Raw genomic sequence first — 43682 nt, forward strand, 5'->3', positions numbered from 1 at the left:
ACTGGCTATACTACTCTGCAAAGCAATTCATCTATTACTCCTTTATAATACACCGTATTCCTAAAAGAGTCGCACCCAAATCATTTAGGCGACTGGTTAGAATTTTATTTGGTCTATCTTCACCAAAAAATGCTTGGTAAGCTGTTCTTCCCCATTCAGCTAATTTGATTAAATATTGATGGCACAAATCCGCGTCTAATGCGAGGCTTTTTTCTTTATTAACAGTTATTCTTAAAGCATCAAAACAATCTAAAATTTCTTCTGTCAGCACTTCCAAAACTTTATTATCAGGTTTAGGAAAGCTCCACCGACCAATTGAGTAGTAATCTTTATCGATGATAATTTCTAAGCAAGAACTAGTCAAATTTACACCAACTGGACTGCCAATTCCTCTCATTGCGCCTCACCGTCCTGCTTAACAATATTCAGTGCAAAACGCAAATTGTGAACAGGTTCTATCCCGTCCTCAAAGTATACTTGAACTAACACTGAGCGACTTTCCATTTCAGCAGGGACAGTCAGCGTAAACCAACCTAAATAATCTCCCGTAGCTGTGCGTGTCATAAGTATTGAATCACCAGGAATAACCTGCAATCCGGACGTGACAATAAAAACACGTAAATCATCAAAAGTTAAATCTTCAGCCACCTCCATTAATCGATTCTCGTACCATACGGGAGGAGGGAGGAGTACGGCGCAGGCTAACGCGAAACCTTACTGTGCTTCCTGGGGATACTGGGTCGTCAATTTCTTGACCTATAGGTTCCACAACCGCATAGCCCTGTCCCTGCACAGGTCGGTAAGGACGCGCCATTGGATCGGCAAATAATACATAAGCCAGCCAGTCTAAGGATTCTGGTACAACAGTTTTAGCCAATCTGCGAGCCGTTTGGAACGCCACACCCAAAGTTTGCCCTGCCCAAATGCTGTTATAAAAAGCACTAACAAAAGCTGCTTCCTCAAGGGTAGTTTTTAATAATGAGTGCGATCGCTCGACCCAAGTATTAGATAAAGACTGTGAGTTGTAGTCAACGTCATCCGCGAATAGCAGGCGTGGTTGATAGCTATCGATGTGATAATTGAAAGTACAAGCAGAGATATAATTCTCCAAGTAGTACGCACTTGGAGAATTATATCTGGTTGGGGAACGGGACGCGATCGGGCAGCAATGAGTGGGCGTAGTTCTGTTGGCTCAAACGCAGTAACGGGAGCAATGCGATTTTGTGAGGTACAAAAGATAGGTAACATAAATTACCTAAATTTTTAGCGCTCGCTACTTAGAAAAGGCAAAAACAAGGAACTTGGACCTCGGTTTATTGGGAATAAGCCCTGGTAATTGAGATATAAAATCCGATCTCACATTTTCGCATTGCTCCCCGCAGTAACTTCCACTTCAGTTTCGAGGGTAGTTTTGTAGGTGTCACCGCAGTAAAATTCTGCCTTAATTTTGGTTATGCCAGGACGGAGGGCAGTAAGATTGAAGCTTGCTATTTGGGTTATGTTAGCGGTGTCTGAATCAAGAGGTAAGCTTGTGGTATTGTTGCTGTTAAATTGAAAACCAGGAGCATTGATGAATATGTTCAATTCATCACCAACAGTTTCAATCTCTGATACTTCAAGTACGTAAGCCTTGCTATCATTGATATTAGTTGGGCTAAGACAAACAACAACTTCTGACTCCCCACCTATTGGAAGTATGTCTGGTACTATTTTGAGTAGAGCGTTAAAGTATAAAGTTGTCGCTCGACGAAAATTAAATTTCGTGTTGGCAAATGCCTGTTTAAGTTCAATGCCTTGAGGTAAATCCTCTAGTTTATCTCGTAAAAATTTCTGTACCAGTGAATGCAGGCGATAAGTTGATTCATTTATACGTTCAAGTAAATGCAAAGCTATTAAATTACCCCTAACATCTTCAAGTTCATCTGGAGAAAAACCCTCATTTTGTAAATAAATATACCTTCGTATCACCTCTTCTACTTCTGACCAAAAAATGGGGCTAAGAGCAAACATACTCAGCAGACAACCCAGTTGCTGAGTTTGGTTATCTAATTCTTTCCAACTCAACTCTAAAGATGCCGCAATACCTAACTCTGCGGTTATTTCTGCTTTTGGTTGGTTGAGAGATACGTGGTTTAATCCTTTTTCCTCTAACCTTCGTAACATTTGTGCTAAGGATAAATCTGGTCGCCGCGCCAGATAACACCCTACTAACTCTAAACCTAAAGGCAAATATCCCAGCCATTCACACAACTGATTTGCTACAGCTAATTCTCTTTCTACTCGTTCTGGTGTTTCTTTTAACAATGATTTTAATAACTCCAGCGCCGCCTCTGGTTGCAGTACATCCAAGGATAATTTTGCTATGAGTCCCAACTGCTGGCGTGTGGTAATCAGTACTTTAAACTGGGAAGAAAAAGTTGGTAAGTAAGGCTTGACTTCCCGGTAATCAGTAACATAATCCAGCACTAGCAGCACCTCACCCTCACGCCAACGCCGCCAGCAGTATTGTACTTGGACGGGTAAATCTAAATCTTCTGGTGGGTTTAAATCAAGATGCGTTCTGGCAAACTGGACAATTTGCACGCCTACATCTCCAAATTTTGGCAGCAGCCAGCAAATTCCACCTTTATAAGTTTCGCGGTGCGTGATTGCATATTGCAAAGCAAGTTCCGTTTTCCCCACACCACCCATACCGATAATAGCAACAATTGCTACCTGGTTATTTTGCAGCAAAAGTTGGTGGAGGGTTTGCAGTTCATTCTCACGTCCGATAAATTGCACCACTCCACTTAAGGGAATATTCTCGTAGTATGTGTGGGTGAGTTTGGCTTTTCTTTCATTACGCTGGAAACCTAGTAATTTTTCTCTACAACGTTGCCATTCTTCATCAAATTTCTTTAAATTCCCGTCTTTGTTGCCTTTGTCATCCCAAAACGTCAGGCGAAAGTGCCAGTCTGCCGAACCTGAACCTAGCTTGTGTTCGCGCAAATCTTCAAGAATGCCCAAAAAATCAACAAGTCGATTTAGTGCTTCTCGGACTTGTTCTTTGGTTAAACCGCTAAGTTCCGCCAGAACTTGTAGCTGTGTCCTCACAACTACTTGCTTTGAGGTTTCCCAGCTAAGGGCTATTTTGAAACGTTCACGGTTTTCTAACTCGTCATTGGCATAAGCTAAAAACCTTTCTAACAGCAGCCTTACCCTCGCTTTGACACCATCACCATAGCTAACACGCGCCATCAGTCACTCTTGCTCAAATTTGGGACAAAGTTTGGAAATTTTTCAACCTTAATTTAGCATCCCCAAACTCATAGGCCAACAAAATATCAGTGAGTTACCTAGAAAGTTATTGTGCAGGTTCGTTATCCTTGTCTCTCTATATAGATTTGAGCCTTTTTTCTCGTTACTTTCCGTCTAAGTCTCACTAACTTCCTTAACTAAGCTAGCCAGTATTTTGTGGGTAGTCTAGTATCCTTTGCCCACTTCTGATACCCAAACTTCAACTTTTTGTTGAATTTCTTTGAGTGTATAATAAGCCATTTTATTGCTGCACCTTATTAAGAATTGCACGAACTACACCACTTTTACCTCGACAAGCTATAAAAAATATATCACCTGTTAAAGTGCCATCTTTTTTTAAGTCAGATACAATTTGACTTAAATCATGACCCATATATCCAGTAATTACTGCAATTAAATTACAGTTACTTATTTGTGACTGTACATTACTGCGACTTATAGATGCCTCACTTGAAGGCGCAACCTCAACACAATTTTGTAAACCGTAATTTTCGCACAATTCACGGATGACCTCTCGTCGAGTTGCTTGGTGGCCACCAACTAACGCAAGATGTATGGATGCCAAGTTTTGAGTTCTTAATACTATGTTTTCATCTGAAGCTACTTGTACCTCCAGCTTAGTAGCCTCAGCACGACGTTGTTGGCGATACTCAACAAGCTCATTTGCTGAATCCGAGTTAAGACAGAGTAATGCACGTTTTAAATCTTCAAAAAAAGGCGCTTCGACTTCTTCTTGACGTAATGCGTTATCTATTTCAGCAATAGCTAAACCAAAGTAGTCATTTACTAAACTTTGACGTAAAGTGGGTTGCAAATTGATATATACTTCCAGTCCTTCAAGTAATTCAAAATACTGGAGAGCGCTGATTTTTTGTTGGATTGCAAAATTTCTTAAAATATCTAGTTCTTTGTTTAAATCTTCCCACTTTCCTACATTAGCAAGCCAGTCTAGCCAGTCAGCATAAGCATTGATCATTCCTGATGTGTTCTGTAACTGCTTCCACAAATCTAATCTGTCTTTTAATATTTCTTCTGCCTCTAATAAATCCCGCAGATGTACTCCAGCAAAACTTACACATGACTCATAATAACTAACTTTATCTTCATCAGAAATATCACCAAAACCATCAAGATTAGCAACTCTAGCCATTAAAGCGCGGTCTGACAATGTTAATTGTTCATCAGCTGTTTCTAGCAGTATTTGATATACCTCCCCTGCTTTGACTGGATCGCCAACTGTAGCCCATAATTTTGCTAAAGGTAGCAGAATTTGAACTCTACGTTCACCCCCTTGCCATGCTTTTTCTAGGAATTCACTAGCTTGTGTTTTCTGCCCTAAGTTATAAAGAGCAGCACCACGCAATCCTGCCAGTGCTGGTGACAGTTCAGAAATTACACTTGGTAATAATTCAATTACTTCTTGGAAACGTTGAATATTTAAAAGTAGTTCTGCATAACGTTGTTGCAACTCTTCTGTCTTTTCGGTAATTGATTGATATATTTGTAAAGCATATTCAGGATTATCAATTGATACGTAAGAATCAGCTAAAGCAAGTAGTACATTAATAGCTTTGGGATATTTATCTTTGAGTTTCTCAAGTTGGGAAATACGTTCACCTGGTTCAATTTCTAATAACTGCGTCAATTGTTCGTTGAGTGTAGCTCCTTCTATTGTTGGTAGGGGTTCTTGAGAGATTAAGGACAAATGCAACAGTTTTCGTACTCTGTTGGCTTGGCGTAACCGCTCTAATTCGGGTAAGAATTCTTGTGCTAATGCTTGAACAGAACGTAATAATTCTTGTTCTTTTGTTTGTTGATAATGCTGGAGATAAGCAGTTACCAACTGCTCTACCAACCTTCCAGAAACAGGTAAAGCAAGAATACTATTATATTTAACTTGACAAAGTTTTATTAATTGCTCATGCTGTTCTGTCTTGGCGTAAAGTGCAATTAATGTTCGGAGAGCATTGCTATCATTAAAATCAGCTTGCCGAAGTAGATGATCTTCAACTTCAATGAGCCGTCCAGCAGAAATTTTTTGTTCGAGGGTATTTTGATTAATTTCTTGTACTGAACTTGTAGAATTTACATGATCGTTATTTAATTTTTTGATGGCTTTACGAAATAGAATTTGCCATGATTTAAAGTCTTTTAAAGTTGCTTCTTTTGTGACAACACTAGCATTGTTTGAAACCTTGATACGGGCTTCTATTTTTTGCATTACGCTATCAAGGCTGTTGACTGTGGAAGTAACATAAAAAAAGTGGGTATAATCGTCATGATATGATGATCTTGGATTAGTAACTTTAAATTCAGCTTGCCTGAGTTCCCGATGAATTTCTACTGCTTGAGTTTGCCCATTACACCGCAAACGCAATCCAACTTGGTCAGCGTTTCCCAATTTTGCCTCAATTTGATATCCAAACGTCATGACAGTAGTAATCCTTGTTCAAAATGCTGTACACATATATTCCGTAATTCAGCAATACTCCGTTCGTCATGATTGTATGTGAAGAGTTCAAAATTTTGATTAACTCCCCCATCAGTTAAATTTAGTGAACCGTTAATAGCACCGTAACGACCAACGTATGCTTTGGTATGGAGTTTGGAAAGTACCCTTACCTGAATGCGATCGCTCTTGTTGCTGAGTTGTCTCAATAAAGGATGATATTCTTTATCACTACCTACTGTGATGTACACTTTACCCCCATTGGCGGCCATTTGATGCAGAATGTCAAACAGGTGTAATGCTTCTTGTTTTGTCTCTACAATTTCCCCAAAAGAGACATAGTAGGGTTTTTTTAAACGTAAATTTGTTACCCAAGGTGAGACAATCCAAAACTCGTAACTGCCCTCTAATTGTGATGCTAAAATCTCATTGAGCAGAAAGTTGTAAATCATTGCCTGACCACTGGGTTGCAATTGAGTTGATTGCTTTGCCACTGGCGGAACCTCACTTGATAGGACGAACTGTTACTTGAATGACAGGTACTTCGTTTGGTCTTAAATCGTTAGGGTAGATGGTTTGAATATCAGTAATCATTGGGTAAACCATACCGATATCTGTGTCGATGCCTGCGTCCGTCAAGTAGCTAATTGTGGCACAGAGGGACGCAAGATTATTGCTTCTTACCCGTAAATAAATCGTTTGACAGCCATTTTCCAGCAAGGAACTCATTCTGTCACAGATGCTAGCACCGCTTACAGTGCCATCTAATTCTAGGGTTTGAGGAGTGCGAACCTGATTCAACCATTCCGTCAGTAAAGGACGGTTCAGCAGATGACGGCTTAAACCTGGTGATTCGATGTCGCCACTGCGGTCGTCTAAGCAACTAGAGCAGTTGCAGCGACAATTTAAAAGCATCCGGCGTTCTACCCCTGCTTCAAATGCTTTACGTGCTTCAGGTAACGAAGCACCATATTCGGCTTCGTAAATTTCAAGTAAACGTGTTAACTCTGGATAGGGCGGTGGTTGTTTGTCACGCCTAGCTTTAACTACTTTGCGGTAAAGTAGCGCCGATGCTTCAGTAAATGTAGGGTCACGTCCTAGCTGTTCAGCACACGAGGGAAGAAACTCGTGGTTAATTTCCCGAAAAATACGCCAGTTAACCAAAGGTGTATCACCTAGTTGTTGAGTGTAGTCGGGAATAAAAACCCGTAGTAAAGCTTTGAGTTGAGTTTGGCGCATAGGTATACCTAGTTGTTGCCGTACCTGTGCCATTAACTCTTCTATTTTCTTTTGGCGATCGCTAGATTTACCTGCTGCTATAATTTGATCTGCTCTAGTTCTACATCCTTCTAACCAAGACTCAGGTTGTGCTAATAAATGACGCAAAAATGCTTCCTCTTGGGCAGTGGTACAGCGAGTCATTTTGTTAGCGAGGGTTGTCCAGAATTTATCGGCATGGTTGCGTAGCAAGTCATGGGTTGCCCGCATTACACCAATGCCTCCCATACCAATTTCGTACAACCAAATCCGATCAGCAGCAGTTCCCTCAAAGTCAGCGTGTAACTCAGTCCAGGCTGCAACGTAATTCAGTGCCTCAACACCTGCAACTTCTTGTGCTAGAGACTTTAAAGCTAGAGTCAGACTATATTGAAAGCTGTCCCGTAAGTATTGCTGATAGTGCAATCCACCACTATGAATTTCAGCATATAGGTTCAAAAATATTGATAAGTAATCATTGTCACTCTTTATTAATTGGTAAACAGCTTGTTGATTTTTACTGGACAATTGCTGTATCTCGTTAATTGCATCTGCTAGGCAGATGTCAAACTGACTGTGACCACGGGTAAACCAATCACGTAGCCCTTCAGGTGTTCCTCCCTCTCCACCACACCATGTATCTGCTATAGTCAGCAGCACATTAACAAGATATTCAGCAGCAAAGTAGTTTGCCTGATATTCAACCGTGAGAACACTAACAAAGGCATGGTGGATGGCATGGTAACACAGATTTTTCTGTGTCGAAGCAGAAAATTGGAGCTTTGTTAGCAAATCGGGATTGAGGTCAAAACAAATTCCCTCCGTCAATATCTGGTATCCTAAAGCACAGTTGCTTAGACTCTCCTCGTTTGCTGTAAAACCCACGACTCCACGAATTTCTTCAGCTGGTGAATTGTGGAATTTAATCGTGTATTCACTTCCCAAAATAATTCGCTGCACATCTAACAAATTAAGATTTGCAGTTTCGTCACTGTGAAAAACAACTCGTTGTATTAATTCTTGCCCTAATGGATCGCAGGTAAGTGAAGGATGACCAGGCTTAAGGGTATATGCGGGCGTGGGAGTATCACCTCGGACAGGGCGAATTGCTACCGCACTGATAGCGTTAGCTGAACAGGAGTGGGCTAATGATTGTCTATCTTGTGCTGCATTTTCAGATGTACGGCTTTCAGATAACTCTCCTGTGTCTGGGTTACACCACCAAAATGATGAGTTATAGTCTCGACTAAACTGCTTGGGCTTAATTGCAGTAGGACGATACAAATCTAAAGAGTTGGTACTTTTTTTAGTAATGTCAACTTTCTTTAGCGCCCGCGTCGGCAGGTTAACTGTGTAGGGAAAAGAGCGAATCCGGTCAAATGTATAGTACTGATTAATGGCTATTCTGGCAGGTTCTCCATCAGAAATTTTTGGTGGTATCCAAGTTGAACCCTCGCCACCGCGAAATGTTACATTACCTGGGATTGTTTCGCTCACCGCCAAACTGATACTTTCAGAGTTAGGTTTCTTATTCGGGTTGTTATTATCGGGACGGTAGTCAACTTGCACCTCTGGCAAATTAATGTCAGAGAATAAATTTTCTGGTAAGTGCTTGTATAACAAATCTCTGGTTTTGACTCGCTGCTTGTTTTCGCGCTCAAACTGAGGATTTACTCCTTTCATTAAGCCTTCGTAGAAAATTTGACACAAAAATCCTTCTGACTCATCGTCAAATACTTGTTTGATAGCATCATCTGGTATCGCAAAAGTTTGTTTGAGATAATCTTTAAATTCCAACAACACTCCGAAATCGACACTTTGCTCCATTAAATACTCGTACCCCTGCCGAGATAAATTATCGAGTTCGAGGTCGATTCCTGCACAACTTGCCCGATAAGTTAACCAGTCAAAGAAAGCGTAAAACCCATGAATTCTTTGCAGGTATCGGTTTTGGGAATTGAGAGGAAGTTTTTGGAAAGTAGGGTCTGTAAGTATATGTTCGTTACGAAACAAAAATAAGTCAGTAGATTTATAGGGGCTGAGTACTGTAACTACAATCGGTCGTGTGCCAACTTTCCGCCCTCCCCGACCTTTACGCTGTACAAAACTAGCGACATTTGCAGGTGCTGTGTATTGTAAAACACACATTAATGCTTCGTCATCGTAACCGACTTCTAATGCAGTTGTTGTAATTATTAAGTCATCATCAGGCTCGATAGTAATTGAGCGATCGCTCCCCGTTTTCCGTTTAATATTTAGAGATTCTTGACGTGCTTTATCTTTCTGGCTGAGTACCCACCAGCACTCTCCTGCTTGGAAGTATGGACAATTTAAATCTGGGCTACCACTGTTATGGCAATTACAGTTACAACTAAAATTGGAACCAAAGAAGTTAGGAAAAAGTAGCCGATTAAATGGTGGATATCGATACGCATATAGTGGAATGTACTTTATTTCCCTTTGAACAAAAGGTGTTCTTTGCGTCTTATATCTTTCTCTTACTCTACGTTGTTCTGGTTTGATTTTCTCAGCATCTTCCATCTGGTATAACCAGCGACCTGCAATGTCTAAAGACTGGACAAAGCCAAATGTTCGGTAGCGCTTTAGGTCTGAACCTGTCGATGGTTGTGGCATTGTGTGCAGTACGCACATTGCTGTTTGAATTATGAATTAAAGTTGAAATTACAGCAGTATCTTCGTTATCCTCAGCCCGGACAAATACATAGCGTTCGGCACCAATCGTCTGCATTTCATTATCTTGAGGGTATACCCGTTTAATGCGAGGAGCAGGTATACCAGATAACTCCGACAGAAATTCAATTGGCTCAGAAATAGTGGCACTTAATCCTACAAATGCCAAATTGCTTTGTTCGTTGCGATGCAGCTTACCCAAACGAATCCTTGCCATCAATCGTCGCAGCAGGAGTGCTACTTGAGTCCCAGCAGTTGAAGTTTGTAGGTGAATTTCATCTAACATCACTACCGTTGGCGCACAAAACTTATCATTACCAAACAGGTATTGATATTTTGTTGATAATAGCCGTTTATGAAGTGATTCTGTCGTGGCAATGAGCAAATCGGGTGGATGCTCTGCCATGACATCCCTAGAAAATTTTATGAAGGGATAACGCATATCACAGATAGGGCAAATTAAAGTTTTAGAATCTGTGGGACGGACAAGCAATTTTTGTTTATCTTTTTTGCAAGCTTTGCCATCTGTTCCAACGCAGTAAGCAAAAGGGGACATATAACCTGTATAATCTTCGTTAAAATTCCAGCCCCGCTTGGAGTTTTTCTGTTTACGTTCGTCAGTTATTTCTTGGAAATCTCGTATTTGGTAAACTGCTGCGCCACTTTCTACCCCAATCGTCAATTTTGGCAGATTGTCTTTTTCCAGGACTTGATTGAGATAAAATAATACTTCAATAAAATCAGTAAGTTGATTTTCAGACAGCGCAACCCGTGGGTAAATGCAAATGGCTTTAACCCCTTCCCGCCCGCGCAAGCAACGTTCCAGCACCATTTTAGCGAGTACGGGTAAAAAGAAAGCGTAGGTTTTACCTGCTCCTGTGCTAGCAGTAACTACAACACCTTTTTCAATACCTTCTTCTGCTTCTAACTCGATTGCTTCAAGGATTCTTTCTAAAGTTCGTTTTTGGAAGCCACTCATCTGACGTAGCTTCGGTAAATAGGTGTCAATTACTTCTAAAAGTAGGTTTGCTGTTCGCTGTTGCTCTGTATCACCACTAAGTAAAGCTGTCATGCAGGTTTGTACTGCAATATTCCTTCGAGGTACGCGACGAGAAGCGACACTAAATTTAATATCTGCCACTAAACGCTTGCTATTGCTGATGCGGTGCGCTGCTTTGAGGTTGTTTTCTCGAACAATTCTTTGACGGAGTTTTGATAGCAACCTTACAGTTTCTGCTATTCGACTGCGGAAAATCCACTCATCAGGAGACTCTAGTTGGTTAAACCGGATAATTTGCAAATCATTTGCAAGTTCTTTTAAAGCCTTTCTGAGTGCTTCTGTTTTTTCTTGAGCAGTTAATACGATGTCTTCGGAGGGTTTGAAGTTATCAATTACTTCAACTCCTGCCATTGTTACATCGTAAATGCCATAGGCAACTTGTTCTGCTTCGCGTTGTTCAATAAACGTCAGAACTTCATCAGCCAGTCGTTTAATCGTGTCAGAGTCTAAGCTCATGGTTTTTGGACTGTAAGGTAGATGAACCTAGTAAGCCAGAATTGGCTAATTTCCCATCAGATGACAACGCTTTAGCTAGCGTCAAATTTTTTTCTGTCCATATTTTTTGAACAGGCTACCCTGCATTGTTCAGGAAGCTCATCATGTAGTAAACCTTGTCGATGGGGGTTTTACCAATCTCCAATCAATCGGCTTAATGCCACATTTATGATGTTTTGTATGGTTAGGGTATCGTTAGTTTGGTGAAGAGCAAACAATTACTCAAACGAATATCTGATTGTGTACGACTGGGCATAAATTTTATTTGGAATCCTTGCTTAGTAAGGTAATGGTTTTATGATCGCTGTATATCTGAATCCCAGCATAAATACACATACACTGTTTTTGCTACCATGTATGCTTGTATGCAAGTTTACCTGATTACCTGTCCTCACTTTTTCTCCGGCCCATATTTGAACGGGCTATCTTGCGTTGCTCAAGAAGTTCATCATGTAGCAAATTGTGCTGCTCAGAGTCTTGCCAATCCCTAATCAATCGCTTTAGTGCCACGTTAACCATGTCTTGTAGGCTTGGGGCATTACTAATTTGATGAGGAGCAAGCGATTGCTCGAACGAGTGCTTAATTTGGTACAACTGGGCATAAATTTCATCTGGAATCCGTGCTTGATAAGGCAATGGTTTCAATACCGCTATATAACTGACCCCAGCATAAATACATACAACTAATTTCTGCTACCATGTATGCTTGTATGCAAGCTTACCCACAATGAAAATTAACTAGAAAAATAATGTTTGAACTGGTTATAAAAGGCGTTCCCGTACAGCGTGGTTCTCTGGGTGAACAAATAAGTTATGTTGCCAGTATTACTTTTGCTGATGTTGTCCGACTGTTAAATGACGGTCATCTTTATATCCCAAACATTGCGGAGTTGCCAGACTTTGCTCAACGTAAACTTAACCAGACGCGAGTTAAGGCGATCGCTCGGTATATTCTGGAGACTTATCAAAATGGAACTACGTTTTTCCCGCCGATTTGCGTTAACGTTCAGCCATCGCCAACTTACAGAGATGGCAATATCTACCTTCCTTACCATTCGGTTAGTTTGCGTTTAACCGACGGTCAGCATCGATGCTATGGTATTCGCCAAGCATTGCAAGACATACAGGCACAAGAGTCGGAGTATGCCATTATCCTTTCACAATTAGAAATTGGCGTGTTGATATATGCAGGACTGTCATTAGAAGAGGAACGCCAAGCTTTCCGCGACCAAAATCTATTAGTCCAAAGACCAAGTGTGTCGCTATCCCATGCCTTTGATAAGCGATCGCCCACGGTTTTAATCGCCAAGGACTTGATCTGCCGAGTTCCTCAGTTTCGTGACAATGTGGAGACGGTGGAAAACGGCTTAGGTAAGCACAATCCCAAGTTACTGACCTTATCAACCTTAGTCACCGCTACTCAACGCATGTTCCCCAATTTAAAATCTCAAACCGATTTGGAACCTCTGATTGATTGGGCGACAACATTCTGGGCAGCAACCGCAAGCATTATCCCTAACGATCCTTGGAGGATTATGAATAAACAGGAACGTGCTACCCAAAGACAGGAGTTACTAGCAGTCAGTGCTGTTGTTTTTCAAGCCTTGGGTATGTTAGCTCATGATTTGTTAGTAGAAAGAGTTCCAGCAGAAGATTTGGTTAAGTGGTTGAGTGGACTGCAACAAATAGACTGGCAGCGCAACTCCCAATTGTGGCGAGAACGAGGAGTAACCCAAGTTGGTGCAAGTGGAGAACCAATCATTTCCAACACAAAGACAAATGTTGATGCTTGCCATCGGGTTTTGCGTGAATTTGTCGGTATTATTTCGATGAGCAATGTATCGTGAAGGGGTCAAAAGCAAGGAAAGGAGTATGCGGTATTATTGATAACTATAATGTTGGATAATACATAAGCAACATGACGGACTACAATCTCGCTGGATTATCTACACGCTCCTTTGAACAATTAATCCAAGCGATCGCACTCAAGGTAGTTAGTCCTGGAGTTGTGGTATTTGGTGATGGCGCGGACGGAGGACGTGAAGCCACTTTCAATGGCCTGACTCGTTACCCATCTGAAGATCATCCTTGGAATGGATATATTGTAATTCAAGCCAAATTTCGACAACGACCTCAAAATTCACAGGAAGATGGTGAGTGGGCGCTGAAGCAACTAAAATCTGAACTTAAGGATTTTGCTAATCCAAAAAAACGTCGTCGCCAACCTGATTATTATATTTTCGCTACAAATGTTGTTTTAACACCTGTACAAGATAAGGGAACAAAAGATAAAGCAGACGATATCTTTCAGGAGTTTAAAGATAGCGTTCCTTTGAAGGGATATGATATTTGGGATTATGACAAAATTAGAGTTTTTCTAGATAATTTCGAGGATATTAGGCGAGCTTACACAGGTTTTATAACTCCTGGTGATGTTCTTTCCCAGATTATGGACTTTATCGAACCGCGCAAGGAATTATTTGCTGACCAGTATACCAACTTAGAGGATATTGAGGTACTGGTGCAGAAGGTGCGATCGCATTTCGACAAGACGATACAAAACGAGTGCGAAACCTTGTGTACTTTCAATCTCCTCTATTCTCCTATGCGGGGGAATCTCAGCCAAATTTATGTGCAGACTAAGCTTAATGAATCGCAACAATTTAGCTCAGAGGAGTTTAGTCAAGAACGGAAATTATGGGAAGACGTAGTTGTAAATAACCATAAGTTGATGGTGTTGGGTAAACCCGGCGCGGGTAAAACTACATTACTACAATATATTGCTATTCACTGTGATGATGTTGATTTCCAACCTCAGCCTATACCTGTTTTTATCAGTTTGAAAACTTTGGTTGAGAATGCTAAAAGTGCAGATAAAATTAGTTTAATCAGCTACATTCGCAAAAAATATTGCCGCCGTTATGTTTCAGAACAGGAATTAGAACTATTACTAGACAATGGTAGATTATTGTTTCTGCTGGATGGTTTAGATGAAGTTATTGAAGATAAGATTCAAGTAGTTGTTCAAGAAATTAGTCAGCTAGTTGATGAGTATGGTAACAATCGAGTTATAGTAAGTTGCCGAAAAGAACATCAAGCATATAAATCTAGAGCATTTGGAAAATTTATTTTATGTAAGGTAGCTGATTTTGAACAATTACAAATAGAGAAATTTATCGAAAATTGGTTTACAGACGTTACTGTTAATAATGCTAAAGAAAGAACAAGCAAATCAAATCAGCTAATTGAAAAGCTAAAAAAACGAAAAAATAAACGTATTAGAGAACTAGCTGATACACCATTATTGCTCCATCTAATTTGTCTGATTTACCAAGAAAAAGGTGATTTACCTTCGACAAGAGTTGAACTTTACAAAGAAGGTATAGATTTATTGCTAGAGAAATGGAATCAATTTAATCAGCGTGTTCAGGTGGATGTGATTGCATTAAGACAAGCTATAAGACGGATAGCGGTTATTACCTTTGAGCAGGGTAAATCTGAATTTAATAAAAAAGAAGTTTTATCTTTAATTCAGAATAGTCATTACAAATTATCTGATATTGAAGTTGCATCTGGTTTATTAATTAGTAAAACATGGAATAACTATAATTTTTCTCATCAAACTTTTCAGGAATATTTTGTATCTGAAGAATTATTGGATGAACAAGATGGTTGGAAACAACTTCTGAATCATCTTAGTGAATCACGCTGGCGCGAAGTATTTTTTATGGTTTTAGCACAGTTAGAACTGGCTGATAAACTTATTAAATTAATGAAACAGCAAATTGATGGGCTACTTGCAAATGATGAAAAGTTGCAACAATACCTAATATGGGTAAATCAAAAATCTGTTGCATTAACAATTCCTTGTAAACGAGTGGCAGTTCGTGCCTGTTACTTTTTTTATGCTCTTGCTCGTAATTTTGCGTTGTTGGAACTCCCTGTTCTAAATGTAGAACAAAACTCCAATCAAAAAAAACGCTGGACTCCTGAACTTGACCGAGTTCTTGATACTAAAATTGGTATGGAAGTTGTCAAAGTCAGCCGCTATATCGTTGAAATGGGTTTGAGCAATATTTTATTAGTCGCTTTTGAGTCCACAATTAATACAAGTAATTTTTGCTACATTAAGCGTAATATAGAGATGCTTAATAAATTTCATTATCAGATGAGTCCAAAAATAATTGAACTTTTGGGAGAACTACCTCTGGAAAAAAGCTTTAACAAAAAAATGCAGCAATGGTGGAAGGATAATGGCTTACAATGGGCATCCCAATTAAGAAGTTTGATGGTTCAGCATTACAATATTGGTCACGATTGGCAGTTTAGTCATCAGCAGTTGAAATTGCTTAAACAATATTACGATGGTAATAAATTTTTAGTAGCTTGCTTAAATAGTGGTTGTAAAATATCTCCCGAAGTCCGCGCACTTATCGAAGACAATTTATTACTACCCCTTGATTCATCACCCAGCTAAATACTCACGAATTACCCGCAGCATACTTGCACTACCTTTACTATTAACTAAAATAATCGGTGCAAGATGCGATGGACGATTCGCTTCAATAAAACCTGTGGCTGCGTGTTTAGCACTAGCCGTCACCATCACAACAATGTCAGAATTTCTCACCCACTGACGCAGCCTATCATTACCTCCCTTGTCATGACTGAGATAAACTGTCACTTCTTTACAAGCTGTTTCTAAAATACTTTTTACTCTGATTGCTGCGGTTTCTGTGAGAGTGTAAATAAGAACAGATTTACTCTTGAGTTTTTGGAAAACATTGGCCTCAACTTCCAGATTTTGCTCGACTAAACTCGCTGGTTCGTCAAGCAAATCTGGAAACGATTCTTCTAACTGTAAATCTTTTACCAAAGCGCGAAAGATTCCCCTTTGCACTTCATCAATACGTTCTGTAAAACGGTGTAGAGTTTCAGCCATAGCAAATAGAAGTTGTTCGCGCTTTTCTAGGGCTGGGCAGGGATATGATATTAGTACATCAATTAAGTCAAGCATCCAATCAACTTTTTTGGGTGAGGCGAACCTGTCCCAAAGCTCCAAAGCATAGTCTACAATCTCTGTATATTTTGCTGTATTAACTCCCAAGGTTAAAATAGCGATCGCTAAATCATTGAACAAAACCAAATCAACATCCCCACCCTCTGTACTCAGGACTAGAAGTTCTAGTAATGAGTAATAAAGGCTCTCGAACTCGCCACGGGGAAATTGCTCATCTTTCTGAAAAAATCCCAGCAAGTAAGGAAGCGCATCGTGCAGGATAGACTCAGCTGTTGAGCCTACTTTACTTAACAATTCGTCAAATTCTGCCACCGCCTGTGGTTGCATCAGCAAGCTAGTGATATCCCACTCAGCAGAACCCTGGCGTGCAGTGTATAACGCTCGTTCCCAGGTTGGCTTTTTATCCAGTTGCGATAACCACTCCAGCCAATTCGTTGGGACAGATAAAGCTGTTGGGGTGTCTTTTGTTGTACCTTCCTGGCTTCCCCGCAGTTGAGTAAGAAAATCTTGGTTCCAACGTACCTTTAGCAAGGCTGTTTGCTCGTCAGCAGTCAACTCGTCAAAGGCTTGCAATACAGCTTTTTCCACCGCCAAGGTTTGCAACTCGTAGGCGCATTGGAGGAGCAAGCGAACTTTCTCTTTCGATGACGGAGCATTACAAAGCAATGAAAATGCTTGGTCGAAGTCTCCGTTTTTGGATAGCTGTTCGGCTTGTTGCAGTGGGTTGCCTTCGCTATCCGGGGTAGCATCTCTTAGCAGTGCAGCTAACCTTTGCAAATAGCTACGGTGAGTTTCTTCAACTTCCCCAATTGCCAGCAGTTCGTCTCGAAGTGCAGGTTTCGTTGGTTCTCCACCCACCGCCAGCAGCATAAATAATTTCAGTACTTCTGGGATTTTACTACCTGCACGGACAGCAAAAAGATTGTTGTAACGGGGAAAAACTACTTCTTGGAAATAAGCTACAGCACTGCCGGGGGCGTTATTGTCCTCAAAATGTTGTAGTTCAGTGCGGTACACTGCTCTAAGTAAGGCTTGGGTAACAGCAAAGGGTCGGCGAACCTGCAAAAGATTGCCTAGTTCCGGGAGGGTAAGCAACTCATTCCATTGCTCTAGTTCCGCCAAGAGTTGCACCCGCAGAAACAGCAGATTCAGCGCATCCAGTCGATGCTGGTCTATGAGGTATTGTAGTGAGTTTTCCGCAGCAATGCGATCGCCTGCTTGCAGTGCCATATAAAAGTCCCGCAGTACCCGACCTGTGGGACGGGGAATATCTGCGACCCGTTTCACTCGTCTCTCACTCACTCGGCGCATCCGTTCTAGTGCTTCCCAAACATCCGTCGCCTGTCCGCACAGTTTGACCGCAGCACCTCCAGTAAATCTGTAAACTGCTAATTCTATAGGGTCTTGGGGGTTTAGTTGCGCTCTTTGTCCGCGAAATGTCGAATATGTGGGGCCAACAAACGCCATTAATTCTTCACTCAAACGGCGTAATTGGCGTTCCGAAAGGGCGATCGCGTACCAATCTACACTCTCGGAACGCCAGCAGGGAAGAATTGTTGGCTGAGGTTCGCCTTTGGTCAACAACTCGACCCAAGGACGGATTTTGGCTTGTTTTCCTTCGCCACGTTCAATCTTGCCAAGGTCAAATTTGTTGTCAGTACCAAAAAACTGCTCTAGGAAGTGGCGGATATCTGCATTGCTGGCATTAGTCATCGCTTTTGAATATTACATAGTTAATATAGTAGGATGTGTAATAAAAAATACTCAAATCGTTACAGGATAAAAATTAAATAATCCAAAATAGCATTACGCCCCTCCCCATCGGTTAGTAAAAATCAACTGTTGTTCGGCGATCGCTTCTGGGGATGTTTCATAAGTTACAACTTCCTCATTGATTGTAATGCCGTTGTAGGTGAAGTTCATCGAACCTGCAAGATAATACCCATCTCCCAGGATACCTTTTGCGTGGAGTTCTTCGGTAATGTGGAATCGCACGGGAACGTCCTGATAATCAGTTTTGCCTTTGATTTGTTCAATAAATCTGTGGTTGTGAGAGTCGGGACGGGTAGCAATGTGTACAGTTGTTCCCCGTTCGGCTAGGGTGGCGAGGACTTGGGAGAGGCGAATGCGGGAACGACTCCATGAGGGTTCTAAGCATAGGAAGGTGTTGGCGGTGTTATCGATAACGGGGATGTCAGATATCCACGGGGAAACAAGCCACACGCATTGGCTAGGGGTGATCAGTTCGGCGACGAAGATTGTTTGGAGTAAGTCAGGGATTTGGCGGGAACTTAGGCGGGAGTGAATATAGCGGGATGGCATTTAATTTATTCAATCTGAGCAGATTCTTGTTGTAAATTTTGGCACGAGCGCAAATATTCTAAAATCAGCAAGCGTAAGTAATCGAGCATTCTAATATAAGCTTTTATTTGCTTGTAGTCTCCATCGGTGACAAAGTAAAATTGAGCAATAGCAGGAACATCAAAGACGTGCATAGTTTGCAAACGCTCAATAGCCTGCTGTTCATTTTCAATCCTACCCCTTGCCTGAATTTGACTGGCATAGCCTCGGATATCAACTGTTAACAGTTCGATTTCCTCTAAAACAGTAAATTCTTCATCGGAAACGGGTGATAGAGAAGCTAATTTTTTTCGTTCTTCTTTAGTGTTTTTATAATCGTCAGTTAACTGCTGTAATAGATGAGTGATGTAGTTTCTGGTGATTTCAGGGTTTTGAGTATTGAGCGTTGCTTTAGTCATCATTTACTCCATAAGTGACTATTTTTTCAACACCAAAATTATCGGGACGTACAATTAAATATTCATTTCCTTTTCGATAGACTGCTGAACCATCTTGACGATATCCTGTTTTCGGAACTCTGACTGCTCTTTTTTTATTGAAGCTATGGGCTTTTCGCAGATATTTCAATGGCTCGAATTCTTTTCTGGAAGCATGGTCTAAAATACTCTGAGCTACGCTGATATAGGTAGAAGCATCCCACTCAGCCAGATACTGCTTTATTTCTGCTACTTCCGCCTCGGTGTATCCTTCATATAACTGGGCTAGAAAGGGATCTACAGGTGTTTCATCCGGCATCAGTTTTGAACTCTGGTTGGATTAGTCATAATATTTTCATAATGCTTTAGTTCTATTTTGCCTGGATTAATAGGGTAATAGTAAAACGGTCTGGACTCAAGTATTCTAGAGAGTGACAGTATTCGCAGAGATATTCAGCTCGTTTTCTTACAAGTCTTCGAGTTTGTTCGGACACCATTTACTTTTGGCTGCTAGTTGAGCGTTAATCAAGGTAAATATTCGCTCAAGTTCGGAAATGCCTACATATTCAGCTTCTTCTTCAGGAGTGAGCGTATCAGCTTTTTTCTTCTGCAACAGTTCTTCAAAGCGAGACTGTAGCTCATCGGTAAATTTAAAAAGATAAATATCACCGAATTCGCTCATCCTGATACCAGAAGACATTAAGGATGAGGGTTGAACCATCAATTGAGTAGTCATTGTGTGTTCACAGTGCCTTTGGTTCTATTGTGCCTCAATTAATCAATGATTATAACGGTGTGGGTGGGTGCGATCGAGTAATTTTCAGATTTAGATGATTGGTTTATTCATCATGCTTTTGATATGGGAACAGAAGTAGTAGAAGTAGGAACAGAAGTAGTAGGAGTAGGAACAGGAGGCAAACTTAGCCAAAAATCAAAAATTTCTTGGAGAGCAACATTGAGTTTTTTACAAAAAAATTTCGTTTCTTCAATAGTAATCTTTTTGGAGTGTGATTTTGTTTTTTTATCTACTGGATGATCAACACGGTTCCGCATAGAGCCAAGTTCTTTCCATGTTTCGTAGCCACTTGGAAGGGAAGTGGTGAAAACTTTTCTGTCTGTGAGAGATGCATAGCCGTCATGTAATCCTGATTCTGAAGGAAAAGCATATTCATAAAAAGCAATTAAAGTAAGATGTGCAAATTGATGGAAAGTTCTGATATAAGCATTAGGTGATTTATGATAACTACTTACAGATTCTCGTAACTGCTCAACTGCTCTTTCGTAATGCACACCATAAAACAGACAAAGATTGCTAGATGAAAATGAAACGTAATACATAGTTGAAAGTGTTTGGTAGATAAAGCATATTTTTGGTGCGTCTGGTGATAAGCCAACATCTCTAACTAAATCTGATAGCTTGCTTATTTCTTGATGATATGGCTTTAAATCATCCCAAGTAACTCTACATTTATTCATTTGTAGAAGATAAATAGCTAATCTATGTAATATAGGGCTTTTATCAGTACAAATTAAACGAAATAATGCTAAAAGCTTATCATGTGATTTAATCCTCTGAAAAGCACTATAAGCTAACTCTTGTCTCAGCAGTGATGAAGCTTCTGGATCATTTTTAGTATTATGCTGTTCTTGCTGCAAGCATTCCATAAAATAAGAATGTTGAGCAGGAAGTTTTCCCAATATTCGTGCAGCTATCATTCTGGCATACCAATCTAGTCGAGTATCAGCTAGCCATTCTCGGCATAGAAATGAAGTATTTTTAGCTCCACTAATTTGATATAAAGACCATAGTGAATTCGCACGATGCCAAGAATATACCTTATGTTTATTTATAAAATTTTGCAATTCTTCTATAATAAATAAATCGTTTTTAAAACGCCCTAAACAATAACATATAGCTTCAGAACGCCAAGGCAGCCTGTCAAGTAAATCTACTATTTGCTTACGTATTGACTCATGAGGTTCTAGTCGGTACAAGCAAAACGTGAGATTTGATTCTGCTTCTTTACTTTTGTCTAAATTATCTAAAAGTGAATAAGCTTCTAAAAATATCTCGCGCAATTGATCTTGCAGTTTTTCATTTCCATCTGTATCTATATTCAGATTTCTATTTGAAGAGGATCTTTCGTCCTCTTCTTCATCTAAATCTTCATCTAAATCTTCATCTAAATCTTCATCCAAATCAGGATAAATATTTGATACTTTTGTTTCTTCGTCTATACTATTGGTATTTGTTTTTTTAACGTAATCTGCCGCTAATTCAGCCTGTTCACTTTGAGAAATAGTAGGTTCTTTAACTAGAGTATATTCTCCTGTTCCTGTGGGATCTGTAATTATAAAGCGTAAATGTGTAATTTCTTTATTTATATCCTCTATTTCATGAATGCTAGTTTTTGTGACCTGAGCTACTAATCCAGCCCGCTTAAGCTCTAAATCAAAAAGAATTAGTCCTTGCTGAACAGTTTGCTTATCACGTCCTAGAATTCGTATATCGTCTACATAGCGTACATAATTATATCCTTGATAAATCATTATTTTATCAAGTTCATATAAAAATAAATTTGCTAAGAAATCAGAAGCATTACTCCCTTGAGGAATTCCACGACTCATTTTTACATCTGCTGTATGTGCTGACCATTTTGAAAGACATTCTCTCAAGAGGTTTTCAAATTTACTATCTCTTTTACATCTACAATATTTCCATAGAATCTGAATAAGTCTTTCGTGGTCAATAGTGTCGTAAAAAGACACAATATCTGTTGAAGCAATCCAATAATTCCCCTTACGGTATAATCTTTCAACAGAATTAACGAAGTTATTATATTGTTGTTTCCAGGGACGGAGCATCCAGCGTTTACCTGAACCAGCATAAATATTACCAAAAATATGTTGATTCTGGTGAGTCACTAGATATTGATGACTTTCGTCAGCAATAACATTAACAACAGCCTGGTAAACAATAACATCAGGTACAGCCATCAACGACATTGTTCTCAATGTCGTTGATGGTTTGGGAACATACACTTTATGATCTGCTAGCGGTGTATAGGGAAAATCTTCCGCTTGTACTTTCCTTATTAAATCTTTTAGATTAGCTTCGAGATTAAAGGCAAATATTTTAAACCCCAACTCATCAATAATCATACGGCTAGTAACATTAATTGTTCTTTGCCAAGCCAGCAGAAAATTATCGTAAGTTAGAAATTTATCCCACAAATTTTCAGAAAATGTCATTTTTTATATTTATTACTTATTCAATAAAATGTAAATTATCAAAAGCTTGTAATTATTTCAGTCTTTCCTAAGAGAAGTTCCTAGTCTAAAATTAGAACCATAGAAAATAAAATAAGTGACTCTAAATCATAATATTAATTTAATAAGTATACTCACTAAGTATACATAATTTATACTACAAATATTTTTGTAACATGATCACTGCATCGTTTCTCGCACCCGTAGCCTCACCCCAAACTCTCGCGGATACCTCTGCACCCCCTCGACCAATGGATAAACCTGCAAAAACCCAAGTTCCATCGGTTCGACTGCTAAACTCAAAATCGCTGACTTTAAATCTCCTCTCGCATCAGGAGGCGCTATCAGCGAAACCGATGCACCTTGCTTAAACGCTTCCTCCACCTGTTCTCGCCAGTTGGGTTCATTCAGCCAAACTGTGCGATCGCCCACTTGCAAAACATCCAGTAAAATTTCTCTATCTGCGTTGGGAATCACAGCAAAGGGATTATAGGAAGATAAGGCACGCGATCGCACTATATTTCCCCTCGCCCACAACAGCCCATAAATCACTTGAAACCGCCAATAGGGATTAGGCTGCACTAAACCAAGATGCGACAACGCCTGATCTAACTTGTCATCGTTGCTGGCGACATAGGCAAACACCCGCGCATCAATTTCAATACCTAAACGCGCTTCTTCCTGATGCCACAAACGAATCAAATCCAGCAGTAGTTTATCGGTTTCCGGGGTACTTCCAGGACGCAAAACTCGTGCGTTAATTGCAGTCATCACCGGATGCGTTACCAAAATCCCCTCAGAGGACAGGACTTTGCGGAGGCGATCGCTAGCCTGTTTTAATTCACTATGTCCTGCGGCTAACCGCACATCAGCCATTGCATCGGCAACATCTGCACTGGTTTGGGTTAACTCCAGTAAACGAGTAAGTTCCGAGTCCACAATCTCAAAATCTCCAGGTGACAATGCACTCTCCGCCAAACGGAAAAAATTCGCCGGATCAGCAGCATACCGCCGCAAGATTTCCTCAATCACCCCGCCGCCGCCAATGGTAGATTCAGTTATCCAAATTTCCTCTATTCCCTCGGAAATAGCAGGTGCATCTGGTGGACGCGGGCCAGGATCGATATCTAAAATCAGGTCGCCCAAGTCAAAGTGGGGACACAATTGCCCGCAAGCATCCAGCAACGCCCCTCCCAAGGTCGCTTTAAAACGTAAAGCTGCCCAAGAATGCCACTCTTCATCAGGTTCTGACCAGAGAATCGGTGCGAGGTCATTTAATATAGTTTGGATGATGTCTGCGTTGCCAAGTGCCAGCAACCTATCATGTACCCTCTGCCGTCCCTGAATTGGTTCTGGTGCAGATTCCCCTTGTTCCAGTAGGGTTTCTTCGACGTTCAAGGTTTGGAAGATATTGTCCAGAACCCTTGCCATTTCTTGACCCATATTTTCACCCAAAAGCATCTCAAAAGCTTCAGGTAGGTAGATTTGGTCTGCCAAGGCGCGGGCGGTCAGCATCGATATATATATTTGATAAAGCCATTCCCGTTGAAAGACATTTGTTAATTCACACAATCTCGCATCTGTCAATACCCGATGTCGGAAATATGCCGTGCGAAACGCCCGAATTTTCTCTTGATTGGAATCGCTGGGACTGATGTTGAAATTGGGCGGAATACAAAAGCGAAATACTAGACCGTCAACAGATTGGGCAAATCCTACAGATGCTGGACTACTATCTTGTCTCTGGGTGAAGCAAATTGTCGTATCAAGTTCCTGGCCATTGTCGAAGCGAATGTTAGCATGGGATGCGATCGCAAACCGCCGCACTTCCACCGGCGATTGTTGAGTATGAGTAAAGCAACAAACTTCTGTAATAAGTTTGCACCACGGGGAACCTTGAGGCAGTTCGAGTTTTATTCCCAAGTCGGGTGGTATAATTTGACTGCGCCATTCCAATTGGGCGTTAGAGGTAATTGAAATATTAGGCGGAACTTGGGTAGGATTAATTGCCCAAGGGCGAATGCAGCGAATATCTACAACTTGCCCATCTTGCCATAATTGAAAATACCCTGCTTCTTCAAATTCGGCACAATAATCTTCTACGGGTAATTCTTGTTCTCTTTGTTGCAAGTCTGGCGGTGCAATCCAGTGGGTTGCATAGATATGCTGCACCCCGAAACGGCGCGTTGCCCTGCCTGGAGTAAAGGTTTTCAGGGCTTGGACAATCGGCATAGAATTAACATCTGGCTCACCGTTGCGCGTCTGTGCTGGTGTAGTAATCGTTACTTCCGGCAACAGCAGGTCACTAAATAAGTTCGGGGGAACAAAATCAGGTAATGGGTCACGGGTTTGATAGTCTTTGTCTGATTCATCTTGCTGAATCGGAAGGCGCTTCCAACCAGACTCTAAACGCCGTAGCAAAGTCGGAAGCACCGCCATCATCAATGACCTTGGCGGTTCCCAAAGAATTGCTTCGACTTCATCTTTGGTAAGGTGTAGTGCTGATTGCAGATATGTTTCTAAGTTGCGTTGTCCTGCTTCTGTTTCCAGGATGTTCTCGATCAGTTTTATTTCTAGTCGCTGACGGTTAATTAAGTATAAATCAGTAGTAGCAAAGTCTCTCCAGACACTTCCTCTAGTTGCAGCTAATTGCTGTCCAACCCAATCCATAAAGGCGAAAACCGCTTGAATGCGAATAACATAGCGGTTGGCAATGGGAAGCGATCGCTTTTCTAAAACCGGATTAAACAGCATATCGTAGCCTTGATAGGCAATGCGATCGCGTCCATAATCAGAAAGCACTACCACCGTCCAAGGTCGCATAGTTCTGCGTCGTCCCGCCCGTCCCTTCCTTTGCAAGAAAGATGCCATATCTCGCGGCGCTTTGTGCTGGATGACACCTCCAACTTCTCGGTCGTTAAATCCCACTTCCAGAGATGCAGTAGCCACAATCACATCTGCATTTGGCGTAACTCCGGTATCTTGGGAACTGGTGCGTCCAATATTCAAAGGAAGTTGCAAACCGTGACCGATTTCTTCACACAATAACCAGGATTGTGCGGCAATCAGCCTTTCTCTACCATCAGTTGCACTATGCGATCGCAAAGCCGCTAATGGCTGTCGTCCGCGCAAGGGATGACTCCAACTGTCTCGACCTTCGGCATCTAAAAGGTTATGGAATAAGCGATTGGTAACATCTAAGTCATCAGTGAAGGCGAAAACACGGGAACCATAAAAACCTTTACTAGGGGGGTCTTCAGATGGGTCGAGTACACGCCGCAGCAGCATCGCCGTTTGGATGCTGGTAGATAAAAGACTTGTTCCTGATACTGGGTCGCCCCTGAGAACCAATTGATACTCCATTCCTTCAGCAATTTGGTCTTCACCAGGAGAAATTTCTTCCACTGAACCAGGGTTTAAACCTGTAAGTTGACTGAAAAATTCTGCTGCACTTTCTAGAGTTGCCGAAAGTCCAGTAAATTGGACTTTCTTGTGAATGATTTTCTGCCAACGCCTCAGCAGGTAAGCGACTTGTGCGCCGTGGATACCTGTATAAGTATGCACTTCATCCAACAAAACTATCTGAGGCTTTTTCGCCGCCGCGATGCCAAATATATGACCGTAACGGGAGTCTCCCATAGACCGATTTAGCATTTCTGTGCTGGTAAAAACTAGGTCTGGAGGAGTTTTCGCCATGCGATCGCGTGTCAGAATTACTTCATCTTCTTGGATAACAGCACCGCAAGATGGGTTGAGACAAGAAAGTTTTTCTCTACCAGCTTCCACATCAGCCCGCCGCCAAGATAGCGCACCCTCGCATCTGGGACACCGCAGGTAAGGACAAGTAAACCCACCACTTTCAGCTTCCCATTTATCCTGCACCCGATCCAAAATTGCGCTTCTGGGAGTTAAGCCAAAAAATGCACCAATGAGAATTTTACGCTTACCTTCTGCTTTGAGGACAGCATCGAGACGACGTGCTTCTTGATAGGTTTCAGAAAATTGGTCTTTGAGAAGTTCGTTACGGGGATAAATTGCCAGTCCTTTACACCAATACTCATCCTTTTTCAACAAACTTGCAATATGCGCCAGTGCTGGTAGGTAAAAAGATAAAGTCTTCCCCGTTCCTGTCCCAGCACAGACAATCATCCCGCGACTTTTTGTGCTGTTTAAATCCCGCAGCATCCGGCTTGTAGCGCGTAGCTGGAAATCTGCAAGTTGAACCTCACCGCGCAATGGCGATCGCAGTATCGCTGTAACGGCTTTTTGCTGTATGGGAGTTAGCAGTTTGTCTGCTTCCAACTGCTGAATTACTGCTTCTGGCGTAATATACCTTTTGGGATAAATTCTCGGACGGATTTGTAGGCGATAATCAGCGACTAAGGTAGGAGATGTTTGCCAATTATTATTCGGGAACAGTTGGCGAAGACGGGCAAATAATCTCACCGCTTCCGCCATCCTGGTGCGGAAAAGGCGATCGCCTCTGAGGTTGAACTCAAACAACAATTTGCGATCGAGAATTTGGTCTAAAAAATCCCAAACATCTTCATCAATCTCGCAAGTATTTATAAAATCTTCCGCAAGTTCTGCAATTTCATCCTCAGAAAATCCCCCATCAACAATTCCCCACGTCAAAAGTTGAACTTCCTGGCGTTCCAACTTATCTAAAAATTCTCTAATTATTTTATCCCAGTTGGTAGTCACCCTTGCTCTGCCCTTACTTTATTTTAAATCAAGCGAATTTTTAAGGAATCAGCAATCCCATGTTGATTAATCCAATCTTGAACTTCTGAAGTTAAAAGATTTAAAGGCGCTCCTTGATTGGCTGCTGCTGCTCGAAGAAAATGCAATACAGCTTGGGGAACTTCATCAGAACTAAGACTATTCCAATAATATTTTAATTGTTCAATTTTACTTTCATATATTGCAAATTCAGCATTATTTTTAGGATAAATAACGTTTTTTACTTCTTTATCTATAATCTGAATTTGCCGAACTGTTTGTTTAAAAGCTTCTACTTTAGCCAGCAAATTAAGAATTTCATTGTTAGTGCTAGGCATTTGTTGATCCCGGTAGCTTTTCCATGCTTCGCTCAGTTGCTGTTCTAGTGTAGTTTTTAGGTTTTCTATATTGGACTTTAAAATATTACCTTTAAAGTTTTTAGGTTCAAGAATCCACTCGGAGTTTTTTTGTAAGTTATCTTCAGCATCAATAATAAAATTTAATACTGAATCTACTTTTTGAGTTAAATTAATATTGTCAATACCCCTTTGGCGAAAAGCTGCTAATGCTTCTACAAGCGGCTGAATGATTGCAATTGCATCAGTAACTTGTTTTTGCCTAGTTTGAATAGTGTTATAATTACTTGCAAACTTTTGCAGAGATTTTTTACGTTGAGATAATTCATTTAGTTCCTGTGTTTTTTTTAAGAGCATGGTGTATCTCCTTTAATTTCGTTCATGAGACTCCGTAAGTTAGCTAAACCCTCACAGAATGATTGATAACCGGATTCTACGTTTACACCATCAGGTCTTTCTAACTCTGCAATACGAGTTTTTGCCTTAAGAATTGAAGCATTTAAAAAATGATTTATCTGGTAGAGAAATTCTGAAGAATTAGAATCAACTTTTTGATAATCTTTACCCAAATACTCAAGTATTTTAAGAATATTAGTTTCTGGAATTGTCTGTTCTGCTTGTATTTGCTTCATTGTTTTTATATAATTTTTAATGGCTCTAGGCATGAATAAATTTAACACATTGATCATGTCCTCAAAATTTCCATCAAAGACACCTGCATCTTGTGCTGCTGCCATTGCATCTTTGATAGCTTGAATAACATCCTTTGTCTGAAAATATTCTCCCAATTCGGATATGAGACGCTGATAGATATCTAACTGACGTTCGTACTCTTCTTGGATAGCTTTCTCTAGGAGTTCATCGACTTGTTGACGTACCTTTTGCAACTCTGGAAACTTATCGCGGACATCTTCAGGAATTTGCTCTTGAGGTTGCCAATATTTACGCACTTTTTCTAGAGGTTCAATAATTTGAATTGCATCAATAATTTGAAACGTTGAATTACTGCCTTTTGTACAAGCAATTCGACTTTTAACAATATCTAATAATGCTTCTCGGTTTCTCTTGAGACTAAAGGTATCAAACAGCTTTTTCCAACTATATGCACGAGTTGTATCATCGTTTTTATCTAAGTCGATAAACAAAGAATTAATCAGATTTTCGAGCGTATTAGTAGGATACCCTGCCATCGTGGCGCTAATCGCTAGCAATTCCACCGCAGCAGGTACGGGGTTCCAAGGTTCACCAGATTCGCGGGGATAAAGGCGAATTTTTTCGACGACGTACTGACTCCAACGTTCTAAATACTTTGCGTATATGCGAAAATAGCGATCGCCATCGGGAAACTTCCAGTTTTTATAATAATTGTATTTTAATATACCTTCAAATATGTATGCGGTTTCTGTAAGTTCCTTATCTGGGTTAAGGGGAAGCGATAAAACAATCCCAGAATAAGTCCCTCTCTTGACTTTAGGGTTATAGAAAATGAGATTACGCTGCTGAACCAACTTACCACTACCGACGAAACTACCCTTTAGCAGCATTTCACTATCCCATTCAATTTTTTCGATGATAGCGGGGAAAAGCAACTCGCGGATATCTTTAGCGATCGCATCTGGTAATTCTCCCTGATTGTTCCAACTGTCTAGGATTTCCAGTTTTTTTGTCAGCGTTTCTGGAATCTCTTGTACTAAATATTCCCCTGGAGGTTCTACAACGCTTGGTGTTACTGGACGAGGTAGGGGTTGGGGTGTAATCTGCTGAATTTCTCTCGGTTTAGTCTTAACATCAAGCAGAGGTAAATTAAAAGCAGTATGAACCTCTGGCGACAAATTACAAAGTTCATTACTATCATCCCACAGGTCTAAAAATATCTCCCGACGCTTGGTGTTTTGCGGGTCTTTAGCTTGGATATCTAACCTACTTTTCTTACCCAATTTCATGTTACCAAAGTGTTCCCCTAAAGTAACTGAAGGGAAACGCCCATTTTCAATATCATCAATAGAATTTTCTAAAGTGTATTTTAATACATCTCTAATTAAAATTCTGGGGTTAAATTCATCTGGATTTACCCTACCAAACATCTGTTCTAAAGCTTTAGAATTGAAAGGGTAAAGACCCATTCCCTCAACATGGCCAAAACCTGTATGACAAGCGTGGGAATGTTCGCATTTGCTACAAGCACTTACTATTTCATCTCTATTTTGAGAATTAGCCCAATTTTCAATGTCTTGTTCCTTTAAGCGAACAGCATTCAGATATCTAGCAACAAATACTTGAATATCATCCTGAGTAATTAAAGATTTCTCACCAACTGTATCAATATTAAGATTGACGCTGAAGGTAACGCGCTGTTGCACTGTATCAATCAAATTTTTAAAATAACCTGTAGTACAAGCTAAGGCTGTACGTATAGCACATAATTGCTTATTTTCACCTTGCTGTGGTTTTGCTAAAACTGCTTCGAGAACTTCCCTATCAATACCTTGCAACTTAGCGAAATCTTCAATTAAAAGCACTAATTCAATATTTTTTTCTGCTAATGTCTCTCGGACTTCACGCATTAATTGCTGCAAGTCTTCTCTACCAAAATTCAAAACTTGGGTGATAGCAGGATCTAAGTTATCATTCAACCAAGTTACAGTTTGCTTTTGTATATCCTCATCATTTATTAATAAACTATAAAATTCTCGTGCCTTTTCTCCAGCTTTTTGAATAGCTAAAATATTAAGAGGCAAATCTTCGATAGAAAACTCACGACGTTCGTTGATATCTTCAATAGTATACTGATATCCCAGTGTATGAATTACTAAACGATGAATAATCTTTCCATCTCTTAATAAATGTTCTCGAAAAAAATTATCATATAGCAAAGCAGGTAAATTTTCGATTAAATATTCCTGAGTTTCCTCGTCAGCAAGTTTAGCGCGTGTATGCTGTCCGTTAATGCCAACTTGAAAAGCTAAATTATTTAATAATTGTTCTCTTGCACCCTTATCTGTGAAAGTCCGGCTCGATTGATTTAAACGTTTGCGGTACTCATCTAATTTATCTACCTCAAATTCCGCAATATTTAAAATCTTTTCAATTATATCTTTTAAATTTGTCCCAATTCTGGGAATTAGCAGCACTTTCCGTCTATCCGTTGATTTTATATTAGCTTGCAACCAACGAATCAGGTGAGATTTTCCCGTACCCGTCTCACCCAAAACAGGTACAAAGGCAAAATCGTTTTCACCTAAAAAATCTTTGAGAAACTGTGCTTCATCATATTCCTTTTGTGATAATGCCTTAATAGAGTCCTGACGGTACATTGCAATCGGATGATGTGTAGCTAGAAACAAATGATTTGCAGTTTGGGTTGCTTCAACATTCATCACCTGACGAATCATATCTAGCTTCCAACAGACAAAGTTTTCAAAAGTCATGATTTTTCTCCTTTCAAAATAATGTGAGAAATTCGCCCATCATTATCAACTTTGTTATTGACTTTTGGTAAAATCATAAAGGCTGAATCAGATTGTCTCTCAAGCTGAATATCACCCTCATCGTGAAGTCGAAATAAGGCAAAAGCTGTACTGGTAGAAAGAAAATTAGTTTCGCGTGTACCAATTTGTGATTCTACCTCTTCTCGAAACTTTCCGGTTTCAAATAAAGGACATTGTTTGGCTAATCTATTAATAAAATCTTGGATTGTAATTTCTTGTTGTCCATTAAACAAAAGCTTGAGATTTCGTTTAATATAAGCTGTCGGGTCGGGAACTGTTACTTTTACTAGTTTTTCTCCCAAAGCTCCCAAAGTATGACCCCATGCAAAACCCAGGTAGCGCATCCAGTCGTCCATTTGCACAAAGAGGCGACTGCTGGACATTTTCAAAAAATCACCCACTTTTTGTTCGCTAACCCGATTTTCGACTTCTTCCCAAGTCCCAGGCGCATCATAAATATCCTGTGCTAAATACCAAGCACAAACCCGACCAAAGTCTGCTTCATCTTCATTATCACAGTTAAAAAACAGGTAAGTAAAAGTATCAGGTAATAGCTTGTCACCAAGCTGAGGATTTATTGCATCTTTTGGTAAATTTTGATTAATTGTAACTTCTTCATTCTCTTCGATTAAAAGTTTACATTTTATGCTTTCCCTAATAGCATCATTGAACATGGGATGAGAGGGTTTTTTGTCTTTTGATTTTTCTTCACTCGCTAAATGTTCGACCAATTTATCAGGAGATAATATTCTTTCTAATACGTCTCTCTTCTCCCTTTGTCCTTGGGCATGAAGTAAATATCTAAATATTCCCCGCATTCTACTGGGATGAGCCAAAGCTGTTTTTAAAACACTCATATACTAACCTCTGTACAAAATACATCAAATTTAAAATATCTACCTGAAAAAATATTAATTAATAGTCTGTCTTCTCTCTCTGGGTCTGGTGTATTGATAGGAAGTAAAATGATGCGCGTTGTGGTTGATGTACTGTAATTAGATAAATATTTTGCAGGTAGAGGTGTTCCTAGAGGATGAAAAATCAGAGTGGGTATTCGTGGCATAAGTACAGGTTCGTAACTATCAAATAGAAAAATAAATGAGTTATGTATTCTACTACTTTCTTTCAAAAATTGATTATATTCTGGAGAAATTACAATATTCCTCATACCCTGTTCTATTAGCCACTTAAACAATTTACGACCTCGTTGAAACTTATTTAATTGTTCCAGTGAATCATAGAAAATAAGCAGAATTTTTTCACCTACAAGCACTCTTTGCATTTCTTTACCTGGAATAAAATTAGGTTTTTGCCATACAGGTCTAGAAGTAGGCATTATTCCCGGAAAAGGTGTGACTCCATTTTTTCTACAAACAGAACAACCTCCACAAGCACGAGAAACTATCACGGGATTTCTGTGTTCTGAAGTGTGACGTGAGGGAATACTATACGCTTGTGCAAATATTTCTGAAATACAACGTTTAGCTTTTAAAGTTTCTTTCATCAGTTCAAGGTTTTTATAACTCCAGTTTTGGCGTTGATGGCGAACTGGTTCAACTTCAGATTCCCAAATAAATTTTTCTAAATGGCATTCATTGCGGATACGAATACTGCGAGAATTTCGGTATAAATCCCAAGCTGCTTGATAAGCTTCTTCAGATTCTGATTCAGAGTTTTTCTTCTGAGGAGGTTCTTCTGAGTCTATTTCAATTAAATTGGCTCGGTTCATCAACGTTAAAGTGCGGATATTCCAAGCCCTGTTTTGGTCACTTTGCATATCAATATCTTTTTCTAGCAAAGAGGGAGGATTATTAATAGGCACGCGATATTTACCGTCTTTTAGGGGTTCTTTTTTCGCAAACATACTTTGCCAACGCTGCAATCCTCTCTCGATAGTAATTGTCGATTTTTCGTTTAAACCACGAGCAATACTGAAGTCTTCATTTGTATATAATGTTAGCGACATACAAGCTTTACCATCTCTTCCTCCCCGTCCGACTTCTTGATAGAAACGGTCAATGGTTTCGGGAATACAAACATGAATTACTGCTCTGACATCTGATTGGTCAATACCTAATCCAAAGGCAGAAGTAGCAACAACTATATCAATCTTTCCTTCTCGCCATGTTTCAATTAGTTGCTCCCGTTGCTGAGGAGTAGATTTACCTGTCATCAGGTCACATCTTTTAAATCCAGCGCGGGTTAATTCTCGTTTCCAATCCTCTACATCTTTAACTTTAGTTCCGTAAATAATTAACGGACGGGGAAGATGATAGACTGCCTCAAGTAGCCTTTCTTTTCTAAGTTCTTCAGTCTCACATTTCTTAAACCAATAAGCAGGCTCTGGTCGCAACTGTACAGCAGATATAACTTGTAAATCTTGACCAAATAATGTTTCCAGGGTATCTAAACAAGATTCTGTTAAAGTTGCTGTTAGCAATAAAGTTGTGAAAGAATTAAGACGCAATAAATCTCTTCGCAAACCAGGAATTTCTTGAAAGGCGGGACGAAAATCATCACCCCATTGCTCTACCATGTGCGCTTCATCGATAATAAAATACCGTAATATCCCTAGTTTGGCTGCTTCATACAGAGCAGATGCCAGAGAATCCATTAAACTTTCAGGAGAGGTAAAAATTATCCTTTGGGTTCCGGCGCGAATGCGATCGCACATCCCTTTTCTTCTTTCTTTACCCTCTACAGAATCATCGCTATAATAAGCTGTGGCATGGTGTACAAAAGGTTTTAATGCCCGTTCTTGGTCAATAGCCAATGCTGTAGTCGGGACAACTACCACGCTGACACCATTATTGTTTCTGGAGTTCAGCAATGCAGGTAGTTGAGCGCAAAGGCTTTTTCCTGCACCCGTAGGTAAGTTAATTACTAAAGTTGAATTATCAGGAGCAGTCAAAACTGCACGAATTGCTTCACGCTGTCCGATACTACGATAAGCATCTAACTCTACGAGTTGCAAAAACGGGTCGCCGACAACGGGTTCATAATTCCGTCGGTTTTCTTCTTTAAATAAAGGTGCATCTGGCGGATATTGGTCAGCCAGGTCAAGCCATTCTGGTTGCCAAACACGGGCGCTGATGAGATAGTGTTCTTTATCTTCGCGCAGCACGGTTATGCTAGCCGACTCCCAAATACTGCGATTAGGAAAAGGAGGTTTGCAAGATACTAAAAGAGTCGTTGCAGAACTTCCACCCTGTTTTGCATCCTCGCGCCGCAATACATGACGCACTAGACTAACAAGATCCCCAGACCCAGGCGAGTTTTGCAGCGCATCCAACAAACGTCGATGACAAGGTTCTGAAACATTACTAATATCTTCAGGAATTTTACCTGTTTTAAGAATTTCCCGAAGTTCTGAGAATGAGTCAATCATAAATCATCCTCCTCAGATTTAGCTGGAGGTCGCCCAGAAACGATAATAAAACCAACAGAATCAAGACGAATGCTAGGATGACGAATTCCTTCGATAATTACTTGGTTTAATGCCGTTTCGTTATTGAGTTCTTGCTCCAGTACCGTATTATAAATTCGCTCTTGGTTAGTAAGTCGATTGAGACGCAAGCGCAATTGGTCTAGTCTCTTACCTAACTTTTGTTCAGCACGGATGGCGCTATTTTCACATAATGAAATAAATTCAGGACGCTGACTGAGTAATTCTAAAGATGTATCACGCGCATGATAGCAAAATTCTTGCCACCTGCTAGACTCAATAAAATTATCAAGAATAGATAAACGGCTTTTGGCTAAGTTGTAATCTCGATATTTACCGCCTTTGCCATTATAAGGACGTTGCAGGATATTTAATAGTGTTTCATCTTCAATAGCACACATTTGTTCATATCGTGCATCAATAAATACACTTTCTACAATGGGCAGGAATAACCCATCTACGCGTCTTTGCAAAGTTTTATCTTTTGTGGTGTTTTTGTAATTCGTTAAATTTGTTTCAATAACGTAATTAAATCGGAAACCATACCACTCTTCACCTTCCCCAGAATCCCAAGTTTCTGCAACTCGCCACATAGCAAAGGCTTGACCCCGGTCGTCCCAATGGATATAAGATGATAGTGCTTCTACAAATTTTTCACCAATGCGGTAGAGTTTTGCACCAAGCTGTTGATTTGCTACCCTACGGTTAAAAGTCCCAAATTCTTCTAAAACCCCTGCAAAATTGCTGCTTAAATCGTTTGCTGGAATTAATGTATTTCCGGTAGGTTTATAACGCTTAAGCGCTGATATATTAGGATTAGTGATTGGCTGAAATCTCAACGCATCAGAAATCCAATCTTCAGTTACTTGCTGGATTTCCTGATGACGGGCATCATAATCGTCTAAAGCTTGAAAATATTGGGTAGCATTCTCATCCAGAGCATCAATTTCATCTAGGGCATTTTGTTCGCTAATTTTTACTTGTTCTTGCTGAATTTCTTTTTGAATGATTTCTATGCTTTCTAATAGTCCATTTGCACCCGATTTAAACAGAATTTCTGCTAACAAGGGTAATTTCTCATCAACATAAAATTGGAGACTGGCAATAGATTGCCCAAAGATATTAAACCCTTCTTTCAATAAGCGATACCATGCATCATGGAGACTATCGGGTAAGTCTACGCCAGCAAATACTGTAAACTCAACTTTCAATAAACGACCAATCCGGTCTATCCTACCAATTCTTTGTTCTAGGCGATTTGGCGACCAAGGCAAGTCAAAACATATCATGTAGTTGGTAAATTGTAAGTTACGACCTTCTTCGCCGGAGGAGTCGCAAACTAAAATAAAGCATTTGGGATCTTTTTTAAACCGATTTAAGTTCTCCTCTATTTGAGAGGGAGTTTGTCCAACTTGATGACTGACAACAGTCCCGTTACCAAAACGATCGCTCAAGTAACGGACAATTTCGGTGCAAGTTTGCACAAAACTGGTAAATATAACAATTTTAGGCAAACTATCTCCCGGTATGGGGTTTTTTATCCGTTTTTGAACCTCTGCAAGCAATTTAGGGAGGTTGGATTTCAAGGATTGTAATTTTAAAGGTTCGCAGAGTTGATAGAGGATGACTGTGTTGAGTAATTCAAGGCGATCGCCATCCTCTGAAGGTTGTTCTATAATTCGCAGTAGGCTTTGCAAAATCTCTGCTTCCCCAGCAAATTTAGGAGTTTCAGTCAGGATACGAACACTATCAGCGCCAAATTCCTGAATTAATTCCGCAGTGGACACACCGCTTAAACGTGCTTGAATTACCTGTTTTAAAATACCCAGCCAAGTACCAGAAGCACGGAAAAACAATAGAAAAATGTGGTGATATTGTTTGTCATCAGGAGCTACATCACGCCACTCTTCAATTAGTTCGTGGATGTCAGGCGATCGCTCATCTAAATCGTACTCGGTTCTCAGTGTAATATTACGGTCAAAAATTACATCTTCTACGGAAGCGCGACGATTGCGAAGCATCCGGCGGTGAAGTCTGTAGGTATCGCTAATATGGATACGAATTGCCCTGACAATTTCAACTATATCGCTAGCTTTTGCTTGTAAACTATTTTCTAGATTGTCTGCCAATTCCAGTAAATACTTGTCTTCAGGAAACAGGTTACGGAGATTTTTGAGATTAGTTTTCAGGACAAAGGGGTTTGCACCTTCTTTAAAGGACAGGAGAATTCGACCAATCTCTTGGCGTTTTACTACCCTTTCACGAAAACCTGCTAAGTCATCAAGTTGATAGGTTGCAGGATCGAGCAGATGCAGCATTGCTAGAAAATCTTGCTCGTGGTTGAGAACCGGGGTAGCCGAGAGTAGAAGCAGGCGATCGCTTTTATGAGCAATATTTTTGCAAGTCTCAAAACGCTGTAGCACAGTTGCATCGCTAGAGGTCGCCATTGCTGCAATGTGGTGTGCTTCATCTAAAATTAGCAAGCCAATATTCGCTTTCGGGTTGATTTTGTGAATATCCTCAACCGCCAGCACTGCTAACCGTTTGGGAAAGTGGGAGATGTAAAACTTATTTTCTAATTCCTGCTGCCATTGTTCTAGTAAATATTGCGGAACTAGCACTACCGCACGTCCAGAAGGTTCATCTAATAAATATTGACGAAGAATAGCACCAGCTTGGATGGTTTTTCCTAGTCCAACTTCATCCGCTAATAAATATCGTTGAATGGGGTCTTCAAGTACACGACGGACAACTTCAACTTGATGTGGATAAAGTTTAATATTGGCAGAAATTAATCCCGTCATTCCCCGACTGACAGCGCGTTGTAAAATTAAGCATTTAACAAAAGCAAACCGTCTATCGTGGAAATAGGGCGTTTCTTGCCCCTTCATTGCCAGAGTTTCGATGGGGTCTGCTAGAGGTAAACTGCAACGCACGTATACTTGTTCTTCGTTGACTGCGATCGTCTTTTTATCAGGTAAGTCAATGCGATACTTATCAACTTCCTCATCCCATTCGTAAATTCTGCCGATAAGCCATGCCTCTTGGCTTTCCAGGCAAATATAGCATCGAGTTTGGCGTTCTAGTTTTAACTGATATAGCGAACTTAAGGGTAAGCTTTTTTCTATCCGTTGCCCAACTGAGCAAAAATACTCAACACTTGCCTGGGTATCAGATATATCGATTACCTTCCCTATGCCCAAGCTGTTGTTTTGGGAACGTACCAACGAACCAAGTATTATCATACTCCCAGTCCACTAAGTACGTTAGCATTAACCTGACCGTAGCACGCATATAGCGTATTGTATCCGTGTGCTATTCGCTTGCTCCAAGATAGTTTCTCTAACACAGAGACACTGTTAACGCGGAGCCTAGCATAATCTAAGCTTAGGCAACAGGATAACTCTAGGTGTCCTACCACTGTGGTAAAAGGTGAGTCACAAACTAACTTGTCACCATATATTTTCCAATTTGCTAATTTTTGCAGCTTGATTTGTAAGAAAGCAATTTGCATCACTATAAATTTACCAGTAGTACACCCAGAGGTAGGTAAGTATATCTTTATTATGCTTCCCTTAAAAAAGAAAAACTAACACCTATGATTTATTGTTCTAAACACATAAATCAGTAAAAATACTGGATAAATAACAAGTAGCAGCTACATTAAAACTTCTTGAAAACCATTCCTGTTGCGAAACTTGCTGTCATATTGCTCGTTCCACCACAACCAACCAGTAGAATCTGCCCAGACATTGTGTTTTCTCAACACTTCTGTTCGGGTTAACGCCAGTCCTCCCAAAACAAATTCTGGTCGGCTCCAAGCTAATAGTTCATCAAGTTGCTCTACAGACAAACCAAATTTTAAGCCTGTAGTTCTAGTTTTATCAACTTTCAACAATCCGCCCAAGGCGATGTAATCATAACCAATATCCCGATAAACACTAATCAAAGAAGTTAAAAAACTTTTGGGTGAATCATAATGAGGAGGAAAAGAATTTAATTGAGGAACCAACTTTTGTTGCCAATTATAAATTGAATATCCTACTTGAACAACACCAATCAAAGTATATTTCCTTGGCTTTTGCCAATACTCTTCCCAAGTTAATCTAGCTAAATGAAGTGATAGTAATGGCTCTCCAAAAATATCTTGTGTAAAAATAAAATCAGGCGAAAATTGATCGCAGCGTTCTAGATATTCTCTGATTTTATGCCGCAAATGTTGTTCAGAAGCAAATTTTCGTTTACGTACCCAACGATTATAAAAGTATTCAGAATATGTTTCATAATACCAAGGAAAATCTTGATTACCAAAAACGCCACTATCTATAAAAAAAGGTTTATTAAAATCACGGATATCTCTTAAAAGACTTTTGTTAGATGAGATAGGTGCCAGGATACCGTAATTACCTTGTAAATTCCTTAATCTATTGAATAAACCTAACCAGTCTACTGAAAATACTGGAAGGAATTTATGTTCAATATTCATATCTATCTTAATAAAGTAGAATTGAGTTTATCTAAATTCTAGATTAGGTTGATTCTTTCGTACTATCAATATTACAATTTTCAGCATTCAAAAATTCTTGAAACCGCTTATAAAACACATAAGTGTTGTGAAAACCACGTCTACGATTACGGTCATTACCACGAAAAATAATTGTTTCTACTCTACAGTCTGGGTTTTGACAGATTTTACACTCACATTCCTGCCAAGGTTTTACTTCTAATAATTCCCTATACAATTGAGTGTGTTGTCTTAAACGCCTAGCTTTAGCTGTCGGGTTTACTATACCGTCGCGAGGTAATTCTAATAACTCATCGTAAGCAAGTAATTTCTTAAGAGATTCATCTAGTGATATATTGCCTTTATCATATTCCCGAATAGCTTTTAATGCTTCTTGCTCAAGCTGCTTGAGAGTTTCACGTTCATAACCTGACGATAACAAATGTTTAATTCGTTGTGACTGCTTATCTACAAAAGGAATACGCACAGCAGCGTAAGCTTTACCACTTAAAGTATGATAATTCTCTACTGCATCAAACCAAGCTTTACGTAATGGACTTGCTGAGTCAAAACTAGTTACTCCCAAATGGCGGAAATAAGGAAGAGCATCAATACGTCCTACTCCAAATAAATGTAATCTAGTTTTGGGTGTTAAATGTTGATAAACTTCTTTCAATATTTCTAAAATTTCTATGGTAGGTGTCCTGGCAACTCCTCCTATAGCAATATAGTCATATTCCATTTCAACCAGTTTTTTTACTGCCTCAGCATAAGTTTCAGGACTCCAACCTTGAGCGACACCAATAGGGGTAAATGTATATCCAAATTTTTGGTGTTTTGATATAAATTCTTCTGCGTTTCGCAAAGTAAGATCGTAACGTTCTTCTCTAATTCCAGGCTGTGCAAATGGCCCCACAATTAAGTGGTCAATACTTACCCCATAATGGAAGCCTAGCCGCTGATAATAATCTAAAATTTCTATAGTATTATATGGAGGTTCTGGCTGCTTGATATATCCAAAAGCTCCACAATCCCCCATAATTTCTCCTGAGAATTTTAAATATTTTTGAATACCTCCTGCTGCTTCTATATCATTTCTTTTGGATTTTCTCTTATCAACAACTATCTTAGATACTAAAATACCGTCATAGTTGGGCTTTTCATATATTTTTTCTTCATGAGCATAAATATCATCTTTGCAAGCCTTACGATTAGGACTAAATTTATCCTGTAAAAAGTCATATCCAGCATCTACTTTATCATCCCATTCAGGAATAAAATATTGCATTTTTAAATGCTGATTAACTGCAACTGGTAATTTTAGAATAGAACATAACTCTTCTTCTGTATATTTACTTTTTCTATGGCTTTTATTCTGTAAATGTAATTTACTCTCTGTTGAAAATGAAATCCCAAGAGGTAGTTCTAACGGATTTGGTTGTTTATTTAGAAGTTCTTCTAATGTTTCTGGATTGTTATATATACTTTCCAATAAATGTGGAACTCTGCTGGCTTCAGTAGCAATCAGCTTTAGCAGATGCCCCTTTAAACCCACTAAGGCACAGCTAAAACGCGATGCAGACTTATTGGAAAGAGTTAAAGTTAATAGCTTGGCATTACCTGAATCTATATAATTTATACTTTTATTTGAAGCAAAAAAAATGAAAGTTTGGTGGGAATGAGTCTTAACTGGTAGCTTTAAAGTACGCAGGTATTTATCCCCAAGTAAGACAAATATTAAATCATATCCGACAATTTCCTGTTGAAAATCTTCATGGATTCTGAGATAATCCCCCCACGAATAGACTTCATCATTCTTCATCGAATTAAAGGTGACAGAGTAGGGAACGATCGCTTTGTCTTCCGGGATTAGCCCATAACCTGCTGAAATGATTTTTACATCTACTGCTTCTTTTCCAAAATGCGATCGCAAGATATCTACCCCCTCCATTAGCCGTAGATGTTGCAGCCCTGTGTACATCTGCCCAGACGGACAAGAGAATTCTGAAAGTGATTCTGTGCGTTCTCTTAATCTTTGTGTGTCTTTAAAATCTTCTATTGTTAGCTGATTTGTTGGGTTATGATGCTTTTTTCCAGTACAAGAAGTAATAATTAGTATACGAGGGCATGAAATTGTGCTAGTTGAAACCAAGGGTTTTGTTAAGGGTGATTTAGTCATCTTCATACTCTACCCAAGAATTGGGAGTTTCTGATACTGCAACCTTTAGCTGCACATCAGAAGGCACTTGCTTCTTGGTTACATCATAGATGTATTTGGCAATCATCTCCGCTGTCGTTTCATACTCAGGAGGCAATACCTCATTGAGAACACAATGATCTAGCCCACCTTTTGTAACGTCTTGTTTAGCCCAGCGTAAGGTTTTGAAATCAGCAACCATAACTGGATGGGGACAATATTGTGAAGAGTGTAGCTTCGATGATGTTGCCTCAATTCGCACTTTGTAACTGTGCCCGTGCATCCTACCACATGGCCCATCATAATCTTTAATGTAATGGGCGCTATCAAATGTAAATTCTGTTACTAGTTTCCATTTAGGCATTTAGTATTCCTTTATCTACCAACACAAAATTAAAGCCCGCATTCAGCAATTTCAGTACTGATTGCTACTTCATTGCCTTAAAGGGTACTTCTGCATCATCTCCTAAAGTCCCAAGACAGAACAGTAAGCCAAACTACCTTCAGAGGTACGCGTACCATATACCATAGCTAATACGCCGTGCAATGACAAAAAGCATATCTTAGGGCAGGTTCAGCTTCATTATTAATAGGTTGCAATCCTGGATCACAGACAAACGCAACTACAGCATCCTATTAAGCAAAAATTATAATTATTATTGTAACCCTGTAATAAAGTTACCCGATATTTACGATTTGCGCGGCTTTTTTGAGGATGAGGTTTTTTTATAATCTTACTCGCAATACTGACAAAATCTCTCTAACTGGCGCTTTATCTGCTTCTAGCTTCTCTATTCTCCCTAATAGTCGTTTTGGAATATACTTGCACTTTTTAACCAGGCGATCGCCATCCTTCCAAAACTCATAGTGATACCAAGCTTGAGGATAATCTTTGCCGTGAAGGGTGATGGTTTTCCACTGAATGCAGCCACTACCTAATCCTTTGTGTCGTCTAGTTTTACTAGGGTTGTTTTTACTGGGGGTTATCTCTGACTGTTCGACATCGTTACTAGGGCTGTTTTTACTGGGGGTTATCTCTGACTGTTCGACATCGTTACTAGGGTTATTTTTACTAGGGGGTATTTCTGACTGCTCGACATCTTTACTAGGGTTATTTTCGATATCCCCCAGTAATGTGTTTTTACTAGGGCTAGGCACAACACCCAGTAATGTCAAAATTTCTCTAATTGGGCGCTTCTTGAACTCTGCTTCTTGAATAACCCCCAGTAAACGCTTGGGAATGTACTTGGTCTTCTTTCTCCCTTTTATCCTGCCAATGATAATAAGCCTGGGGATAGTCCTTTCCACCCCTAGTAATGGTGCGCCAATGAATAGTGCCGTTACCCTCACCCCAATTTCTGCGCTTTTTACTAGGGTTGTTTTTACTAGGGCTATTATCAATATCCCCCAGTAAAAGTTCCGATACAGGAGGCGGATGGTTTTGACAGCAGTTTGAGAACTCAGATATTTCCGGAGCGCAAATTCTGTATAATTCCATAAGACTTGTCAAAAAACACCGTTGCTGTACCTGTTTCACCGTGCCGTGCTTTAGCCATGATTAGCTCTAATATTCCTGCGTCTGTAGTGTCTGGGTTGTAGTACTCATCCCGGTAAGCAAGAATAATATTGTCTGCCACCATTTCTAAAATTCCCGATTGGCTGAGGTCGCTCATCATTGGGCGCTTATTCTGTCTGCCCTCAACTCCCCTAGAGATTTGCGACAGTGCTAGCACGGGTACATCCAGTTCCCCTGCCATTTTGTAAAGTCCCCTGGCCACATCTCCTAGTTCATAGCTGCGGTTGCCCCCTGAATCCTCTGCCATCATTTGTAGGTAATCAACTACAACTAACCCGAGTTTTCCCTCTTTGGCCTTAATTTGACGGCATTCTGATGCAATTTGTGAAACGGTGATACCCCTTGAGTCATTCATATAAAGCGGTAGGTCTGAAGCAACACCGACGATTTTGGCAATGCTTGTAAATTCCCAGTCTGCTAGGGGTTTATTGCCTGAGCGATGTCTGCGGATGCGATCGCTTTTTAGTGGCGTTAACTCTAGATGCTTATAGGCGTTGGTAATACTAATTAAACTCCACAGCCTGTACTCCAATTGTTTCTTTGTCATCTCCAAGGAGAAGATGACCACAGGTAGATTGTGGAGTAGTATCATTTGGAAAGCCAAAAACAAGGCGATCTGGGACTTTCCCATTGATGGCCTACCCGCAACTATGGTGAGTGTGCCACTTTCAAACCCCACCATCAAATTATCGAGTTCATGAAGTCCTGTAGAGTAAATGGGGTTTCCTGAATTTAAATCCTCGTAAGCAGCAACGTTAATCGTGCTGTTATGTTCAGTGTTTGAAGATAGGGTTTGATTAGATAATTGGAAAATTTTCTGTTCTGATTGGTCAAGGATTTGTGGTAACTCAGTTTCTGTCTCGTAACCCAGATGTACAATTTCATTTCCAGCCTTGATTAACTGTCTACGCACGAATTTGTCCATTACCAACTCGGCTAAAGCGTCAATGTTGACAGCTGACACTGTGCGGTCTACCAAAGTTGCTAATTTATTTCTGCCGCCGATACGGATAAGCATTTCGTGGTCAGTAAGCCAAGCTGTAACTGTGAGTAAATCAGTGGGTTTACCAGAGCAATG

28 protein-coding genes are annotated in these 43682 nt (G+C 40.0%); 2 read left to right on the plus strand and 26 right to left on the minus strand.

All coding sequences use genetic code 11. From position 1 onward, the window contains the following. Nucleotides 1-34: 34 nt before the first annotated feature. The 9 genes from CDG77_RS17830 to CDG77_RS17870 form a co-directional block, all read right to left on the minus strand. Entirely contained in the window at nt 35-397 is a 363-nt protein-coding gene (locus tag CDG77_RS17830) for a hypothetical protein (protein WP_094330683.1), read from the minus strand. Next, nucleotides 394-564, minus strand: coding sequence for a hypothetical protein (locus tag CDG77_RS36595; RefSeq protein WP_190233996.1), 171 nt, complete (start codon nt 562-564; stop codon nt 394-396). The genes CDG77_RS17830 and CDG77_RS36595 overlap by 4 nt, the downstream gene beginning before the upstream one ends. Before the next feature lie 76 nt (nt 565-640). Further along, nucleotides 641-1111, minus strand: coding sequence for a hypothetical protein (locus CDG77_RS17840; RefSeq protein ID WP_094330685.1), 471 nt, complete (start codon nt 1109-1111; stop codon nt 641-643). A gap of 245 nt (nt 1112-1356) precedes the next feature. Beyond that, entirely contained in the window at nt 1357-3237 is a 1881-nt protein-coding gene (locus CDG77_RS17845; protein WP_094330686.1) for an NB-ARC domain-containing protein, read from the minus strand. 301 nt (nt 3238-3538) lie between these two features. Continuing rightward, entirely contained in the window at nt 3539-5728 is a 2190-nt protein-coding gene (locus tag CDG77_RS17850) for a hypothetical protein (RefSeq protein WP_094330687.1), read from the minus strand. Next, a complete protein-coding gene (locus CDG77_RS17855; protein ID WP_094330688.1) occupies nt 5725-6240 on the minus strand; it encodes a phospholipase D-like domain-containing protein in 516 nt (171 codons plus the stop codon). Before CDG77_RS17855 ends, CDG77_RS17850 begins: the two co-directional genes overlap by 4 nt. A gap of 10 nt (nt 6241-6250) precedes the next feature. After that, on the minus strand, nt 6251-9637 hold the full coding sequence (locus tag CDG77_RS17860; RefSeq protein ID WP_190233997.1) for a helicase-related protein: 3387 nt from the start codon (nt 9635-9637) through the stop codon (nt 6251-6253). Further along, nucleotides 9531-11210, minus strand: a complete 1680-nt coding sequence (locus CDG77_RS17865; protein WP_094330690.1) for a DEAD/DEAH box helicase — start codon at nt 11208-11210, stop codon at nt 9531-9533. Before CDG77_RS17865 ends, CDG77_RS17860 begins: the two co-directional genes overlap by 107 nt. 420 nt (nt 11211-11630) lie before the next feature. Further along, nucleotides 11631-11885 (minus strand): hypothetical protein, encoded by a 255-nt coding sequence (locus tag CDG77_RS17870; RefSeq protein ID WP_223269854.1) that lies wholly within the window; start codon nt 11883-11885, stop codon nt 11631-11633. 113 nt (nt 11886-11998) lie between these two features. Between CDG77_RS17870 and CDG77_RS17875 the strand changes: the two genes are divergently transcribed. Beyond that, nucleotides 11999-13096 (plus strand): DNA sulfur modification protein DndB, encoded by a 1098-nt coding sequence (locus tag CDG77_RS17875; protein ID WP_094330692.1) that lies wholly within the window; start codon nt 11999-12001, stop codon nt 13094-13096. Nucleotides 13097-13167: 71 nt separating this feature from the next. Continuing rightward, entirely contained in the window at nt 13168-15726 is a 2559-nt protein-coding gene (locus CDG77_RS17880) for an NACHT domain-containing protein (RefSeq protein ID WP_094330693.1), read from the plus strand. Here the strand turns inward: CDG77_RS17880 and dpdD are convergent. The 17 genes from dpdD to CDG77_RS17975 all read right to left on the minus strand — a co-directional run. Beyond that, nucleotides 15715-17982 carry a protein DpdD gene (dpdD, locus tag CDG77_RS17885; RefSeq protein ID WP_094330694.1) on the minus strand — a complete coding sequence of 756 codons (2268 nt, stop codon included), beginning with the start codon at nt 17980-17982 and terminating at the stop codon, nt 15715-15717. The two genes, CDG77_RS17880 and dpdD, sit on opposite strands and share 12 nt — an antisense overlap. Before the next feature lie 93 nt (nt 17983-18075). Next, on the minus strand, nt 18076-18591 hold the full coding sequence (gene dpdK / locus CDG77_RS17890) for a phospholipase D-like domain-containing protein DpdK (protein WP_094330695.1): 516 nt from the start codon (nt 18589-18591) through the stop codon (nt 18076-18078). Nucleotides 18592-18596: 5 nt separating this feature from the next. Then, nucleotides 18597-19031, minus strand: a complete 435-nt coding sequence (locus CDG77_RS17895) for a hypothetical protein (protein ID WP_317615927.1) — start codon at nt 19029-19031, stop codon at nt 18597-18599. Beyond that, entirely contained in the window at nt 19021-19365 is a 345-nt protein-coding gene (locus CDG77_RS17900; RefSeq protein WP_094330697.1) for a hypothetical protein, read from the minus strand. The genes CDG77_RS17895 and CDG77_RS17900 overlap by 11 nt, the downstream gene beginning before the upstream one ends. 147 nt (nt 19366-19512) lie before the next feature. Beyond that, nucleotides 19513-19782, minus strand: coding sequence for a hypothetical protein (locus CDG77_RS17910; RefSeq protein WP_094330698.1), 270 nt, complete (start codon nt 19780-19782; stop codon nt 19513-19515). Nucleotides 19783-19892: 110 nt separating this feature from the next. Continuing rightward, nucleotides 19893-22298, minus strand: a complete 2406-nt coding sequence (locus CDG77_RS17915; RefSeq protein WP_094330699.1) for an RNA-directed DNA polymerase — start codon at nt 22296-22298, stop codon at nt 19893-19895. A gap of 198 nt (nt 22299-22496) precedes the next feature. Further along, a complete protein-coding gene (gene dpdJ, locus CDG77_RS17920; protein ID WP_094330700.1) occupies nt 22497-27020 on the minus strand; it encodes a protein DpdJ in 4524 nt (1507 codons plus the stop codon). Between the two features lie 23 nt (nt 27021-27043). Further along, entirely contained in the window at nt 27044-27751 is a 708-nt protein-coding gene (locus CDG77_RS17925) for a hypothetical protein (protein ID WP_094330701.1), read from the minus strand. Further along, nucleotides 27742-30822: a protein DpdH gene (gene dpdH, locus CDG77_RS17930; protein WP_094330702.1), complete on the minus strand. Its 3081-nt coding sequence runs from the start codon at nt 30820-30822 to the stop codon at nt 27742-27744. The genes CDG77_RS17925 and dpdH overlap by 10 nt, the downstream gene beginning before the upstream one ends. Further along, nucleotides 30819-31739, minus strand: a complete 921-nt coding sequence (gene dpdG / locus CDG77_RS17935) for a protein DpdG (protein WP_094330703.1) — start codon at nt 31737-31739, stop codon at nt 30819-30821. Before dpdG ends, dpdH begins: the two co-directional genes overlap by 4 nt. Next, a complete protein-coding gene (dpdF, locus tag CDG77_RS17940) occupies nt 31736-34270 on the minus strand; it encodes a protein DpdF (RefSeq protein WP_094330704.1) in 2535 nt (844 codons plus the stop codon). Before dpdF ends, dpdG begins: the two co-directional genes overlap by 4 nt. After that, nucleotides 34267-37572, minus strand: coding sequence for a protein DpdE (gene dpdE, locus CDG77_RS17945; protein WP_094330705.1), 3306 nt, complete (start codon nt 37570-37572; stop codon nt 34267-34269). The genes dpdF and dpdE overlap by 4 nt, the downstream gene beginning before the upstream one ends. Nucleotides 37573-37985: 413 nt before the next feature. Then, a complete protein-coding gene (locus CDG77_RS17955) occupies nt 37986-38813 on the minus strand; it encodes a hypothetical protein (protein ID WP_223269855.1) in 828 nt (275 codons plus the stop codon). A gap of 43 nt (nt 38814-38856) precedes the next feature. Next, nucleotides 38857-41010 carry a tRNA-guanine transglycosylase DpdA gene (gene dpdA / locus CDG77_RS17960; RefSeq protein ID WP_223269856.1) on the minus strand — a complete coding sequence of 718 codons (2154 nt, stop codon included), beginning with the start codon at nt 41008-41010 and terminating at the stop codon, nt 38857-38859. Continuing rightward, the gene (locus CDG77_RS17965) at nt 41003-41392 is read right to left on the minus strand and encodes a 6-pyruvoyl trahydropterin synthase family protein (RefSeq protein WP_094330707.1); all 390 of its coding nucleotides are present in this window, start codon (nt 41390-41392) and stop codon (nt 41003-41005) included. The genes dpdA and CDG77_RS17965 overlap by 8 nt, the downstream gene beginning before the upstream one ends. Nucleotides 41393-41754: 362 nt before the next feature. Continuing rightward, the gene (locus tag CDG77_RS17970) at nt 41755-42378 is read right to left on the minus strand and encodes a hypothetical protein (RefSeq protein ID WP_223269857.1); all 624 of its coding nucleotides are present in this window, start codon (nt 42376-42378) and stop codon (nt 41755-41757) included. A gap of 110 nt (nt 42379-42488) precedes the next feature. Then, nucleotides 42489-43682, minus strand: a 1194-nt coding sequence (locus tag CDG77_RS17975) for a replicative DNA helicase (protein ID WP_094330708.1), incomplete at its 5' end; no start/stop codon positions are given.

Source organism: Nostoc sp. 'Peltigera membranacea cyanobiont' 213 (assembly GCF_002245975.1).
Lineage (GTDB): Bacteria > Cyanobacteriota > Cyanobacteriia > Cyanobacteriales > Nostocaceae > Nostoc.

Coding starts and splice junctions, on each gene's coding strand:
- dpdG (WP_094330703.1), bottom strand. CDS start 31,739: ATGAGTGTTTTAAAAACAGCTTTGGCTCATCCCAGTAGAATGCGGGGA.
- CDG77_RS17860 (WP_190233997.1), bottom strand. CDS start 9,637: ATGCCACAACCATCGACAGGTTCAGACCTAAAGCGCTACCGAACATTT.
- dpdD (WP_094330694.1), bottom strand. CDS start 17,982: ATGACTAATGCCAGCAATGCAGATATCCGCCACTTCCTAGAGCAGTTT.
- CDG77_RS17895 (WP_317615927.1), bottom strand. CDS start 19,031: ATGATGACTAAAGCAACGCTCAATACTCAAAACCCTGAAATCACCAGA.
- CDG77_RS17965 (WP_094330707.1), bottom strand. CDS start 41,392: ATGCCTAAATGGAAACTAGTAACAGAATTTACATTTGATAGCGCCCAT.
- CDG77_RS36595 (WP_190233996.1), bottom strand. CDS start 564: ATGACACGCACAGCTACGGGAGATTATTTAGGTTGGTTTACGCTGACT.
- CDG77_RS17955 (WP_223269855.1), bottom strand. CDS start 38,813: ATGAATATTGAACATAAATTCCTTCCAGTATTTTCAGTAGACTGGTTA.
- dpdE (WP_094330705.1), bottom strand. CDS start 37,572: ATGATAATACTTGGTTCGTTGGTACGTTCCCAAAACAACAGCTTGGGC.
- dpdF (WP_094330704.1), bottom strand. CDS start 34,270: ATGATTGACTCATTCTCAGAACTTCGGGAAATTCTTAAAACAGGTAAA.
- dpdK (WP_094330695.1), bottom strand. CDS start 18,591: ATGCCATCCCGCTATATTCACTCCCGCCTAAGTTCCCGCCAAATCCCT.
- dpdA (WP_223269856.1), bottom strand. CDS start 41,010: ATGACTAAATCACCCTTAACAAAACCCTTGGTTTCAACTAGCACAATT.
- CDG77_RS17925 (WP_094330701.1), bottom strand. CDS start 27,751: ATGCTCTTAAAAAAAACACAGGAACTAAATGAATTATCTCAACGTAAA.
- CDG77_RS17875 (WP_094330692.1), top strand. CDS start 11,999: ATGTTTGAACTGGTTATAAAAGGCGTTCCCGTACAGCGTGGTTCTCTG.
- CDG77_RS17865 (WP_094330690.1), bottom strand. CDS start 11,210: ATGAGCTTAGACTCTGACACGATTAAACGACTGGCTGATGAAGTTCTG.
- CDG77_RS17845 (WP_094330686.1), bottom strand. CDS start 3,237: ATGGCGCGTGTTAGCTATGGTGATGGTGTCAAAGCGAGGGTAAGGCTG.
- CDG77_RS17915 (WP_094330699.1), bottom strand. CDS start 22,298: ATGACATTTTCTGAAAATTTGTGGGATAAATTTCTAACTTACGATAAT.
- CDG77_RS17910 (WP_094330698.1), bottom strand. CDS start 19,782: ATGACTACTCAATTGATGGTTCAACCCTCATCCTTAATGTCTTCTGGT.
- CDG77_RS17900 (WP_094330697.1), bottom strand. CDS start 19,365: ATGCCGGATGAAACACCTGTAGATCCCTTTCTAGCCCAGTTATATGAA.
- CDG77_RS17830 (WP_094330683.1), bottom strand. CDS start 397: ATGAGAGGAATTGGCAGTCCAGTTGGTGTAAATTTGACTAGTTCTTGC.
- dpdH (WP_094330702.1), bottom strand. CDS start 30,822: ATGACTTTTGAAAACTTTGTCTGTTGGAAGCTAGATATGATTCGTCAG.
- CDG77_RS17880 (WP_094330693.1), top strand. CDS start 13,168: ATGACGGACTACAATCTCGCTGGATTATCTACACGCTCCTTTGAACAA.
- CDG77_RS17850 (WP_094330687.1), bottom strand. CDS start 5,728: ATGACGTTTGGATATCAAATTGAGGCAAAATTGGGAAACGCTGACCAA.